General features: G+C 37.2%; 36 protein-coding genes. 18 read left to right on the top strand and 18 right to left on the bottom strand.

Annotated elements, in window-relative coordinates:
• Positions 1 to 165: 165 nt before the first annotated feature.
• From Q0W26_RS03210 to Q0W26_RS03200, 3 genes are all read right to left on the bottom strand, one after another.
• Positions 166 to 1,185 (bottom strand): Fic family protein, encoded by a 1,020-nt coding sequence (locus tag Q0W26_RS03210; RefSeq protein ID WP_298522298.1) that lies wholly within the window; start codon positions 1,183 to 1,185, stop codon positions 166 to 168.
• 361 nt (positions 1,186 to 1,546) lie between these two features.
• Complete coding sequence (locus Q0W26_RS03205) at positions 1,547 to 2,617, bottom strand: hypothetical protein (protein WP_298522295.1); 1,071 nt, start codon at positions 2,615 to 2,617, stop codon at positions 1,547 to 1,549.
• Entirely contained in the window at positions 2,614 to 3,714 is a 1,101-nt protein-coding gene (locus Q0W26_RS03200; RefSeq protein WP_298522292.1) for an oligosaccharide repeat unit polymerase family protein, read from the bottom strand. The genes Q0W26_RS03205 and Q0W26_RS03200 overlap by 4 nt, the downstream gene beginning before the upstream one ends.
• A gap of 108 nt (positions 3,715 to 3,822) precedes the next feature.
• Here Q0W26_RS03200 and Q0W26_RS03195 point away from each other — a divergent pair, with 108 nt between their 5' ends.
• Positions 3,823 to 5,379, top strand: coding sequence for a flippase (locus tag Q0W26_RS03195; protein WP_298522289.1), 1,557 nt, complete (start codon positions 3,823 to 3,825; stop codon positions 5,377 to 5,379).
• Between the two features lie 13 nt (positions 5,380 to 5,392).
• On the opposite strand, the gene Q0W26_RS03190 is transcribed toward Q0W26_RS03195, so the two are convergent.
• On the bottom strand, positions 5,393 to 7,258 hold the full coding sequence (locus Q0W26_RS03190) for a sensor histidine kinase (protein WP_298522287.1): 1,866 nt from the start codon (positions 7,256 to 7,258) through the stop codon (positions 5,393 to 5,395).
• Positions 7,259 to 7,542: 284 nt separating this feature from the next.
• On the opposite strand from Q0W26_RS03190, the gene Q0W26_RS03185 reads away from it, so the two are divergent.
• Positions 7,543 to 7,713, top strand: coding sequence for a hypothetical protein (locus tag Q0W26_RS03185; protein WP_298522284.1), 171 nt, complete (start codon positions 7,543 to 7,545; stop codon positions 7,711 to 7,713).
• A 24-nt stretch (positions 7,714 to 7,737) separates the two neighbouring features.
• Here the strand turns inward: Q0W26_RS03185 and Q0W26_RS03180 are convergent, their stop codons facing one another.
• Together Q0W26_RS03180 and Q0W26_RS03175 are read right to left on the bottom strand one after the other, a co-directional pair.
• Positions 7,738 to 8,076, bottom strand: coding sequence for a P-II family nitrogen regulator (locus Q0W26_RS03180; RefSeq protein ID WP_298522282.1), 339 nt, complete (start codon positions 8,074 to 8,076; stop codon positions 7,738 to 7,740).
• An 8-nt stretch (positions 8,077 to 8,084) separates the two neighbouring features.
• Positions 8,085 to 9,302, bottom strand: coding sequence for an ammonium transporter (locus Q0W26_RS03175; RefSeq protein ID WP_298522280.1), 1,218 nt, complete (start codon positions 9,300 to 9,302; stop codon positions 8,085 to 8,087).
• A 482-nt stretch (positions 9,303 to 9,784) separates the two neighbouring features.
• On the opposite strand from Q0W26_RS03175, the gene glnA reads away from it, so the two are divergent.
• The 7 genes from glnA to Q0W26_RS03140 all read left to right on the top strand — a co-directional run bounded on the left by glnA (position 9,785) and on the right by Q0W26_RS03140 (position 19,125).
• Complete coding sequence (glnA, locus tag Q0W26_RS03170; protein WP_298522278.1) at positions 9,785 to 11,122, top strand: type I glutamate--ammonia ligase; 1,338 nt, start codon at positions 9,785 to 9,787, stop codon at positions 11,120 to 11,122.
• Between the two features lie 258 nt (positions 11,123 to 11,380).
• Entirely contained in the window at positions 11,381 to 12,298 is a 918-nt protein-coding gene (locus Q0W26_RS03165) for a glutamine amidotransferase (RefSeq protein WP_298522277.1), read from the top strand.
• 12 nt (positions 12,299 to 12,310) lie between these two features.
• A complete protein-coding gene (locus Q0W26_RS03160; RefSeq protein WP_298522276.1) occupies positions 12,311 to 12,964 on the top strand; it encodes a tributyrin esterase in 654 nt (217 codons plus the stop codon).
• Positions 12,965 to 12,975: 11 nt separating this feature from the next.
• Positions 12,976 to 14,049 (top strand): Coenzyme F420 hydrogenase/dehydrogenase, beta subunit C-terminal domain, encoded by a 1,074-nt coding sequence (locus Q0W26_RS03155; RefSeq protein WP_298522275.1) that lies wholly within the window; start codon positions 12,976 to 12,978, stop codon positions 14,047 to 14,049.
• On the top strand, positions 14,050 to 15,531 hold the full coding sequence (locus tag Q0W26_RS03150; protein ID WP_298522274.1) for a glutamate synthase-related protein: 1,482 nt from the start codon (positions 14,050 to 14,052) through the stop codon (positions 15,529 to 15,531).
• Positions 15,532 to 15,543: 12 nt separating this feature from the next.
• Positions 15,544 to 18,183: a PEP/pyruvate-binding domain-containing protein gene (locus Q0W26_RS03145; RefSeq protein WP_298522273.1), complete on the top strand. Its 2,640-nt coding sequence runs from the start codon at positions 15,544 to 15,546 to the stop codon at positions 18,181 to 18,183.
• Positions 18,184 to 18,522: 339 nt separating this feature from the next.
• The gene (locus Q0W26_RS03140) at positions 18,523 to 19,125 is read left to right on the top strand and encodes a hypothetical protein (protein WP_298522272.1); all 603 of its coding nucleotides are present in this window, start codon (positions 18,523 to 18,525) and stop codon (positions 19,123 to 19,125) included.
• A gap of 159 nt (positions 19,126 to 19,284) precedes the next feature.
• On the opposite strand, the gene Q0W26_RS03135 is transcribed toward Q0W26_RS03140, so the two are convergent.
• The 5 genes from Q0W26_RS03135 to Q0W26_RS03115 form a co-directional block, all read right to left on the bottom strand.
• Positions 19,285 to 20,508 (bottom strand): nucleotide sugar dehydrogenase, encoded by a 1,224-nt coding sequence (locus Q0W26_RS03135; protein WP_298522271.1) that lies wholly within the window; start codon positions 20,506 to 20,508, stop codon positions 19,285 to 19,287.
• A gap of 277 nt (positions 20,509 to 20,785) precedes the next feature.
• The gene (locus Q0W26_RS03130; protein ID WP_298522269.1) at positions 20,786 to 21,391 is read right to left on the bottom strand and encodes a class I SAM-dependent methyltransferase; all 606 of its coding nucleotides are present in this window, start codon (positions 21,389 to 21,391) and stop codon (positions 20,786 to 20,788) included.
• A 116-nt stretch (positions 21,392 to 21,507) separates the two neighbouring features.
• On the bottom strand, positions 21,508 to 22,536 hold the full coding sequence (locus Q0W26_RS03125; RefSeq protein WP_298522266.1) for an NOG1 family protein: 1,029 nt from the start codon (positions 22,534 to 22,536) through the stop codon (positions 21,508 to 21,510).
• A gap of 7 nt (positions 22,537 to 22,543) precedes the next feature.
• Positions 22,544 to 23,101: a TIGR00296 family protein gene (locus tag Q0W26_RS03120; protein ID WP_298522263.1), complete on the bottom strand. Its 558-nt coding sequence runs from the start codon at positions 23,099 to 23,101 to the stop codon at positions 22,544 to 22,546.
• Positions 23,101 to 24,471 (bottom strand): TldD/PmbA family protein, encoded by a 1,371-nt coding sequence (locus tag Q0W26_RS03115; protein WP_298522261.1) that lies wholly within the window; start codon positions 24,469 to 24,471, stop codon positions 23,101 to 23,103. The genes Q0W26_RS03120 and Q0W26_RS03115 overlap by 1 nt, the downstream gene beginning before the upstream one ends.
• A gap of 122 nt (positions 24,472 to 24,593) precedes the next feature.
• Here Q0W26_RS03115 and Q0W26_RS03110 point away from each other — a divergent pair, with 122 nt between their 5' ends.
• The gene (locus Q0W26_RS03110; protein WP_298522259.1) at positions 24,594 to 25,796 is read left to right on the top strand and encodes a GMC family oxidoreductase N-terminal domain-containing protein; all 1,203 of its coding nucleotides are present in this window, start codon (positions 24,594 to 24,596) and stop codon (positions 25,794 to 25,796) included.
• A gap of 5 nt (positions 25,797 to 25,801) precedes the next feature.
• On the opposite strand, the gene pyrI is transcribed toward Q0W26_RS03110, so the two are convergent.
• From pyrI to hisA, 5 genes are read right to left on the bottom strand one after another with little or no spacing between them, the layout of a single operon-like run.
• Complete coding sequence (gene pyrI, locus Q0W26_RS03105) at positions 25,802 to 26,281, bottom strand: aspartate carbamoyltransferase regulatory subunit (protein WP_298522257.1); 480 nt, start codon at positions 26,279 to 26,281, stop codon at positions 25,802 to 25,804.
• 5 nt (positions 26,282 to 26,286) lie between these two features.
• The gene (locus tag Q0W26_RS03100) at positions 26,287 to 26,781 is read right to left on the bottom strand and encodes a flavodoxin (RefSeq protein WP_298522254.1); all 495 of its coding nucleotides are present in this window, start codon (positions 26,779 to 26,781) and stop codon (positions 26,287 to 26,289) included.
• Between the two features lie 29 nt (positions 26,782 to 26,810).
• Complete coding sequence (argC, locus tag Q0W26_RS03095) at positions 26,811 to 27,833, bottom strand: N-acetyl-gamma-glutamyl-phosphate reductase (RefSeq protein ID WP_298522251.1); 1,023 nt, start codon at positions 27,831 to 27,833, stop codon at positions 26,811 to 26,813.
• Positions 27,834 to 27,846: 13 nt separating this feature from the next.
• Positions 27,847 to 28,311 (bottom strand): FAD synthase, encoded by a 465-nt coding sequence (locus tag Q0W26_RS03090; RefSeq protein WP_298522248.1) that lies wholly within the window; start codon positions 28,309 to 28,311, stop codon positions 27,847 to 27,849.
• Positions 28,312 to 29,055 carry a 1-(5-phosphoribosyl)-5-[(5-phosphoribosylamino)methylideneamino]imidazole-4-carboxamide isomerase gene (gene hisA, locus Q0W26_RS03085; protein WP_298522246.1) on the bottom strand — a complete coding sequence of 248 codons (744 nt, stop codon included), beginning with the start codon at positions 29,053 to 29,055 and terminating at the stop codon, positions 28,312 to 28,314.
• Positions 29,056 to 29,227: 172 nt separating this feature from the next.
• Here hisA and Q0W26_RS03080 point away from each other — a divergent pair, with 172 nt between their 5' ends.
• The 6 genes from Q0W26_RS03080 (at position 29,228) to Q0W26_RS03055 (ending at position 36,718) form a co-directional block, all read left to right on the top strand.
• The gene (locus Q0W26_RS03080) at positions 29,228 to 30,172 is read left to right on the top strand and encodes an AraC family transcriptional regulator (RefSeq protein ID WP_298522243.1); all 945 of its coding nucleotides are present in this window, start codon (positions 29,228 to 29,230) and stop codon (positions 30,170 to 30,172) included.
• A gap of 226 nt (positions 30,173 to 30,398) precedes the next feature.
• Positions 30,399 to 32,189: an ABC transporter ATP-binding protein gene (locus Q0W26_RS03075; RefSeq protein WP_298522240.1), complete on the top strand. Its 1,791-nt coding sequence runs from the start codon at positions 30,399 to 30,401 to the stop codon at positions 32,187 to 32,189.
• Complete coding sequence (locus tag Q0W26_RS03070; protein ID WP_298522237.1) at positions 32,189 to 33,934, top strand: ABC transporter ATP-binding protein; 1,746 nt, start codon at positions 32,189 to 32,191, stop codon at positions 33,932 to 33,934. Before Q0W26_RS03075 ends, Q0W26_RS03070 begins: the two co-directional genes overlap by 1 nt.
• Before the next feature lie 40 nt (positions 33,935 to 33,974).
• The gene (locus Q0W26_RS03065; RefSeq protein WP_298522234.1) at positions 33,975 to 34,556 is read left to right on the top strand and encodes an MptD family putative ECF transporter S component; all 582 of its coding nucleotides are present in this window, start codon (positions 33,975 to 33,977) and stop codon (positions 34,554 to 34,556) included.
• A gap of 10 nt (positions 34,557 to 34,566) precedes the next feature.
• Positions 34,567 to 35,286, top strand: a complete 720-nt coding sequence (locus Q0W26_RS03060; RefSeq protein ID WP_298522233.1) for an energy-coupling factor transporter transmembrane component T — start codon at positions 34,567 to 34,569, stop codon at positions 35,284 to 35,286.
• Positions 35,279 to 36,718 (top strand): energy-coupling factor ABC transporter ATP-binding protein, encoded by a 1,440-nt coding sequence (locus Q0W26_RS03055; RefSeq protein WP_342765330.1) that lies wholly within the window; start codon positions 35,279 to 35,281, stop codon positions 36,716 to 36,718. Before Q0W26_RS03060 ends, Q0W26_RS03055 begins: the two co-directional genes overlap by 8 nt.
• Positions 36,719 to 36,723: 5 nt before the next feature.
• Here Q0W26_RS03055 and Q0W26_RS03050 read toward each other — a convergent pair whose 3' ends face one another.
• Together Q0W26_RS03050 and Q0W26_RS03045 are read right to left on the bottom strand one after the other, a co-directional pair.
• A complete protein-coding gene (locus Q0W26_RS03050) occupies positions 36,724 to 36,894 on the bottom strand; it encodes a hypothetical protein (protein ID WP_298522230.1) in 171 nt (56 codons plus the stop codon).
• Between the two features lie 179 nt (positions 36,895 to 37,073).
• Positions 37,074 to 37,583: a hypothetical protein gene (locus Q0W26_RS03045; protein WP_298522228.1), complete on the bottom strand. Its 510-nt coding sequence runs from the start codon at positions 37,581 to 37,583 to the stop codon at positions 37,074 to 37,076.
• Between the two features lie 214 nt (positions 37,584 to 37,797).
• On the opposite strand from Q0W26_RS03045, the gene Q0W26_RS03040 reads away from it, so the two are divergent.
• The gene (locus Q0W26_RS03040) at positions 37,798 to 38,502 is read left to right on the top strand and encodes an ABC transporter ATP-binding protein (RefSeq protein ID WP_298522226.1); all 705 of its coding nucleotides are present in this window, start codon (positions 37,798 to 37,800) and stop codon (positions 38,500 to 38,502) included.
• A 4-nt stretch (positions 38,503 to 38,506) separates the two neighbouring features.
• On the top strand, positions 38,507 to 40,777 hold the full coding sequence (locus Q0W26_RS03035; RefSeq protein WP_298522224.1) for an ABC transporter permease: 2,271 nt from the start codon (positions 38,507 to 38,509) through the stop codon (positions 40,775 to 40,777).
• Positions 40,778 to 41,057 lie beyond the last annotated feature (280 nt).

The raw sequence follows: 41,057 nt of genomic DNA, 5'->3' as shown, positions 1-41,057 counted from the left end.
ATTCTTATTAAAAATAAAAAATGTAGTTGGTTGATGATTAACATATTTTTTGGTTGATGATTAATTTTTTAAAACTCTTCAAATTGCTTATTTTTTGATTTAAACTATTCTTATTAAAAATAAAAAAATCATGTTGGTTGATGATTAAGGTTGATGATTAATGTTTTATTTCAAAATATATTCTGTATTTCTGCCTTTTCCGATACTTTCTATCAACTCCTTATTTTTTAGTTTTCTAATAATTTTATAGCTGGCTTGAGGAGTTATATTTAACATCTCTTGAATATCCTTGTTTTGAATATGTCCTTTTTCTTCAAGAAGTGTTAATACGGAAATTTCATTTGGAGTTAATTGAATGGTATTGTCATATTTTGATGTGATTTCACTTAATTTCAATACTTCTGATTTAACTTTATTAATTGAGTACAATACTCCTCTACAGAAATATTCCAGCCACTTTGTCAAGTCATGGTTTTTATCAGCACTGTTTAGCGCATCAACGTAAGCCTGTCTGTCCTGATTGTAATATTCGTCTAAAGTGAAGTAGTCATTGATATTAAATTTGTGAACGGATAGAATTAATGTTGCCATAAGTCTACTGGTACGTCCATTTCCATCAACAAAGGGGTGTATACGTACTAATTCATAATGAAGAATTCCTGCGATAATGACGGGATACATATCATCTGTTGAATTGTTTAACCAATCTAATAGCTCATCTACTAAACCAGGTACTTTATAAGCATCTGGTGGTATATAATTTATTTTTTGAGTATGCAGATTACCAATAAATACACGGGTATCTCTAAATTTGCCCTCATATTCAGGTTTGCTTAATAAATCTTTAGTCAAATCTTTATGTACGGATAAAATTGTGTCTCGGCTAATAACTTTATCTGAATATTGATCTAAATGATTTAATACATTAAAATAATTTAATACTTCCTGTTCTGCTTTTGTAGTTGGTTTTTGATTGTTGTTGATTAATGTTTTTACTTCATCTAAGTTTAATGGATTTCCTTCAATTGATGTTGAGTAATGTGATGATCTAATGAGAGCATCCTGTTTTAATTTGGTATCATATAATGGGATTATTTTTGCATTACTGATAACTTCCTTAGCTGAAGCGATTTCTGCAATATAATTTACAATTTTATCAGTGTATGTAAATTTAGGTTCAAACATAATATCAACTTATTCTTCCTAATTGGTATAATGTATGTGGTTGATGATTAACATATTTTTTGGTTGATGATTAATTTTTTAAAATTCATTAAATTACTTATTTTGGGATAAAAACAATTTTGATTAAAAATAAAAAATGTATGTTGGTTGATGATTAAGGTTGATGATTACAATTTTATGAAAAATTTATTTTAATTTGCTTTGAGAATTTTGGTAACTATACAATTATTCTTGTAATTACCAGTTGTAAATAAAATTTTAAAAATATAGTTACTTCCAAACTAAACTATTTGATTACTCAAATCCAGATAAATGGTAACTATGCAATTTTTCGCTGACTTCCTTTTTGTAAGTAAAATTTTTAACGGTATTGTTTTCTTTGGTTCCAGATTTTCCTTAAACTACTTAGACCGCCGCAATTCTGGTCAAATGAGTCCATACTTGCAGTCAATTCAGCCACTTTAAGACTTGCTTTGCAGCCATCCTTAATTAAACGTTTGCCTTGAGGATTTTTCATCCTGGAAACGGCATGATTTATATCCTGCGCAGAAGCGACATTTATTCCTAAATCTTGAGCCAAATCATTGCTTGCATGTTGGGTATGGAAACCCAGAATCTTTACTGCGGGAACTCCTAAAGCGCCAACTTCAATTGTCACACCCATTCCGGCACAATAAATCACTCCCTGTGAAGCATTCATCAAACTGATTAAATCCACATAACCATCAACAACAATAACATTGCTTTTAGTGATATGTGGTGTTATGGTGGATGCTTCAAACCTGAATGGAATGACCAATATTGTTTTATCTATCTTTTCCGCTTCTTTAATTATTTCAGGAATATCTGAAGCTCTTGTATCTCCTCCTAAAAACAGAACATAAAAATCGTCATGTCGGTACTGTTCATATATTTTTTCAGCTTCCAATATCGGAACTCTGCTTACATATTCCGCCTGAGGATATCCGCCTATATTTACGGTATTTGTAATGTCATACATCTCTTCCAGCTGTTTTGCGGCGGTCTTGTTTGGAACGGTGATTAAATCTGCATAGGCCATCATTTCTATTGGGTTATAGATGTCCTGTTCCATATGGAGTTTGGGAATGTTTAGTTTTTTTGATGCTGCGAGCCCTTTACGCACATCTCCAGCATTTCCGCATGTTAATGTCAAATCAACAGGATGTTTTTTTAAAGCTTTATATGTGCGGACAGTGTCTTTTAAAACCAGTTTGGCGATTGTAAAATTGCTTCGTTTCTTTGTTGTGTTCCTGCGGCCCTCGCCTATTGAAAAAATTTCATTGCTGTAAGGACCCAATAATTCCATTGCCCCTTCACTATGGGTCAGGGATAAAATGTCCGCATCTACCTTTTCAATGATGGGAATTAAGGTTTTTGCAGGAGCAGTTTCTGCTACAACAGCGATATTCATTCAGTGCCCTCCTTTTTAATAGTAACTGCATAAATCAATATGATTATTGAAATTAGATAGAATAACAATACGACCAGATCAGTAGGTCCTGTTTCTATCCATATTATTAAATGAGCCATCAATATTGCATACAACCCAATGAAAATGTTCTTGACACTAATCTGCACTTTATAAATCAAGTTCATTATAAATCCTAAGATTGTCATTTGCAACAGCATGGCATATAATCCGAAATCAAGCAAAGCAGGTCCAAAAATAGTTGAAGTTGTTGAATGCGCTTTACCTATTGTTGCTGAGCCAACAATCACCCTTGGATCTGAAGATTTAAAAAATCCCATCAGGGTATTATATAATAACTGACCATGGGTGCTGCCCTGCCTGAATACTGCATGATCTAGAACCTGCAGAGTATATCCTGCCCTATAAAACAACAGTTCAATTGGAGTTGATGACCAGGTCTGCCATTCAATTGACATGACCGCAATATATCCCACTGCCGCCAGTAATATCAATATGGCAATTATGGATAATGCCAGATATTTCCAAGGCAGGTCCTTAGTGTAATATGATGTTATCAGCACGCTTATTACAATGGCCATTGCGGTTGTTCTATAACCTGTGGCTACAAACAACAATAAACCCAATAAAAACAATAGGTAATATTTCTTGTTGTCATATTTGGCTATTAGAATATTAATTGAAGGTAAAAATATTAAATAGCTTAATAGCCATATCTTTGTTGCGGCACGTGCCTTAAGATAACCGCTGAATAATGGAATTCCTCCCAAATAGATTAGATTTGCTATCTGAAGCAATATTCCAATTATTACCAGTGATAAAACCAGACGCTTAGAGAAAATCTTATCTATTTTTTCGGTATTTATAGTAATCTCTTTGTTCTTAAGAAAATAGTTTGACAATACGATGCCTATGATATAAAATATGATTCCTAGGAATATCACTCCAATGGTGTAAAGATCAACACCAATCAACTTATGTAAATGATAATGAAATGCTATTTGTGAAGATATTAAATAAACAATAACCAATAGAACAACCACCATTGGTGAAAAAATATCATATTTCTTATAGTCCATAGCCATCTACCATAAAATAGTTAATTATCCTTAAATAAATACTTAAATATATAAGTATATTTTTATAAGGTTATATAAACATTTTATTTTAATAATTAAGTGAAGAACATGTCTAATAAGGTACTTAAGAATAGTTTCATTTTAGTAATAGGCAACTTACTTTTTAGGGTTGGAGGCTACATTAATAGACTATTAATGAGTAGAATGCTCGGACCGGAAGGATATGGGTTATATGGTTTGACTTTACCGTTTCAGGGAATATTCCAGATTTTGTCTGCTGGCGGATTGCCTCCTGCAATATCAAAATATGTTGCGCAATACAATGCACAAGATGAAAAGGCATTGACCAGGCAGGTAATTTATACTGCAACCAAGTTCATGGTCTTAATGGCAATATTGCTGAGCATCATCCTATTGTTCTCGTCAAATTTTATTGCAAACGTGATATTTCACAAACCCCTGGTCGTATGGCCGTTACGGGCAGTCAGTCTGATAACTCCTTTTAGCGTAATTGTAGGGGCTATGAGAGGAGCATTTCAGGGTGTCTATAAAAATGAGTATACGGTATATAACAGGATGGCCGAGCAGTTAGCAACGATTGTCTTTGCCGTTGTATTTGTTTATTGCGGATTATATGCTATGGGAGCAGTATTGGGAGGAGCATTCGGTTTTATAGTTTCTGCCATAACTGCAGTATTGTTGTATAAGAAATATATCAGTCCAATGTTCTATTCAGAGGATTCCCTAGATTTAAGTTTTAAAGAGGAATTGAAATTATTATGGATGCTGATTTGTTTTGCAGTGCCGGTAGCTATTACTGCATTATCTGAAATGGCAATTTATGATGTTGGCACATTAGTTATAGGTGTTTTCATGTTATCTACGGATGTAGGGTTTTATAATGCCGCTGATCCAATTTCAAGAATTCCTTTGGTTATTTCACTGTCAATTTCAACAGTATTGCTTCCTGCAACTGCAGAAGCCCATGTTTTAAAAAATCAAAAACTGCTACAGGAATATGTTGTTGACTGTTTAAGGTATTGCATTCTTACAGTTATTCCAATGTGTGTAATTATAAGCATGTTTAGCATGCCTATTATTCAATTGCTGTTTGGAAATGTTTATACTCCTGGTTCTGGAGTTTTAAGTATCTTGGTAATAGGAATGTCCTTTTATAGCGTATATATGATTAGCAGCAGCATACTTCAAGGTATTGGAAATCCTAGGCTGCCAATGTATATTCTGATTTTGGGTACTGTAATGAATATTGCATTGAATGTAGTTTTTGTTAATATGATGGGAATTATAGGTGCCGCCATAGCTACAACAATAACTACATGTATATTGATGATTATTATAATGCTGTTTGTAATCAGGACTACTAAAATATCAATTCCTTGGAAAAATATATTGATGGTATTAGTTTGCAATTTAATTTTAATGGTGGTCTGCTATGTAATTCCTAAAACATTAATTGGTGTAGTCATAGGAGTTATAATTGGCAGCTCCATCTATATTGCATCATTAATAAGGCTAAAAGTTTTAACAAAACGGGATATAACCTTTTTTAGTCAGTATATGAACAAAATCCCTATACTAAAAAAATACACTCCTAAACTAGTTAGATATATTGAAAATAAAGGACTAATGTGTGAAATTGATTAATAAACTAAGGAATCTAACCATGTATTGTATGTTTCATATTTATAGGGAAAATTAAACTGTATCCGGTTCCATTTTCATGTTCAATCAATTTGATTTTACCATTTAACTGTTTTGTGAGATTTTTAATGATTTCGCAACCTAGATTTGTAGTAATTTCCTTAGGGTTTTCAATACCCACCCCATTGTCTCTAAATATCAGCTCGGCATGGTCTTCATCAATTTTAGTTATGCTTTTGTAAATTCTTTTGTCAGGCATGTTTTTGTCAGGAAATGCATGTTTAATTGAATTCATGCTTAATTCGTCAATGATTAACAATAATGGGGTTATGACTTCAATTGTTAAATTAATGTCTTTATCGACATCAGATTCAAATTCAATATCATTTCTCACGCCTGCAACAGCTTTAAGCTGATTATCATGGTCTACAATAAAATCATCTAAGTTGATATTTTTAAAGTCCTTAGTATTATATGTTTTTTCATGAAGCAGGGCAAGTGAAGTCAAACGCGCTTGCATGTGGTCAATAATTAATTCGGGATTATCACGATATACTCTTTTTTCCAGGTTTAAAAAACTGTTTAAAATTTGCAGATTGTTCTTAACTCTATGATGAACCTCTTTAATCAGGATTATTTGATGTTCATTGGCTTCACGCAATTCCTTTTGTTTATTCCTTTCATCAGTGATGTCGGCTAAAAATCCGATACTGTGTTTGTTTTTTCCAAATTCAAATCGCTCGATATACAGTTCAGAGATTTTTTGATTATTTGGATCTCCGCCCACATGGTAGGTGAATGTTTCATCGATTTTATCCAATTTGCCCTCAAATAAATCCATAATTCGTTTTTTTGTTTCCTCTTCAACAATATGGTCTATGACTTTGTAGGAATGAACATACTCTTTCGGGTCTTCATCAATGAAATAATAAAATCCTTCTGAAAACTGATAATGTTTAGGGTTTAACGGTTCAATTAACAAGGCTAGTTTTTCGCTGTTTTTAAAACCGTTCAATAAGAAATCAACAGGCCTTGCGGATGCTTCGGAGTGTTTGGTAACATCATTTATCAGACCATAACGGCTGATTAAATTGCCTTGTTCATCAAAATTTGAATAAAGGTTTATTTCAAGATATTTCAAGGTTCCGTCATGAGTTTTGATTCTGATTAAATCTTCATGATGCCCTACATCGGTGTCCATGATTTGTATGATTTTTTCAATCAGTTTTTTATCTTCAGGAATGGCTAAATCGAACACAATATTATAATATTCATCGTGATCTTCTCTAGGGCGGTTTATGATGTTGTATATGCCTTGTGTCCATGTGTATTTTCCATTGGTTTTACGATAACTTCCGGTCTGTGTAAAATACTCCATCAGATTGGATTTGTCTTCAGCATGTTGTATTTTATCTATTTCCTCTGATTCGTCAGTGTTGATGTGGTCTGCAAGAATGAATAACCTATTATTCTCATAAAGAACCTTAAGAATGGTAATCTTGGATAATTTTTCTTCACTATAATAGAAAATCCTTATCTCTTTAGTTTCTTGGGTACTATAAACCTTGTAGAAAAATTCTTGTAAAATTTCATAATAAATAGGTGATATCTTACTTAGGAGTCTTCCTTTTACCTCATCCAATTGAAGATTTCCTTTATTAAGTATATAATCTCCCAGTGACTTTATAATGAAATCCTTGCCTCCATTATGGGGTATAAGGATGTCCACATCCCTTTGAAAGTTGGAAATGAGCTTTGGAAATGGAATGTCATCCACATGGAATTCAAGGGGTGTTGGTTTATACAATTCTTTTTCATTAATGTCATCAATACGAATTTCTACAAAGTTTTCCAATCTTCTATATTCCTTATCCACTTTCATTTGAATTCCTTCAATTCTAATTGATTTCCAAACTGGATAATACCCAAAACAATAAAACTATTGTTATATTAATGGTCCGTACAACATCACATGAACGATAATTCCGGATTTTGATTAATCCTTAAAAATATTAAACCTGATATTGTTGGATGAACACAATGTATATCCTATTTTTAAGTTATATAAACAATACTATTTAAATTATGACCATATGAGTGTTCGGTTTAAATAAGTAGGGAAATTCATGCCATAATTGAATGAAAATGCATCATGCCGGTATCCTTATGAATGGTGAAGTTCAAACAGGAAAAGATGAGGAATCATATTTCCTTTTTTTTGAGAGTGTCTCTTTAATAATCAGAAGCTATTATTGCAGGATTATTTTTTTGAGTTTGATGGTGGTTTTAAGATATTTAAAAAATAGGGAAGTGATTGCACTTCCCAATAGAGAGTAATTTATATTTTTTAAAGGGAAAGGTCTACACGGCTCTGTCCCCCTCTTCACCGGTTCTTATTCTGATTACGTTGTCTATTGGATAAATGAATATTTTTCCATCTCCAATATTTCCGGTGTACGCGCCTTTTTTAATTGCTTCCACAATAGTGTCAACGCCTTCATCTTTGACAACGATTTCAATACGTGTTTTTGGAATTAAATCAATACAATAGTTGGACCCTCTGTATGATTCCCTAATTCCTCTTTGACTTCCTCGCCCTTTTACTTCAGTGACGTTCATGCCTTCACATCCCACTTCTAAAAGGGCATTTTTAACATCCTGATATTTTTCCTGTCTTATAATGGCAACTATGCTTTTCATTTTTACACCTAGTTAAGATTATATGCTGATTCCTTATGAAGATTTGCGTCAAGACCGCCGATTTCTTCATGATCTTCTACTCTTATTCCACCTAATGCTTTATCTAGAACTTTAGCAAGTATGATACTTATTATAAATGAGTATCCAAGGGTGGCAACAATACTGATTATTTGAATGACCACTTGGTTTGGATTTCCGGCTATTAATCCTGCAACTCCTCCTACGGAAGGAACTGCAAAGATTCCTGTTGCAAGCGCTCCCCAAACACCGGACATGCCGTGAATTCCCCATACATCCAAGGCATCGTCGTATCCGAGTTTTGCTTTTAAGTAATAGATTGCAAAGTATGATACGCATGGTGCTAATGTGCCAATTACCATTGCGCCTGGAACATCAACAAATCCTGCTGCAGGAGTGATTGCCACAAGCCCTGCAACTGCTCCGGAAATTGCACCTAAAACTGTAGGTTTTCCAACTATATATGTATCTAAAGCGGTCCACACGATTAGACCTAATGCTGCTGCTACGTTTGAGACTATAATTGCATTTGCTGCAAGTCCGTCTGCTGCAAGACCTGATCCTCCATTGAATCCCATCCATCCGAACCAGAGTAATGCTGCACCGAGAACAGCATATCCTAAGTTATGCGGAATCAGTGTTGTGTCTTTTCTTTTACCTAACACTAATGCAACAGCCAGTGCTGCTACTCCAGAGTTCATATGAACTACTGCGCCGCCTGCGAAATCAAGGGCGCCTAATTGTGCTAACCATCCTCCTCCCCATACCCAATGGGCTACAGGGACATAGACTATACATGCCCATAATATGGTAAATATTATCCATGCTTTTGTTTTCATCCTTCCAACCAGTGCTCCTGAAATAAGAGCCACGGTCAAGCCTGCAAAGGCACATTGGAACATCACAAACAATAATGTTGGAATGGTTCCGCTTAAATCATCTAATGCAATTCCCTGCAAGAAGAAATTGGTTGGTGATCCTATAAGACCATATAAATCGCTACCAAATGCAAATTGATAACCGAATACTACCCAAATAACACTTACAATTGAAAATGCAATAAAAGTTAAAAAAATTGTATTTAAAACATTCTTACGTTTACTTAATCCTCCATAAAAAAATGCGACAGCAGGAATACTCATTAAAAGTACGAGTAAACTGCAAATAAGTATCCATGCGGTGTCGCCTGCACTAAACATTACATCCATTTTATCTTCTCTATATTAATTTTAATTTGAAACAATAAAATAATCCGAATAATCGGAAATAATATGCCGGAAGTATTCTTCCGATATGATATTGTTGTTGTTTATACTATTTAAAGATTTGTATTTTACAGGTGAACCTTGTCAATTTGGATATCGGAAGTTAAAAATGGATTAAATATTATATAGGATTTGAGGAAATTCAACAGGCAAAGCGGAATGTGCATAATATAATATATTGAAGATGATTTGCTGCCTATAATATTATATATGGTGAACGATCCGGAAAATTGATAATGGGTTTTTTTTTGCTTCATATTTCTGCCATTTTCAAAACCTTTATATACTTATGTTGACATAATTATTAGTCGGAAGGAAGTTTCCTTCCGGCGATGTATTTAATTAAATTCATTTAGTCAAAAGTGTTTTCCACTTTTCAAATCATAAAACTAGTGGTGAATATACTCAAAAAATGATGTGAAATAATGTCAGCAAAAGATAAAAAATTAGACCAAGTAATTAAGACAATCGAAGCAAATGATATAAAATTTTTGAAGTTACAACTCTCAGACATTCATGGATTACCAAAAAGTATGGCTGTGCCTCTTAAAAAAGCAAGTGATGTCGAAGATATTGTTAATGATGGATTGCTATTTGATGGTTCATCAATTTCAGGTTTAGCTTCAATTAATGACAGTGATTTGCTTGCAAAACCGGATATTGAAACATTCTCAACAATTCCATGGAGACCTGAAGTGCAGGGTACCGCCAGATTCATATGTGACATTTTCACTACTGACGGCAAACCTTACGATGGAGATCCAAGGGGTGTTCTTAAAAAATCATTGAAATTAGCAGAGGAAAGAGGATACCAATTCAATATGGGTCCGGAACCTGAATTTTTCATTATAAGAAAAGATGAAAATGGAAAATACGTCCCTGCAGATGAAGCGGAATACTTTGATGTTGAACCATTGGATCAGGGTACCGACATCAGAAGGGAAATCGTACTGGGTTTAGAAAAGTTAGATTTCGATGTTGAAGTAAGTCACCACGAAGTGGCAGCAGGACAGCACGAAGTCGATTTCAAGTATGCTGATGCTTTAAAAACAGCTGATGCAGTCATAACATTTAAAGAGGCTGTTAAAGCAGTTGTCAATAACTTAGGTTTCAAAGCAACTTTCATGCCAAAACCATTCCTCGGAATTAACGGTAGTGGAATGCACTGTAACCAAAGTCTATTTAAAGATGGGGAAAATATCTTTTATGATCCAAATACTGAAAATCAAATATCTCAAGAAGCATTATACTTCATTGGCGGTTTGTTAAAACATGCACCGGCATTATCTGCAATCTTATCTCCAACCGTCAACTCTTACAAACGTTTAGTGCCAGGTTATGAAGCACCATGTTACATTGCTTACGGATTTAAAAACAGGTCAACATTATTAAGAATTCCTGCATCCCGTGGATTAGGTACAAGAATCGAATGCAGATCAGCTGACCCATCATGTAACCCTTACCTTGCATTTGCAGTATTGCTTGAAGCAGGTCTGGACGGTATGGACAATAAAATCGACCCAGGTGAACCAACTGAAGAAAACCTGTTTGCATTTTCAGAAGATGAAATTGCCCAAAAAGGAATTAGCAACTTACCAACCAGTTTATGGGAAGCATACCATTCATTAGAAGAGGACGAAGTTGTTATTAACGCTCTTGGAGATAAGGTATTCAATCAGTTCTATAATATCAAAAGGGCTGAATGGGATTCATACAGAATACAGGTATTCGATTATGAAAGGGATGAGTACCTAAACGTATAGTTATTCATTTATATGAATTGGTGGAAAGGATTGAAGTTTTCTCCACCAATCAAAAAATTTTTCTGGAGGTTGAAAATAAGAGGGAATCATTAAAAATCAGGAATATTTTGTAAACAGTTTGAAATTTTAGAATTATTAATTTTTAAGGCATATGGTAATTTTAGAATCAAGATAGTGATTATTATTTTTTTAAAAAGGCATAATGTAATTTTCGAATATTTTTTTATATAAGGCATATGTAAATAGAAGGTAGAAAAAATGTGTGGAATAGCAGGTGTAATATACAAGGATAAAAAAGCTCACCCTGTAGGTGAATCCTTAACATCAATGTTGGAATCTCTGCAACATAGGGGTCCTGATTCAGCAGGTTATGCAATATATGGCAGTTTGAATTTTCCAGATAATTATTATCAATTAAACATTGAAGTAAAAAGAAAAAGGGGAGCATTAGATAATTTAAAATCATTATTAACTCAAATAAGTCCAATTTTTGAAGAACAGATAATTGAATCTGTAGGTGATTCAGACGTATATAAATGCAAAATAGCATTGGATGAATATTCTCTTTTGAAACCATATATAAGAGAAATAGATGAATTGGAAAACGTACGTGTTATCAACGGATCACATTCCTTTGAAATGATAAAGGATGTTGGAAAAGTAAAGGACATCGCAGAGAGGTTTGATGTTAAAAGCAGGATGGGGACACATGGAATAGGACATACCCGTTTTGCAACAGAAAGTGGCGTAGACCGCTATCATGCACACCCATATCAAAGCTACATCATACCGGATATAACAGTAGTCCATAACGGACAGATTACCAACTACTGGAAAATAAGGGATCCGTTAGAAAGAAAAGGCCATACTTTCGAATCATTCAACGATACAGAGTGCATTGTTCATTATATGGCAGATAAACTCAACCAGGGATACAAACTTGAGGAAGCTTTAGACCAAGCAGTAATTGATTTGGATGGTCCATTTTCAATATTGGTGGGAACACCTAATGGAATAGGCATTGCAAAGGATAAACTTGGTCTCAGGCCTGGAGTAATGGTGGAAACTGATGATATTTTTGCAATAGCATCAGAAGAGATGGCATTGCATGATGTTACAGATTCCAATCAGATAGAACAGATTTACCCTGGCGAAACAAGGGCTTACACCATCTAAGGGGGTTTATCCATGAAAGAATATGTTATTGATGCAAATGAAATGGCTGAAAAAGAATTAAACCGCACCATAAAAGAACAGGCCGCAAATTATGATAAACTCATTATTGAAAATCCCGAATCCAAACACAATATCTGTGCAGGTTTGACAGAAGATGTGGACATAGAAATCAATGGTTCTGCAGGTTATTTTGTCGGAACAATGGTTAACGGACCAAGAATTCACATCAATGGAAATGCAGGCTGGTTTGCTGGAGACAATATGACCGAAGGGGAACTGATTATTGAAGGTACAGCAGGAGACGGCGCAGGACAGGGAATATACGGTGGAACAGTGCTGGTAAAAGGAAGTACTGGTTCAAGAACTGGAGAGATCATGAAAGGAGGAACTGTAATAATTGGCGGAAACAGCGGGTTCATGACTGGATTGCTTATGATGGGAGGCAGGCTCATAATTCTTGGTGATGTAACCGATGATGTTGGTGAATCAATTATGAGAGGTTCCATATTTGTTCTTGGAAATGTGAAAAGTTTAGGAAAAAATGCTGTTATGGAAAAAACCACCTCCGAAGACAAAAGGGAGCTAAAAGAGATTTTAACAGAATATGGTTTTGATCTGACTGACAGCGATTATGATAATTTCAAAAAAATTGTTAATATGCAATAGGGGCTGATAAGATGAGTGAACATAGAATAGCAATGGTTGGAACACCATGTGAAATTATGGCAGCATCCAAACTTCAAAATTACACCGATAGCCCTATTGACGTTAAACTGGGCTTATTTTGTATGGAAAATTTTTCATATAAATACTTTGAAAATCTTTTAAAAGAGTACGATTTGAAAATGGAGGATATTGAAAAATTCCAAATAACCAAAGGATTTGTATTTTTATCATTAAAAACTAGAGAAACTGTGAAAATACCGATATCAATAGCTAAAAGAATAATCAGAAAAAACTGCAACATATGTGTTGAATTGACATCAGAAACATCTGATATTTCAATAGGTTCTATAGGATCAGATGAAGGATGGTCAACATTGATAATACGAACTGAGAAAGGCGAGGAAATAGTCAATGGGGCATTGGAACAAAAATTCATTGAAGCTAAGGAGCTTACACAATCACAATTCAATCTATTAAATAAACTTGCAGAAAATAAAATAAACAAAAATCTGGAAGAGATTGAAAAAAGAGAATTTCTGGCTAGGCCTGTATTGTATCAAAGGGAAAAATCCGATGATTCAATCGCAAACGAAATCTCAGAGTCTAAATTCTTAGATTTAAAATCCAATGTCATTGATATTGGTGCATGTGTGCTCTGCGGAGCATGTGAATACGTATGTCCGGACAATCTGATAACCATTGATGATACAAAACCGATAATGAGAGGTGAATGCCCTCAGGATTGTCATGCTTGCTTTGCAGTTTGTCCAAGAACTTTTATCCCTGAAGATTTGCGAAATGACAATTCAAAAGCAATCGGTGACTTTATAAAAGTCTTATCCGTCAAATCCATAAAGCACAGTCAGGGTCAGGACGGTTCTATTGTCACAACACTGCTTGATTATTTATTGACTAATGACATTGTAACTGAAGCGCTTGTTGTTGACAAAGAGGATTATCTGGCCTGGAAACCTTATGCAAAACTGACACGTGACATTGATGAGGTTATCAAATCCGGAGGAACAAAATATTCTGTTTGTCCTGTTTTCAAACCGTTGAAAAATATAGATGAGGGGGTGAATTAAATGTCATTTACTGTTGAAAGGAAAATAGAGATTTGTAGGCAGAATAATGATAGGCCAGGCTGTTGCTGGTATTTATGTGACAATCCTAAAAAATCATCATGTAAAAACTGTTACAGCTGTTATTCAAATTGCCCTCACGGAGTATATGAAGTAATCAATGATGAACCTCTTCCAATACATCAGGAAAATTGTGTAGGATGTAAAATCTGTGAAGAGATGTGTCCGACACACGCAATATACGTCAGGCCTCTTGTAGATGAAGGAAGAGGAGTATGGTCAAATTCAACAATGGTTGAAATCAAACGTAAAAGTCAAACTGGATCATATAAGGTACGTGGTTGCGGATTGACCAGAAAAATCCCAACATTTGATGATTTAAGCATATTGCCAGCACAAGTGTCAAGACCTCCAATAGACTCATACAGAGAAACATGCAAAACTTCAGTAGTCCTTGGTGACCGATTTGCAGAAAATCCAATCGAAATTGACACTCCTATTATGATTGGAGCAATGTCTTTCGGTGCATTAAGTAAAGAGGCAAAAATGGCATTGGCTATTGGAAGCAGTAAGGTAGGAACTATAACCAATACTGGTGAAGGAGGAATGCTTCCTGAAGAGAGACATTATGCCGATAAGCTGATTGCTCAATATGCATCAGGTCGTTTTGGAGTATCTGCACGATATTTAAACAATGCTGAGGCTGTTGAAATAAAAATAGGTCAGGGTGCGAAATCAGGTATGGGAGGACATTTGCTTGCCCATAAGGTAACTGCAGAAGTTGCCAGAGTCAGAAACATTCCGGAAGGAACTTCCGCATTAAGTCCCGCCAGACATATGGATATTGTCGGGCCTGAGGATTTGGGTATGAAAATTGACCAACTGAGAGAAATCACAGATTGGAAAATACCTATTATTGTTAAATTTGCAGCAGGTAGGGTCGAACAGGATGTGAAAATTGCAGCAAAGGCAGGTGCGGATATAATTGTGGTTGACGGTATGCAGGGAGGAACCGGTGCCGGACCTGAAGTAGTTACTGAACATGCAGGTATTCCTACAATAGAAGCGATAGTGAAAGCTGATGATGCTCTTAAAGACATTAACTTAAGAAGCGAGGTAAGTCTTGTCGCTGCAGGGGGAATAAGGTCAGGAGCTGATGTGGCAAAAGCAATAGCTTTAGGCGCAGATGCAGTATATATTGCTACATCCGCATTGATTTCCATAGGTTGTAAGGTTTGCCAATCCTGTTCTGAAGGCATCTGTCCAAAAGGAATTGCAACACAGGAAAGAGTACTTAGAAGAAGATTGGATCCTATTAGAAAAGGCCAGCAAGTTGCAAATTATATTGAAGCAATGACTCAGGAAGTGACTTCATTAACTCAACAGGCAGGAAATACAGATATAGAAAATCTGGAACGTCAAGATCTTGTTGCATTAACAATGGAAGCTTCACAATTAACTGGAGTTCCGATGGTGAGAAATTAAGGAGACATTATTATGGCAGCATTCGACAGAGTTAAATCAGGAATCCCTGGACTTGATAATGCTTTAGATAATATTCGTTTAGGGGATAATGTGGTATGGAATGTTACAAATCTAAATGAATTTTCTTACTTTGTCAGTCCTTATGTCAAACAGGCAAAAGAGGATAATAGGAACTTGATATACATTAGGTTTGCTAATCACCCTCCATTGATAGAGATGAATGATGAAGATTTTAGATTGCTTGAGATTGAACAGGAAAATCCTGACACAGAGTTTTGCATGATAGAACGTGATGGGATTAAGATATATCTGGTGGATCCGTATAAGCAGTTCGAGACATTCACTTTGGAAGTTCACAGAATCATAGAAAAAGAGGGTTTTGACGCATTTTATGTTTTTGATTGTTTAAGCGACCTTCAGGCCGTTTGGTCAACTGATTTGATGATGGGTAACTTCTTTAAGGTTACCTGTCCATTTTTATTTCAGTTGGATACTGTAGCATATTTCCCGATTCTTCGTGGAAGGCATTCATATGAGGCTATTGCTAAAATTCGTGAAACAACACAACTGTTCTTAAATGTATACTCAAATTCTCCAGAAGAGGTCTATGTCACTCCATTGAAGGTATGGAACAGATATTCCCAAACCATGTTTTTAGGACATAAATTTAATCCGATTACAGGTTTTGTTAAAGTTCTGCAGGACGGTCAGGAAGTTAGCAAATACTATAAAACAATCAATTCGGACAAATATCAGAATGAACAGACTTTAGATAGCTGGGAGAGATACATGCTTCAGCTTAGAAGGGAGTATGAAGAAGGCAGAAATATCGATGATGAGTGCGATAAGATCTGTGAGCTAATGATGACGAAAGATGAGAAGATGCTTTCCAAAATCAGGGAATACTTCACATTTGAAGACTATATCACAATCTATGACCGTCGTGTAGGCAGTGGATTGGTAGGAGGTAAAACCTGTGGAATGCTGCTTGCAAGAAAAATAATCGAAAAGGATCGTCCAGACATATACCGCAATTTTGAGCCTGATGATTCATTTTACATAGGTTCCGATTTATTCTATACCTATATTGTTTCAAATGACCTATGGGATTTAAGAGTAAAGCAGAGAACAAAAGACGGTTATTATAAATACGGTAAGGAGCTGGAAGAGGCTCTTAAAACAGGTACCTTTTCAGACCAGATTAAAAAAGAGTTCATACATATTTTGGATTATTTCGGACAGAACCCGATTATCGTCAGGTCAAGTAGTTTTCTAGAAGACGGATATGGAAATGCATTTGCAGGAAAATACGAATCAGTCTTCTGTGTGAACAGAGGAAGCCTCGAGGAACGTTTGGCCGCCTTTGAGGAAGCCGTTAAGATAGTCTATTCAAGTACAATGAACATCTCAGCTTTGGAATACAGGAAACTGAACGGTTTGGATGACACCGATGAACAGATGGCCCTATTGGTTCAAAGGGTTTCCGGTTCATATTATGACGATTATTTCTTCCCGACTGCGGCAGGAGTTGGATTTTCATACAGTCCGTATTCTCCGCTTCCGGATATGGATAACAGCAAAGGTATGCTAAGGCTTGTAATGGGTCTGGGTACAAAGGCTGTTGACAGGACAAAAAAGGATTATCCTAGAATCATTAATCTTGATAAGCCTGAACTGACCATGATGAAGGATATTAAGGAAAAACACAGGTATTCTCAACATTATCTGGATGTAATCGATTTGAAAAATATTTCTCTGCATGACATTTCCATTGATGATGGTTTGGATATCATTCCAAAATATGCAAAGAAAGTCTTAATCGAACATGACCGTGAGGCAGAGAGGATGTTTCGTGAACGTGGCCAACGCCGCGAAATAGTATTCGTTAACTGTGAGGGGATTGTAAAAAATCAGGAATTCATTGATGAGATGAAGGAGATTTTAAATACATTGGAAACAGCTTATGATTATCCGGTTGACATTGAATATACTGTCAATTTCGGAGAAGATGATTCATTTAACATAAACTTGTTGCAATGCCGTCCTCTGCAGGTTTCAACAAACAATGAGGATATTGAAATGCCTGAAGACAAAAATGTCTTCTTCCATATTAAGGAATCTTCAATGGGAATGTCACGAAAGAACAAAATCGACACAATCTGCTATGTCGATCCGCATAAGTATTATGAATATCCGTATGCTCAGAAAAGCTCATTGTCTCGTGTAATCAGTGAGGTGAATGCTTACTGCAGGGATAATGATAAGACCGCAATGCTGATAGTTCCTGGAAGAATAGGTACTTCCTCTCCGGAATTGGGCATTCCTGTGGTGTTTGCCGACATTAGTCATTTCACTGCAATTCTGGAGGAAGCATATAGCGAAGTCGGTTATATGCCTGAACTGTCTTTTGGAAGCCATATGTTTCAGGATTTGGTGGAAGCGGAGATATACTATGGGGCATTATTTGAAAACGATAAAAAAATCGAATTCAATAAGGACATGATATTTGACCATCCAAATATCCTAAAAGACATAAATCCCGATTTAAATGAGGATATCTATTCCATGGTTCAGGTTATAGATTTCGACGATGGCAGGGTGGAATTTTATCATGACATGAATAAGGACGAAACAATGTGCATTTTCAAATAATTTAACTATATGTTTAAAACAGATAATAATGGAGCATATTTCATTATTTGGGCAGGTGGGTGGGACATATGCCTTTTTTATTTGTAATAATTCTTTTTTCATTAAAAAAGATTTTTCAAATAAAAGAAAAAAGTATGACAAAATATTCGTGTGATTATCGCCCTATTGTTAAAATAGGGTTCTTTTCACACGTTTTTTCATGATGATTTTTAAGTTGTTGATTACTACTATTCTAAATTGTTATGCAATATGTTTGAATGAAAGTTAATTGTTAGTTTGTATTCTCTTTTTGATATTTACATTAACGAATATTTATATGTAAAAAACATAATTATTAATATGTCTTTCAAAAAAAAGTTTTCACTTGCAATCGTTGATGTTGAAAAAATAGACGAGATTAATAAAATCATAATCAAATATGGATTTGACCTCCAGCAGTATTCCTCACATATCTATTTTAATCTAGCTCCTATAGATGCTGATCACATCTACAAGGACATTTCCTTTTTTCAATTGGAATCTGAAAATGAATTGGGGTTGAATAAAAAATTAGATGATTTAATCGAAGAGATTAATCAGCTAAATACTCAATTTGCCATTAGGGAGGAGGAAACTCATGAAATGATTGTTGAAATTAATCAGGTAATGGCAATCTACATTAAATTTGACAACGTAAAATTCATAAAAGAAGGCACATATGAAAAAATTGACGCAATGGACCATTTGAAAACCGAATTTGGAATATGCAAAACATATAATCCTAACTTCCGTCCGCTCGAAAACAGGTCAATAGAGAACACGGTTGTCGAACCGGAAATCGTTTATCTGTTTGCGGACTCTGAGGAGAATCTTTCAAAATTAAAAGAAGATATTTGCGAAAAAATCATGGAAATCGATTCAGATTTTGAATTGGAATTCAAACCATTCAGGTTCATCGATTAGGAAGCATAGGATAAACGAAAGACAAGAATGGTAATTGGTTGATTATTATTTTATATAGTTAAAGCATTGCGTTCATGATGATGACGCAATGAAACTTATTTTTCTAAAAATCTAAAAATAATAAAAAAAGGGGGTGTTTAATGTTCATTAAACACTTATCTAATCTCTTCTGAAGAGATCTCTTGTATAAACTTTGTCTGCAACATCTTCGAGAATGTCTGCATCGAAACGGTTTGCAAGAATCACATCGCTTTCGCTCTTGAAGCGGTCAATGTCATTCACCACTTCGGATTTGAAAAATTCACTTCCATCATCCAATGTTGGTTCGTAGATGATTATTGGAATTCCTTCTGCTTTTATACGTTTCATTACTCCCTGGATGGCAGATGCACGGAAGTTGTCACTGTTGCTCTTCATGGTGAGGCGGTAGACTCCGACTGTTTTAGGATTTCTTGAAATAATCTGGTTGGCAATGAAATCCTTACGCACAACGTTGGAATTGACTACAGCCTTTATCATGGTTTGAGGAACATCCTTGTAGTTTGCCAAAAGCTGTTTTGTGTCCTTAGGCAGGCAGTATCCTCCGTATCCGAATGAAGGGTTGTTGTAGTGTCCTCCGATACGAGGGTCCATGCATACTCCGTCAATAATCATCTGTGTGTCAAGGCCTTTTGTCTGTGCATAGGTGTCAAGCTCGTTGAAGTAGCTCACTCTTACTGCAAGGTATGTGTTTGCAAAAAGCTTTATTGCCTCAGCTTCGGTCAGGTGTGCCAGCAATATTGGAATGTCCTGTTCAGGGCATCCCGCTCTTTTTTCCTCTTCTCTTGCGCCTTCAAGAAGAAGTTCTGCAAACATTTCTCCTTCCTCTTTCTGGTCATCGTCGCATCCGACAACGATACGGCTTGGATGAAGGTTGTCGTAAAGGGCCTTTGACTCACGAAGGAATTCCGGACTGAATATGATGTTGTCGATTCCATACTTTTCACGCACTGATTCGGTATATCCGACAGGTATTGTTGATTTGATGACCATAAGCACATCCGGATTGACCTTGAGGGTCCATTCGATTGCATCTTCAACCGCTGAGGTGTCAAAGAAGTGATTCACATCATCATAATTTGTAGGTGTAGCTATAATTACAAGCTCTGCACTTTTGTATGCGGCTTCCTTATCGGTGGTTGTATGGAGATTGAGCTGTCTTTCCCCATCACGAACCTCCTTGAAGAACCTTTCTATCTCATCATCTTGAATTGGGCTGATAAACTGGTTGAGCTTTTCAGCTTTTGATTCTGTTGTTGTAATAGCTGTAACTTCATGATTTTGGGCCAGTAGAACAGCAAGGGATAGCCCTACATATCCTACGCCTGCAACTGTAATTTTCATTATATTTTCTCCTATTTTTGTATATTAAAGGTATAATTTTCTTTGTATATATTATTATGCTAAATTTCAGTCGTTAATGTGGAGCATTTGTTGGCTATCGAATGCTTGATGTTTCAGCCATTTTAATTAATGGTTGTTCTTTTTCATTTAATTTGGTGAGGCGTCTTTGACATTAACGATGAGGATATTGAAAAGGGATTTGCTTGGGAGTGTGGCATATATCATTTACTTTCAAAAGTAGTTTTTCAATATCAAATATGGGATGGTAATGTGGAGGTTATTTCTCTGCAATGTGAAAAGCGGTGCGCTCTGAAGTCTTGATTGATGAAACAGGGTTAAATCCGTTTTTATCAAATATTTTTTTCATTTCTTCCAGTCCATAGAAATGATAGTCTCCCTTTTTTGAAAACTTTGTGAGAACATTCATCACAGGTCTTACTAGAGTTGGAACATAAGGATCTCCAATCAGCAGTTTTCCCCCATACTTCAAAACGCGATGCATTTCCTGAAGAACGGTGTCTGGATGAATGTAGTGGTGAAATGAAGCATTGCAGACGATAATGTCAAATGAATTATCATAAAAAGGCAGTTTTTCGGCATCACTAACCAGAAATGTTGCATGACTGCAGTTCTTTTCAGCTTCTGCAATCATGTTTTTGGAAAAGTCAATACCTGTCAGTTCATATTTACCTTCCGGCAGATAAGTAAACAGGTTGGCGTTTCCACAGCCCACATCCAAAATTCTTCCGCCGTCTAATTTTTCAATCTCTTGAACAATGACTTCATACATCGGTTCGACAAATTTTCCATCGCTTGAATTGTTATAGTCTGAAGCTGTTTCGTCAAAATGCTGTTTTGTCTTGTCTTTTGTATTCATAATCATGAATATAACTTGGTGATGTCAATATAAATAGTTGTTTTGCGATGCTTCCAAGATGCGCAATGGATGGGGTAAAATGCAAAAAGTTACGAGTAAAAATAAAATGGTGATGAGAAGTATCAGTAGTACTCGTCATCATCGTCTTCTTCTTCAACTGTGCGGTCGATTTTCTTGATGGTGTTGATTTTCCTGTTTATTATATCAATGCCTTCTCCTTCAATGGCGGAGATGAAAATTGAGTTTTCCTCATCGTCAATGTACTGCTTGAGGTGCTTTGCATCCTCAACAAGGTCCCTCTTGTTGAAGAGATAGATTACAGGAATGTCTGAGAAGATCTTTTCGATTTGTTTTAATAGGTTATACTGGTTATCCAAATGGAAACCACAGGTTTCTGATGCATCAAAAATGAACAGTATGGCATCTGCAAGGTGCTCAAGAGCAACAATAGCATTCATCTCAATGTCATTCATCTCCAAAACCGGCCTGTCAAGCAAACCCGGGGTGTCGATAATCTGTACGTGTTTCCAGTGCATTTCAGTGTGGCCTATCTGTATACCTTTTGTTGTAAAAGGATAGTTTGCAACCTGAGGGTCGGCACTGCTCAGTTGTCTTAGAAGAGTTGATTTTCCAACGTTCGGAAAACCTGCAATTACGATTGTGACTGCTTCAAAATCGATTGTAGGCATGTTTCTCAGGTTCTGTTTTGCAAAGTCCAGAAAGTCCAAATCCTTTTTGATTTTATGGATTACTGAGGAAATCCTTCCGTATGCCTGCTTTTGAATTGCAGTTGCCTTTTCAGAAGGATTTTTTCTGATTTTAGCACCATATTCCTTTTCAAGTTGAGTAATGATTCCGTAAGCCCAGTTGAGCGCTCCAAGAGACTGTTTCATATCGTCCACACCGACGGTAATGTCAATGTAGTCTTGATAGAACGGATGAAGGCTTTCGATTTCAGGAACTGCATCAAGAATGGATTTCAGTTTGTCTTTTATGACTTGACATGAAGTCACCACTCTTCGCTCTTCAATTCTTTTTCCTTTCAAATGTTTCGGTATTTTTTGAGACCTTATGAGGTCTGCCTGTTTTTTACCCCGGCTGAATCCCTTGTCCAGTATCTCTTCAGGCGTAGGTATTGTCGGTATCATCATATTATCACTATTTAAAGATTTGGCCTTGGAACTTGTACACGTCACAGCTTTCGTCCATCCAGCTGTCCGCACTGATTCCTGCCTTCATGCATGTGTTTTCTAAAAACTCTTCAATCGTAAATGCCTGTTCTGTAGCAACTTGGGGAAGCAAAAGCCCTCTTGAATATCCTTTCTGAACAATCAATCCGTCAACTCCAATTTCGATTTCCTCAAAGTATTGGTCAGGATGAGCCACAACAATCATTTCAGGCTTTGTCAATACGGTCACTTCCAAATCAAGTATCGGATATTCATCCTTTGTAACTGCACTGAACCTTGGATCGTTGAAGGCCGCTGCAATGGCTACGTCAATTGTTGCCTGTATTGCAGTTTCAATAGGTTCAGCATAACCTATGCAACCTCTAAGTGCATTATTTTTGTTCAATGTAACGAATACTCCTAAATTTTCATCTAATTCAATTGGATAATCTTCAGGTATCTCCATTTTCTCTTTTGTGTTAATGTAATGTTCAATCGCTTTGTGTGCCACTTCAACCAAATATTGTCCTGCTCTGTCGCTAATCATTATCCCATTCCTCCTACTAGTGCATTCATTATCCTTGTGTGAGGTCCTCCGTCACCTACCGGAGCGGTCTGACCGTCCTTTCCACAGAATCCGACGCTTAATTTAAAGTCGTTTCCGATTGCGTCGATGTTTTTCAATGTTTCAAGGATGTTTCCGGAAAGTGAAACGTCCCTTAGAGGGGTTTTAAGTTCTCCCTTTTCAATCAGGTATCCTTCAGCAGCATTGAATTGGAAAATTCCTTTTCCTGTGTCCACCTGCCCTCCTCTTGAACCTTTAAGATAGATTCCGTCGTCAATGTCTTCAATCAGTTCCTCAAATGTCATGTCTCCTGGCTGAAGGTAGGTGTTGCTCATCCTTACAATAGGTTTGTCGGATATTATTGATCTTGCATTTCCGGATGATTTCATGCCCAATTGTGAGGCGGTTTCCCTTGAGTTTAAAAGTGATACCAGCTTCCCGTCCTTTACCAGCTGGTTAGGTTTTGTCTTTATTCCTTCAACGTCATATGGATAATATCCGAATCCTTCCTTAAGGCTTGCATCATCAAAGATATTCACGATGTCGGATGCAATCATCTCTCCCATTCTGCCTTTGAGGATGGAGTCGTTCTGTAAAATCAAATCTCCTTCAACAGCATGTCCCAGTGCTTCGTGGATTAGAACTCCTGTAAGTTCAGGGTCAGCTATTACAGGGAATCTGCCTGAAGGTGCAGGCTTGGCGTCAAGCAATCTTACAGCCTTTTCACCGATATTTCTTCCGAACTCTTCAATGTCTCTGTCGGCTATTGCCTCAAACCCTTTCACTCCGCCCATGCTGCCATGTCCGAACTGGATTATCTCGCCGTCGGTTGCAGAAGCGTTCAGGGCCATTCTGACTCTTGAGGTTTCAACTTCTATCTGTGAGCCTTCGCTGTTCATGAAAAGCTCATCCACTTTGCTGTCCACATATCCGATGGTGGTACTGTTCACCTTTTCGATTGTGGCTGCATCGCTGGCTTCTTTCATTATCTCCTTTTTCTCATCAACTGAGATGTCCTTGAAAGGGATTCTTACGTCAACTGCGGTTTTGTCCTTCACCGCTTCGGTTTCACTCAGTTTCACGTCTCCTTTAAGTGATGAGGACAGTTTTATTGCGGTTTCGGTTATTTCATTAATTTTGGATAAGTCTGTAGTGTATGCAAAACCCCATGCTCCATTATTCAACACTCTAATTCTTGCCCCTAAGCTCATTCCTGTGTTGATTTCATCTACATTACCGTCTTTCATTAATATGGAAGTTGTTTCACCAATTCCAGAACGGACATCAATGTAATCTACTTTTTTGGAAGTTTTTGCAATAACATTTTCGAATAAATCAACATATTCTTCCATTTCTAATCACTCATTAAGAATTAATCTATTATTATTTTGGTTTTGATGTTTATAAACATTATTTTATAATATCTTTTTATATAGTAGTTGTTTAAATATATAATATCAATAAAGGTGATTTAATGATTGTAATTGTTGGTACTGGTGCAGGTGGGGGCATATTGGCCCGTGAGCTTGCAAAAAACGGTAAAAATGTCACTATTGTTGAAAAAGGACCATATATTGAGTCAAAAGAGGCTTTCAACTATTATAATGAATATGTTCCTGAAATTGATTTGCTTGCAACAACCTGTGTCGGCGGTTCAACAATCGTTTCAATGGCCAATATGGTAAGGGCGCTTGACGAAGAGCTTCATGAATATGGCATCGATTTGACAAATGAATACGAATATGTCGAAGAGCTTGTTGGAGTTCATGAACTTGACGATTCCCATATCGGTCAGGGAACACAGCTATTTTTGGATGCCGCCAAGGAATTGGGGCTTAATGTCAGCAAAATGCCGAAGGCAATCCGTGAAGAGGACTGCATCCAATGCGGAAAATGTGCATTCGGATGTCCCGTCAATGCAAAATGGAGCGCACGTGACTTCGTTGATGAGGCAGTTGAAGCAGGTGCTGAACTAATAAGCGATGCTGAGGTAATTGATATCATTCTCTGTAATCTTGAAGCATGTGGTGTAAAATATGTCAAGGATGGAAAAGAATCAGTTATCAAGGCAAAAAAGGTAATATTGTGTGCAGGAGCTATAGGGTCTGCGATGATACTTAAAAGAATAGGCCTTACTGGAATTGCCCGTGAACTGTTCATCGATCCTTTTGTAACTGTCGGAGGATATCTAAAAGACATTAACTTCAACAGTGAAGTTCAGATGGCAGGTTTGGTGGTTGGAAGAAACTTTGTTCTCTCCCCTCACTTTTCGACATTTATCAACGAGGACGGCCAGCCTATTGAAGCCAAGGACATTCTCTCAATCATGGTCAAGACACGTGATGACGCTAAGGGATATGTCAGTGGCGACGGTTTTGTTAATAAAGTAAATACTATTAATGACATAAGACTGCTGGCAGAAGGAGTTGCCACTGCAGGATTCATTTTGGAAAAAGCGGGAGTTGACCCGAATACTATTTGCTCAACAGTGTATAGGGGAGCGCATCCTGGTGGAACAGCGGCAATTGGAAAGGTTGTTGACAGCAATCTTGAAACTGAAATTCCCAATCTGTATGTGTGTGATGCAAGCGTATTGCCAATAGCACCCGGAAAGCCACCTATATTAACAATACTTGCACTTGCAAAAAGATTGGCCGATTATCTATTGATGTACTAGAATATTCATTCGAACTGTTTGTCGATGTCTTCTGTCTGTATCAGTTTTTCACAGTAATGGCACCTTACAACAGGAGGATATTCTTCAATGACCTTGAACTTAGGTGTTATAGGTTCATTGGCGAAGTTAGTAATGCATTTCGGATTTGTGCATTTGATGATTGAAGTCACTGTTTCCGGAAGCATGATTTTATGTTTTTTAACCGGTTCGAAGTTTCTTATAATGTTGATTGTAGCTTTAGGAGCAATCAATGCAATCTGACTAAGTTCAGAATGGTCCAATTCCCTGTTTTCAATTTTAACAATATCCTTTCTTCCGATTTCGGAAGATGAAACGTTCATTGCTATTGTAACGTTTTTTGTTTCACTGTCCGGAAGGCCTAGAATCTTCAGGATATGCAGGGATTTGTTTGCAGTAATGTGGTCGATTACGGTACCGTTTTCAATTGCCTTGATTTTTAATTCTGTCTTGTCTTTATTGGCCATATGAACTACCTTCTATACATTTTCAAATCTTTCATTTCGATTATAGCTTCGGTATCTTTAATCAGTTGTTCTGGAGCTTTGCCTTTGGTTGCAATTGTAAAGCTTTCAATGACTCTAGCTCCGCGCATCCTGACCTTTTCCTCTAGTCTTTTGACGTTGGTGTCTCCACGGTTTGCATCCATTGTAGCAAATACGATTGCATCCTTTCCCCTCAGGTTGCATCTGTCGATTATTGTAAGTATTGCCGGAGTCGGATTTCCCATCCATGTAGGTGTTCCGAAGTATATGGTGTCATAGTCTGTAATGTCGACGTTTGCAGGAACTATTGTTGTTTTTGTTTCTCTGAATGCATTTATTGAGGATAAGAACTTGTTTTTAATACCATTACGTTGTTTCATATCATGAATTCTAACTAAATCTCCATTCAAATGTTTAGCTAATGTTTTAGCAACCAAATCTGTTTTTCCTCCTAGTGAGTAATAAATAATCAATGTTGCCATTTTTCTCCCCTCTCTTCAAATAAATTTGTTTAAGGATGAAGGCCGAAGTGTGTCAGTCCTGCGGTTTCTTCGATGCCGAGGATGATGTTCATGTTCTGTATGGCCTGACCTGATGCTCCTTTGACGAGATTGTCAATGGCTGAAAGCATGACAATTCTTCCGGTCTCGTCAATTTCAAATCCGCCGATGTGCACGAAGTTGGATCCTCTCACTGAACTCAAGTGTGGGATTTCCCCTTCATCCATAAGTTTGATAAAGAATTCTCCTCCATATTCCTTTTCATATAGTTTTCTGATTTCTTCAGCGGTAATGTCTGTGTTCTCATCATTCAAAAAGCTGTGGCTTGTGGTTTGGATTCCCCTTATGACCGGCACCAGGTGAGGTGTGAATGAAACCTTGACTCCTTCAAAGCCTTTCAGTTCCTGCTGGATTTCAGACATGTGCCTGTGTGAAGAAATTTTATATGGATTAACGTTATCGGCAATGTTCGGATAATGTGTGGTTGCTGAAGGATTCACGCCAGCTCCGCTGACTCCTGTTTTTGAATCAATGATTATTCTATCAACCAAATCATTTTTAACCAGTGGATATGATGACAGTATTGCACCTGTCGGGAAGCATCCTGGGTTTGCAACGAGATTTGCCTTTTTGATTTCGTCACGGTAGAGCTCAGGAAGCCCAAAAGCGCCTTTGTTTTCCTTGTCGGTGTGTTCCATGCCGTACCATTTTTCATAGACTTCAGTGTCCCTGTATCTGTAGTCCCCACTCAGGTCAACAACTTTTGCACCTGTATCAAGGATTTCAGGAACGATTTTCATTGACGCTCCGTGAGGTGTTGCAGTAAACACCACATCAGCATCCAAATCTGCAGGGCTTTTGTTTTTGAAAACAAGGCCAGAATCCCTTATGTGTGGGTGAATTTTGTGTGCAGGGGTGCCGTCGTACTGCCTTGAAGTGATGTCTGTCACTTCCACTTCAGGATGGTTTAAAAGCATTCTTAAAAGTTCTCCACCAGTATATCCACTTGCTCCTATAATAGCTACTTTAAACATTTTGATAATCTCCTTAATCTTCACAATGATCCATTATTTTTCCTTCGAAATCTGTATTCTGTATTTTTCTGATGATTTTGCAACTGCTGTCAAGCTCGCAATCTCGATATTTTTCAACACGTATTGCCTTTGCCTTCAGGCCTCTTTTGTCGATTGCAGCCTGCAGTTTTGAAATGTCATGGTTCTGGTCCGCACCGACGGTGATTATGTCCGGGTCGATTTCATGAACAATCTTGAACACGTCACCGTTTGCATCACCGAGATATGCCTCGTCTACGGGCTTTAACATTTTTATCAATTCTAAACGTTGGTCTTCGCCAACAATCGGAACTCTCTTTCTCCTTTCGACTGTGGAATCACGCGCCACAACAACATAAAGTCGGGCATCTTCACCACCAAGCTTTTTGGATTCTTCAAGATAAACCCCGTGTCCTGGGTGGAGTATGTCGAATGTTCCGGTTGCCATTACTTTTTTCATTTAATTTCCTCTCTTCTGATATTTTAAAGCTTCAGTCAAATCAATCTTGTCAGTATAAAGTGCAGAACCGATTACAACGCCGTCCACACCACTTTCATTCAATAATTTTAAATCATCAATTGTTGTTACTCCGCCTGAATACACTATTGGGATATCAACGGACTTTTTAAGTTCTTCGACAGGTTCTGTGTAAAATCCGCCCAAAAGGCCTTCAACATCAACGTTTGTGAATAGGATGCTTCCGGCTCCATGGTCCTTGAACTCCTGGGAGAGTTCTGTCGGGGATTTGTCAATCTTTTCCTGCCAGCCTTTGATTACGACCTTGTTGTCCTTGCTGTCAAGGGAAATCATGATTCTATCTGATCCGTATTCATCTGAAAGCTCTTCGATGGTTTTGGGATTTTTTATGCCCATTGTTCCAATGATTATTCTTTCAATATCAAGATCCAACAACTGGCGAGCATATTCCATGCTCCTAATTCCTCCGCCGAGCTGAATCGGAACTGAAACCTCTTTGAGGATTTTTTTGATGATATCGAAGCTTGCAACTCCATTTATTGTTCCGTCAAGGTCAATTACATGGATGTTTTTAGCTCCCAAATCCTCCCAGTGTCTGGCAACAAGTTCAGGATTTTCAATTTCAACCATTTCACTTCCAGGTTCTCCTTGAACGAGCTGCACGCATTTTCCATTCTTGATATCCACAGCAGGCATTATTAACATTTCATCTTTATTGAATGACATTTGCATTTTTCCTGTACAATTTTATTATAATATAAATATATGTTTTGAAATGTTTTATATCTTTCTTTATTTTGAAAAATTAGGTGAAATATTTGAAAAGGTTAATGCTTAAAACAAAATTTTATTTTACATTTTTTTTAAATTTAAATAATATTGAAGTTAAACTAATCTCATGAATGAAAATCTCTATGGGTTATTCGACAATGTTTTCTTATCTGACTTTACAATTAATGATGAAGGAATTAAGAAAACCATTGATTTGGGCAACTATGGAAAGCTCGAAACATATTCTCTGTTTCCAGGAATCATTTTGGCATTCATCGATATCTGCGTTGATAATTATGATGCGGTGTTTACAGAAGAGGAACTGCCTTCCCGTTTGCTTCAGATTAATCATTGCTCTAAAGGCAGATATGCATATATGGTCGGTGAAGACAAGCTGGTCTATTTTGGAGATGGGGATTTGTGCATAAGTGTCTATGATTCGACAAAGACATTGTCAGATTTTCCTTTGGGTTATTATAACGGTTTGGAGATTTTCATGGATGTGGATGTTGCTAGTGAACACATTAAGGGATATGTTCCGGATATTGATTTGATTGAGTTTTACGAGGATTTGGAAAGGTCCCAAGGTTATATGCTCATCCGCTCAAATGAAAGGATAGATCATGTCATCGGTGAGCTCTATGATGTTGATGAAAGAATAAAGAAACCATACTTTAAATTGAAATGCATAGAACTTCTGCTGTTTTTCTCCATCACCAAATTCGCTAAAAATGAATCTGTTTCCCTTTCCAAAAAACAGGTTGACATGGTTGAAAGTGTAAAAAATGATTTGATGGGTGATTTGGATGGAAAAATCACACTTGATGAACTTGCAGACAAATACTCTGTCAGCAAAACAACTTTGAAGAACTGCTTTAAGGAAGTGTATGGAAAGCCGATTATAAAGTGGAGAAAGGAGTATCGGCTTGATTATGCATGCAGGCTGATTGAAGATGGAGATTATAATATCTCCGAGATATCAAAGATGGTGGGATATTCCTCGCCGTCCAAATTCGGCCAGGCATTTAAGGATTATGTCGGCTGCACACCTTCTGAGTATCAGAAACATTAGTTGTCTTTTTGGTATACTTTTTGACTTTTCAGTTCAAATAACTTTATATACTAATTTTAATCAAATATTTATCTGAATATCGGTTTATTTAATTTGTTTTTTAATTAATAGCTAAATTAACTCTTTTATTTTATTTTTAAAAAATTTTAAAGGAAGTGTCTTTTTTGGTTATTTTAAATTTTTAGGTAAACCTAAATTTTATTAAATCAATTGTAAGGAGTTTATCATGTCAAATACTCGAAGTAAAAACAAGTTTATTAGATTATTGAACTATTCTGGAAATTACAAATATCTCACCATTCTTGGTATGATATTGTCCGCTTTAAGTGCAATTTGCCTATTGGTTCCATTCATATACATTTGGGAGGTAGTAAATGCGCTTTTGGCGGTTGCTCCAGATTTCACAAAGGCACAGAACCTGGAAATCTATGCAATAAGTGCCTTCACATTTGCCGTTTTGGGAATCGCATTGAACTTTTTCGGTTTGATGGGAACTCACCTTTCAGCATTCAAAAACGAAAAGAACATGAAGGATGCTGCCATGAAGCATCTTCTCAAGTTGCCGTTAGGATACTTTTCAAATCACACAAGCGGCGGGCTAAGAAAGGTAATAGATTACAGCACTACAAAGACAGAAACATTTCTCGCACACCAACTGTTTGATTTGACAGGAGCTATCGTGACTCCGATAGTATTTTTGATATTGCTGTTCAGTTTCGATTGGCTGCTTGGATTTGTCTGTCTCATTCCAATAATCTTATGCTTTGCATTCATGTATCCGATGTTTTCATCCGAATCACAGAACCTCATGGTGGAATACCAAAACTATCTGGAAAAGATGAACGGTGAAGCGGTGGAGTATGTCCGGGGAATTCCGGTTACAAAGGCATTCCAGCAAAGTGTCTATTCATTCAAGAATTTCATTGATGCAATCAGAAACTATGGAAAGTTCTCAGCAGAGTATTCTCTTTCAACACAGCTTCCGATGACTGCATTTACAGTTTCCATCAACGGTTTTTTCGCTTTGCTAATCCCTGCAGGGATACTGCTTGCAGGAACTGTCGTTGACGTAAGGTTCTTTGCAAACTTCATGTTCTACATCATATTCACTCCAATCTGTGCAGTCATGATGAACAGAATCATGACAGTTTCACAGGATTGGATGCTTGCAAGCCATGCCATGGAAGGCATTGAAGCTATATTGAATGAGGAACCCTTAGCCGAAGCAACAAATCCACAAAAACCTAAAAACCATTCAATAGAATTTGAAAGGGTCTTCTTTGACTATGAAAAGACGGACTCTGATGAGCACATCCTTAATGATGTCAATCTCAAAATCAACGAAAACGATTCTGTTGCACTGGTCGGCCCGTCAGGCGGCGGAAAGACAACAATAGCTTCCCTGATTCCAAGGTTTTGGGATGTGGGAAGCGGAAGCATAAAAGTAGGTGATGTTGATGTAAGGGACATTTCAACAAGGGAGCTCATGGAAAACATTTCCTTCGTTTTCCAAAATACTACCTTATTTAAGGATTCAATCTACAATAATGTTGCAATAGGTCGCAGAGGCGCCTCAAGAAGTGACGTGTTGAATGCCCTTCATCTGGCACAATGCGATGACATCATTGGGGAACTGCCTGATGGAATTGACACTGTTATTGGGTCTGAAGGAACTTATCTATCTGGAGGCCAGCAGCAAAGGATAGCGCTTGCAAGAGCGATTCTAAAAGATGCTCCAATCATCATTTTGGATGAGGCAACCGCATTGGCAGACCCTGAAAACGAATATATGATTCAAAAGGCAATTTCAGAGATTACCAAGGACAAGACAGTAATAATGATTGCCCACAGGCTGTCAACAGTCAAGAATGTCGATAAGATCTATGTGGTTGACAACGGAAGGATCGTAGAGGAAGGAAACCATGATTCATTGGTTGAAAGCAAAGGTCTATATTCAAGGATGTGGGATGAATTCAACCGGTCAATTCAATGGAAAGTTAAAAATGAGGTGGCATAATGTTATCAGAATATTTTACAAAAAGATTTGGTCTTACAAAACAGGGAGCCGACAATCTGGTTAAGGGTATAGGATATACAGCTCTTCTAAACATTTCCCTGATGTTTCCAGTCGGATTATATGCTCTGTTAATCAGCATGTGGGTGGAGCCTCTGATGGGCGGTGAAATCGTCGACCCTAATCTTGGAATGTTCATTGTCCTGATTCTTATTGTTTTGGGAATCATTTTCGCATTTGCATGGAAACAGTACCATTTCGTATTCAACACAACATATGTTGAAAGCGAAAACAGAAGAATCAATCTTGGTGAAAATCTAAGGAAACTGCCGCTGTCATTCTTTGAAAACAGGGACCTTGTGGACCTGACATCAACAATCATGAACGACTGCACTGATTTGGAGCATGTTTTCTCACATGCTGTTCCTCAATTGCTCGGATCCATTATCTCTTTGATATTGGTGGCCATTGGACTGTTCATTTTTGACTGGAGACTAGCAATAGCACTTCTGTGGGTCGTGCCTGTTGCATTTGTAATATTGTACCTCTCAAAAAGGCTCATATACAAAGGTGGTGAAATCGTAATGGAAGACCTGCTTGATTGCGGGGACTCCATGCAGGAATGCATTGAATCGATAAGGGATTTGAAATCATACAACCATGAAAGCGAGTACTATGGGAAAATCACCGGATTGACATCAAAAATAGAAAAATCCAGAATCAAAGCCGAGCTGATGGCATCAGGTGGAGTCATAACAGGTAAAGTGGTTTTAAACTTGGGAATAGTCTCAGTGATTCTTTTGGGCTCATATCTAATCATGACCTCACAGATATCCATTTTTACTCTGTTAATATTTCTGATAGCTTCTGCAACAATCTATGCTCCTGTGGAAAACGGGCTGATGTTTTTATCTGAAATCCTGATGATGGACATAAAGATTTTCAGAAGCAAGGAAATCGAAAGTCAGGTGGTTGAAGACGGCATGACAGAATATTCACTGGATGGCTATGACATCGAGTTTAAGAATGTTGATTTTAACTACGACGATTTGAAGGACGTTTTATCAGACATTTCATTTACTGCAAAGCAGGGTGAAGTCACAGCACTTGTCGGACCGTCAGGAGGGGGCAAAAGTACAGTTTCAAAACTGGCTGCAAGATTCTGGGATCCTGTTTCCGGTGAGGTTTCACTTGGAGGTCAAAATCTCGCCAAACTGGACTCTGAAAAGCTGTTGGAAAACTTTTCAATCGTTTTCCAGGATGTAATTCTGTTCAACACTACAATCCTTGAAAACATTAGGATTGGGCGAAAGGATGCAAGTGATGAGGAGGTTCTTCAGGCTGCAAAGCTTGCAGAATGTGACGAGTTTGTCCAGAAGCTTCCAAACGGTTATGATACTGTAATCGGTGAGAACGGTGAGCTTTTGTCCGGTGGCCAAAGGCAGAGGATTTCAATTGCAAGGGCACTTCTTAAGGATGCCAATGTTATCCTTTTGGATGAGGCAACTTCCTTTTTGGATGTTGAAAACGAATCAAAAATCCAAAAGGCACTGTCAGCCCTGATTAAAAACAAGACAGTTATCATCATTGCCCATAGGATGAGAACCATAGCAAATGCAGATAAGATTGTCGTATTGGATGATGGAAATATTGCTGAGCAGGGCTCACCTGATGAACTAATCGCTAATGACGGTTTGTTCAAAAAGATGGTGGATTTACAAAACTTAAGTGGAGAATGGCAGATATAGTCGTTCTCCTTAAAAACTACTAAATTCGGAGGAAATTACAATGAGTGAAAGATTAAACGTAAAGGATTTAATCACTGTAGGTATATTCTCAGTGATTATTATTGTATTGATATTCATTTTCGGAATGCTTGGATATGTTCCGATACTTATGATTGCATTGCCGATACTTGCGGCGCTGATTTGCGGAATCCCGTACATGCTGTTTTTAACAAGGGTTTCCAAATTCGGAATGGTCACACTTATGGGTCTGATTATGGGAATTGTGATGTTTTTAAGCGGACACACATGGGTGCCTATTGTGACATTCACAGTATGTGCATTCATCGCAGACTGCATCCTTAAAATGGGCAATTACTCTTCAATTAAAAACGCCATAATCAGCCATGGTGTTTTCATCATTGGAATAATGGGTAACATGCTGCCGTTTTTCATTTTGAAGGATGCCTTCATGTCTGCAATGCGCACATCCATGGGAAACGACTACGTTAATGTGGTTGCACCCTTCCTTCAGACCAATGTGTTGTTTGTTCTGTTTGTTCTTACATTCATCTGCGGTCTGATAAGTGCATACATCGGAAAATTGGTATTGAAAAAGCATTTTGAAAGAGCAGGCATTGCTTAAGGTGGAAAAGATGGGATTTGAACTAAATTTCAGTATAGATCCAAGAACAAAAATAATCATTCTCGCTATAATAAGTTTCATGGTCTTCAATGACGTGCCGATGTATGTTAGTGGAATTCTGGTTTTAATTCCATTTTTCTGTTTGTTTTTTTCAGACTATAAGAAAGCGGCAGTGATTTATATTTTAACATATGTTATTGCAAAATATCTCCAAATTACCATTCTTCCAAATGCTACAGGCATTTTAGCTATTGTGCTAATAACATTCAGCTATACTGCAACTAGAATGCTCCCGATTCTTATGATGGGATATTATACAATCATGACAACCAAGGTAAGCGAATTCATTGCCTCAATGGAAAAAAGCAATGTTCCGAAAGACATTACAATTCCGGTTTCAGTCGTTTTCAGATATATCCCGTCAGTGTTTGAGGAAATCAGGTCAATAACCAAAGCAATGAAAATGAGGGGATTTGGATTAACCTTCAAATCCCTGAAATCTCCCCTGAAAATGGTGGAATTCTACATGATACCTATCCTTATCAGTGCAGTCAAGACAAGCGATGAGTTGTCTGCCGCTTCCCTGACAAGGGGATTGAGCAACCCTAAAAAAAGAACAAATCTGATTTCAGTCGAATTCAACAAGTTCGATTACCTGTTTTTGGCAATATCTATTGCAGGAATTGCAGTTTATATCTATTATCTTTACGGAGGTGCTTTAATTGCTTAAGATGGAAAACGTCTCATTTTCATATGATGAGATGAGAAACGCCAATTTAAAGGATATCAATCTGGATATCGGTGATGGTGAAGTCATACTTTTGTGCGGTGAGTCCGGATGCGGCAAAACGACTCTTACACGCTTTTTAAACGGACTTATTCCAAACTTTTTTGATGGAAAACGTGAGGGAAAAGCATCTCTCAACAGTGAGTTGATTGATGAAATGCCTATTTATGAGATTTCAGAGCATGTGGGATCAGTATTTCAAAACCCGAAGACACAGTTCTTTAATGTGGACACTACAGGTGAAATTGTCTTTGGATGTGAAAACCTGGCCATGGATGCCAGTGACATCAAAAGGAGATTGGATAATGTCGTTAGGGATTTCGGATTACGTCATCTCCTGGACAAGAACATCTTCAAGCTGTCAGGCGGTGAAAAGCAAAAGATTGCCTGTGCATCTGTATCTGCCGTCAATCCGGAGATTCTGATTTTGGATGAACCATCCTCTAATTTGGATTCAAAATCCAGCTGGGATTTTAAGGCCATCATAGAAAAATGGAAATCACAGGGCAAAACTGTTATCATCGCAGAGCACAAGCTGTTCTTTTTGGATGATGTCATCGATAGGGTCATATTTATTAAGAATGGAAAAATCGACAACGAATGGACGATTGATGAATTTAAACAGGTCAATCACAGAAATCTCGGTTTGAGGCAGTTGAACTTGAATAATCTGACTGCAAAACATCCGGATTACTACTGCAGCAGTCCTGAATTCATGGAAATTAAAAACTTCAGATTCAATTATGGACGTACTCGCGTTTTGGACATTGACAGTGTCAGAATTCCAAAAAATGAGATTATAGCTATCATTGGAAAGAACGGTGCTGGAAAATCAACATTCGCCAACTGCCTGTGCGGTCTTAAAAGGTCATGCAAGGGCGAACTCATTTTAGACAATCACTCACTGAACCGAAAGGAAAGGCTTAAGAAATCGTATATGGTGATGCAGGACGTCAACCACCAGCTTTTTACCGAAAGTGTTTTGGATGAAGTACTTTTGAGTATGGATGGGGAAAATGAGGAGGGGGCATGTGAGATTCTGGACAATCTTAACTTGATTCACCTGAAGGATTCTCATCCGATGGCACTGTCTGGCGGTGAAAAGCAGAGGGTTGCAATAGCATCAGCAATTGCCTCTAAAAAGGAGATATTGATCTTTGACGAACCGACAAGTGGGCTTGATTTGAAGAATATGATGAAGGTAAGTGAGAATTTGAAGTATCTTCAAGGTTTGGGCATTACTTCCTTTATAATAACTCACGATTACGAGCTGATTTTGGAGGCATGTTCGCATGTCCTGCATTTTGAGGGAGGTAAAATTATAGATAGCTATAAGATGGATAAAGAGAAATTGAAAGAATTTTTCTTGGAATAATTAGTTTATTTGAATAATTCGGGATATTTTTTTTTCAAGTCAATTTCTTCTCCAATCTCTTCATAAAATTTTATTATCTCTTTTTTCAATTCTTCAGGATTATCTTTGCCCCAATCTAGTCGGTGTCTATCACTATCTCTTATGGATAATTTCCAACCATCATGTATGTTTTCCATTTTTATCGATACTCCTTCCTTTTTAAATTTATATTGTTATTTGAGTTATTTATAAGTTCGGATAATCGTTTAGAATATTCATTATTGGAATCGTATATTTCTTTTGAATTAGTTTTTCTATAAAATCTATAATGACATTTATTAAATTCTGTTTTAATTTCTTTTTTCATATCTTTAACTCATTTTGGTTTATATTTGCCTTTTGCTTCTAAAATCCAATATTCTTCTTCGGCACATATGATTTCATATTTTTCAAATTCATGGTCTAAAATTTCAAAATTTTCTGGTGAAGGTGCGGAATATGTTCCTTTAATATGATTATGTATGCTGCAAATGTTTCTATCTTTCATTAGTCCAGTATGGATCCAATCACTAACTTCTGTTGATTTTCCATTCAAACAGTGAATAATCTCATTATTTTCGTAGTCGATGTAGAATTCCCACTCTTTTTTTTCATTGATTGTTTTTTGTCTAAACAAATTAATGAATTCACATAGCTCGGCATCAAATTCTGATGGTAAATCTTTTTTGAGGAGTGCTTTTGCAGTTTTGTCTTCTTTTAGTCCGCAAAACTTTTTGAAATTATTCTTGTTGTAAACAGAATATGACAATGCTTCTTTTTCAGGTTTTTTATTTTTAATACTACTTTCAACAATGGATTTTTGGTTTTTTAAATTACTAATCTTCATAGCTTATTATTTGGATTAAATGATATTTAAACCTTTTTTAATCGAAATACTTAAATATAATGGGTTTAAAGCAATTTTACACTCTCACAATAATTTTACGAAGTGGGGTCAATTTTACTCTCTTGGGACAATTTCCAACAATTTTTTAGGCATACCTAAATTATATATATCATAAAAATGAAATATATTTGTAACAATTCAAGAAGGCGTATTAATGAGTACAATCATAGAATTTAAAAATGTAAATAAGGAATACAAATCAGGAGATCACATTTTAAAAGCTATGGATAACGTTAACTTTACGATTGACGAAGGGGAATTCGTCATAATTCTCGGACCATCCGGAGCGGGTAAATCAACACTTCTAAACCTTTTGGGAGGTCTTGACAGTGTAAGTTCCGGTCAGATTATTGTAAACAATCAGAATGTTGAAACTTTCAATGACAATCAGCTGACAGAGTACCGTGCCAAGAATGTCGGATTCATATTTCAATTCTACAATCTTATTCCGAATTTAACCTCTTTGGAAAACGTCGAACTGATGAAGGACATCGTAGACGTTGACATTAACGGATTGGAAGTCTTGGATTCAGTTGGACTGAAGGACCATGCAAACCAGTTTCCGGCACAGCTGTCAGGTGGTGAACAGCAGAGGGTATCCATAGCAAGGGCAGTGGCCAAAAAGCCGACAATGCTTTTGTGCGATGAGCCGACAGGCGCACTTGACTCAAAAACAGGGGTGTTAATCTTGAACTTGCTGCAGGACATGAGCAACACCCACAACACAACAGTCGTCATCGTCACCCACAATGCAATACTCGCCGAAGCCGCCGACAAGGTAATCAGAATCAAGAACGGCCAGATAGAAAGCATTGAAGTTAATGAAAATCCGAAAAAGATAACTGACTTGGAATGGTGATAATGTGCTTTTCAAAAAGATGCTGAGAGACATTCGAAAGCACAAGACACAGTTCATATCCATTTTTCTCATGGCATTTCTTGGGGTTTTCGTTTTTGCAGGCGTAGGCGGTGAATCAGTAGGCCTTGAAGTCAACAGCAATCAGTTCTATGAAGACACAAACCTTGCAGACGGATGGATCTATTCACCAGTCCTAAATGATTTGTTCCTATATCAGGTTGACCTTCTGGGCCCGACAACACAAATGGAGAGGCAGCTGGTTGTGGATTCTGTGGCCGACTTTGACAATGACCCCGAAATAACACTGCACTTTGTGGAAAACAATACCATATCCAAATTTTATCTGATGGAAGGCAAGCCTCTCGACATCAACGATTCAAATGGGGTATGGCTTGACAAAAGCTTTGCCGATGCAAAAGGCCTGAAGGTTGGTGATGACATTACCTTTGAGTTTGAAGGCTATGAAATCACAAAGGAAATCAGGGGACTCGGATATTCTCCTGAATACGTCTATCATGCATCTACATCTTCTGTCATTCCAGATTTCTCCAAAATAGGATTTGCATACCTGTCCCATAAGGCATTTCCGCAAGATAATGTGTCATACAACGTTTTGAATGTCAAATTTAAGGGCACACCTGAAAACTTCAATGACCTGCTGTCCTATCACATGGACGGTTACTACAGCACATTTGTTCCGCAGTCAGAGCACTCAAGCGTAGGTCAGTTTTCAGAGGAGATGGACCAGCACAAGATGATGGCAGACATTTTCCCTGTTGTATTCATCCTGATTGCAATGCTGATTCTTCTAACAACAATGACAAGGATAATCGCACATCAGAGAACTCAAATAGGCATCCTTAAAGCCAGTGGATTCAGAAACAGTTCTATTATCCTGCATTACATATCATACGGTTTCTGGCTGGTTCTGGCTGGATCCGTTTTAGGTTTGATTTTGGGACCTATCACTCTGCCTCAGCTCTTCTATCCGTCAATGAGCTCCACATACATACTGCCGTCATGGGAACCTGCATGGAGCATGAACTTTGTCTATATTGCGGTATTGATGGTGCTGATGTCATTGGCGGTTTCATATTATGCTGTGAAAAACATTTCGGATGAAAAGCCCGCAGACACAATCCGTCCAAAGGCACCTAAGGTTTCCACAACAGGATTCATGGAAAGATTCGGATTTTGGAAACATCTGTCATTCAATGTCCGCTGGAACTATCGTGACGCTAAAAGAAACAAGTTCAGGGGATTGATGACAATCGTCGGCGTAATTGGATGCAGCGCCCTTCTTGTATGTGCATTCGGAATGTATGATGGAATGAATGATTTGAAGGAATGGGAATTTAACCAGATCAATCATTACGATTCAAAACTGATAATCAATGACAATGCAAGCGAATCTGCTGTTGACGATGTGGCAGATGAGGTGCACGGCGACAAGCTCATGGAAGGAGCCATTGAAATAGAATCGGATTCAGCCAAAAAGTCCGGTTCGCTTCTGGTGCTTGACGGCACAGACCTTGTAACCCCAACAGACTATGACTGGAACAAAGTTGAAATAGCTGATGATGAGGTTTCGATATCACAGAAGATGGCAGATATGCTGGGCGTTAATGTGGGCGATACTGTCAAATGGCACATAATGGGCTCCAATAAATGGATTAACACAACAATCGACAAGATTCATGCAGACCCTACATCACAGGGATTCATAATGTCCAAGGATAAATTGGAGGATTTGGATTTGAACTACACTCCAACAAGCATAATCACTGAAGAGCATGTGGACAAGAACTACACCGCAATAAAATCTTCCAGCTCAATGAAGGACATGACCTCAAGCTGGGACGAGCTTACAGAATCAATGTGGCTTCTGATATACATACTTATATTCTTTGCAAGTCTCCTTGCAGTGGTTGTTTTATATAATCTTGGATTGCTGTCATTTACAGAAATCGAACGTGAAATTGCAACACTGAAGGTTTTGGGATTCAGGACAAGGGCCCTGAGGAAATTATTGCTGACACAAAACCTGTGGTTTACAGCTATCGGATTCCTGTTGGGGCTTCCTGTAGGTTATATCATCCTTAAAATAATGTGGGATTCATCAGGGGATTCATTTTATATCCTTCCTTCAATATCTCTTATGAATCTTCTAATTACTGGAATCATTACATTTTCCCTGTCCATAATCGTAAACCTGATGTTTTCACGCAAGATTAAAAAGCTTGACATGGTCGAGTCACTCAAAAGTGGTGAATAGGTTGGCGCCGATTCACCCTCATTTTGTGACAAAATCTTTAACATTTTTGTGCAAGAATTCTCCGGCTTCTTTAAGCCGGAGATGAATTGCACTTTGATGGGTATTAGAATTTTTTTCATTAGAAAAAAATTAATAGTTTGCAAATGCTTGGATAAACTTTTTTTATTAAAAGGGTATATAATTATGGTTAAGAAAAGAGCAGTTATTTTTCATTTGTCCTTTGGGAAAAAATGTCAGATTCTTTTGGAAATCCATGTATTTTTAAGGGATATAAATGGAT

Origin of the sequence: uncultured Methanobrevibacter sp., assembly GCF_947169325.1 — an archaeon.
Taxonomy (GTDB): domain Archaea; phylum Methanobacteriota; class Methanobacteria; order Methanobacteriales; family Methanobacteriaceae; genus Methanocatella.
Note: the sequence above shows the minus strand (reverse complement) of the source record. Positions and strands in the feature narration are given on the sequence as shown.

Coding starts and splice junctions, on each gene's coding strand:
- Q0W26_RS03210 (WP_298522298.1), bottom strand. CDS start 1,185: ATGTTTGAACCTAAATTTACATACACTGATAAAATTGTAAATTATATT.
- Q0W26_RS03205 (WP_298522295.1), bottom strand. CDS start 2,617: ATGAATATCGCTGTTGTAGCAGAAACTGCTCCTGCAAAAACCTTAATT.
- Q0W26_RS03200 (WP_298522292.1), bottom strand. CDS start 3,714: ATGGACTATAAGAAATATGATATTTTTTCACCAATGGTGGTTGTTCTA.
- Q0W26_RS03195 (WP_298522289.1), top strand. CDS start 3,823: ATGTCTAATAAGGTACTTAAGAATAGTTTCATTTTAGTAATAGGCAAC.
- Q0W26_RS03190 (WP_298522287.1), bottom strand. CDS start 7,258: ATGAAAGTGGATAAGGAATATAGAAGATTGGAAAACTTTGTAGAAATT.
- Q0W26_RS03185 (WP_298522284.1), top strand. CDS start 7,543: ATGAATGGTGAAGTTCAAACAGGAAAAGATGAGGAATCATATTTCCTT.
- Q0W26_RS03180 (WP_298522282.1), bottom strand. CDS start 8,076: ATGAAAAGCATAGTTGCCATTATAAGACAGGAAAAATATCAGGATGTT.
- Q0W26_RS03175 (WP_298522280.1), bottom strand. CDS start 9,302: ATGGATGTAATGTTTAGTGCAGGCGACACCGCATGGATACTTATTTGC.
- glnA (WP_298522278.1), top strand. CDS start 9,785: ATGTCAGCAAAAGATAAAAAATTAGACCAAGTAATTAAGACAATCGAA.
- Q0W26_RS03165 (WP_298522277.1), top strand. CDS start 11,381: ATGTGTGGAATAGCAGGTGTAATATACAAGGATAAAAAAGCTCACCCT.
- Q0W26_RS03160 (WP_298522276.1), top strand. CDS start 12,311: ATGAAAGAATATGTTATTGATGCAAATGAAATGGCTGAAAAAGAATTA.
- Q0W26_RS03155 (WP_298522275.1), top strand. CDS start 12,976: ATGAGTGAACATAGAATAGCAATGGTTGGAACACCATGTGAAATTATG.
- Q0W26_RS03150 (WP_298522274.1), top strand. CDS start 14,050: ATGTCATTTACTGTTGAAAGGAAAATAGAGATTTGTAGGCAGAATAAT.
- Q0W26_RS03145 (WP_298522273.1), top strand. CDS start 15,544: ATGGCAGCATTCGACAGAGTTAAATCAGGAATCCCTGGACTTGATAAT.
- Q0W26_RS03140 (WP_298522272.1), top strand. CDS start 18,523: ATGTCTTTCAAAAAAAAGTTTTCACTTGCAATCGTTGATGTTGAAAAA.
- Q0W26_RS03135 (WP_298522271.1), bottom strand. CDS start 20,508: ATGAAAATTACAGTTGCAGGCGTAGGATATGTAGGGCTATCCCTTGCT.
- Q0W26_RS03130 (WP_298522269.1), bottom strand. CDS start 21,391: ATGATTATGAATACAAAAGACAAGACAAAACAGCATTTTGACGAAACA.
- Q0W26_RS03125 (WP_298522266.1), bottom strand. CDS start 22,536: ATGATGATACCGACAATACCTACGCCTGAAGAGATACTGGACAAGGGA.
- Q0W26_RS03120 (WP_298522263.1), bottom strand. CDS start 23,101: ATGATTAGCGACAGAGCAGGACAATATTTGGTTGAAGTGGCACACAAA.
- Q0W26_RS03115 (WP_298522261.1), bottom strand. CDS start 24,471: ATGGAAGAATATGTTGATTTATTCGAAAATGTTATTGCAAAAACTTCC.
- Q0W26_RS03110 (WP_298522259.1), top strand. CDS start 24,594: ATGATTGTAATTGTTGGTACTGGTGCAGGTGGGGGCATATTGGCCCGT.
- pyrI (WP_298522257.1), bottom strand. CDS start 26,281: ATGGCCAATAAAGACAAGACAGAATTAAAAATCAAGGCAATTGAAAAC.
- Q0W26_RS03100 (WP_298522254.1), bottom strand. CDS start 26,781: ATGGCAACATTGATTATTTATTACTCACTAGGAGGAAAAACAGATTTG.
- argC (WP_298522251.1), bottom strand. CDS start 27,833: ATGTTTAAAGTAGCTATTATAGGAGCAAGTGGATATACTGGTGGAGAA.
- Q0W26_RS03090 (WP_298522248.1), bottom strand. CDS start 28,311: ATGAAAAAAGTAATGGCAACCGGAACATTCGACATACTCCACCCAGGA.
- hisA (WP_298522246.1), bottom strand. CDS start 29,055: ATGTCATTCAATAAAGATGAAATGTTAATAATGCCTGCTGTGGATATC.
- Q0W26_RS03080 (WP_298522243.1), top strand. CDS start 29,228: ATGAATGAAAATCTCTATGGGTTATTCGACAATGTTTTCTTATCTGAC.
- Q0W26_RS03075 (WP_298522240.1), top strand. CDS start 30,399: ATGTCAAATACTCGAAGTAAAAACAAGTTTATTAGATTATTGAACTAT.
- Q0W26_RS03070 (WP_298522237.1), top strand. CDS start 32,189: ATGTTATCAGAATATTTTACAAAAAGATTTGGTCTTACAAAACAGGGA.
- Q0W26_RS03065 (WP_298522234.1), top strand. CDS start 33,975: ATGAGTGAAAGATTAAACGTAAAGGATTTAATCACTGTAGGTATATTC.
- Q0W26_RS03060 (WP_298522233.1), top strand. CDS start 34,567: ATGGGATTTGAACTAAATTTCAGTATAGATCCAAGAACAAAAATAATC.
- Q0W26_RS03050 (WP_298522230.1), bottom strand. CDS start 36,894: ATGGAAAACATACATGATGGTTGGAAATTATCCATAAGAGATAGTGAT.
- Q0W26_RS03045 (WP_298522228.1), bottom strand. CDS start 37,583: ATGAAGATTAGTAATTTAAAAAACCAAAAATCCATTGTTGAAAGTAGT.
- Q0W26_RS03040 (WP_298522226.1), top strand. CDS start 37,798: ATGAGTACAATCATAGAATTTAAAAATGTAAATAAGGAATACAAATCA.